The 57,671-nt window shown below is 45.1% G+C and carries 52 protein-coding genes and 1 pseudogene (1 of these 53 running past the window's edge); 18 read left to right on the top strand and 35 right to left on the bottom strand.

Features of this window, described 5'->3' with window-relative positions:
- The 3 genes from L5L97_RS16375 to L5L97_RS16365 all read right to left on the bottom strand — a co-directional run.
- A protein-coding gene (locus tag L5L97_RS16375) for a M48 family metallopeptidase (protein WP_263182861.1) crosses the window boundary here: on the bottom strand, positions 1-117 show its start. The gene continues 693 nt to the left of window position 1, outside the view; the window shows 117 of its 810 coding nt (coding positions 1-117); it begins with the start codon at positions 115-117; its stop codon lies off the left edge, out of view.
- A gap of 149 nt (positions 118-266) precedes the next feature.
- Positions 267-851 carry a GNAT family N-acetyltransferase gene (locus tag L5L97_RS16370; protein ID WP_263182859.1) on the bottom strand — a complete coding sequence of 195 codons (585 nt, stop codon included), beginning with the start codon at positions 849-851 and terminating at the stop codon, positions 267-269.
- Positions 852-988: 137 nt separating this feature from the next.
- A complete protein-coding gene (locus L5L97_RS16365; RefSeq protein WP_263182858.1) occupies positions 989-2,320 on the bottom strand; it encodes a DEAD/DEAH box helicase in 1,332 nt (443 codons plus the stop codon).
- Positions 2,321-2,863: 543 nt separating this feature from the next.
- Here L5L97_RS16365 and L5L97_RS16360 point away from each other — a divergent pair.
- Together L5L97_RS16360 and L5L97_RS16355 are read left to right on the top strand one after the other, a co-directional pair.
- Positions 2,864-3,142 (top strand): DNA polymerase III subunit epsilon, encoded by a 279-nt coding sequence (locus L5L97_RS16360; RefSeq protein WP_263182857.1) that lies wholly within the window; start codon positions 2,864-2,866, stop codon positions 3,140-3,142.
- A gap of 341 nt (positions 3,143-3,483) precedes the next feature.
- A pseudogene (locus L5L97_RS16355) lies at positions 3,484-4,493 on the top strand (sugar-binding protein).
- A gap of 736 nt (positions 4,494-5,229) precedes the next feature.
- On the opposite strand, the gene L5L97_RS16350 reads toward L5L97_RS16355, so the two are convergent.
- From L5L97_RS16350 to dnaK, 3 genes are all read right to left on the bottom strand, one after another.
- On the bottom strand, positions 5,230-5,823 hold the full coding sequence (locus L5L97_RS16350) for a hypothetical protein (protein WP_113941184.1): 594 nt from the start codon (positions 5,821-5,823) through the stop codon (positions 5,230-5,232).
- Positions 5,824-6,119: 296 nt separating this feature from the next.
- Entirely contained in the window at positions 6,120-7,256 is a 1,137-nt protein-coding gene (gene dnaJ, locus L5L97_RS16345) for a molecular chaperone DnaJ (RefSeq protein ID WP_113941183.1), read from the bottom strand.
- 110 nt (positions 7,257-7,366) lie between these two features.
- Positions 7,367-9,286, bottom strand: a complete 1,920-nt coding sequence (gene dnaK, locus L5L97_RS16340; protein ID WP_105251655.1) for a molecular chaperone DnaK — start codon at positions 9,284-9,286, stop codon at positions 7,367-7,369.
- A 288-nt stretch (positions 9,287-9,574) separates the two neighbouring features.
- On the opposite strand from dnaK, the gene L5L97_RS16335 reads away from it, so the two are divergent.
- From L5L97_RS16335 to L5L97_RS16325, 3 genes are all read left to right on the top strand, one after another.
- Positions 9,575-10,495, top strand: a complete 921-nt coding sequence (locus L5L97_RS16335) for a DMT family transporter (RefSeq protein WP_263182856.1) — start codon at positions 9,575-9,577, stop codon at positions 10,493-10,495.
- A gap of 119 nt (positions 10,496-10,614) precedes the next feature.
- Complete coding sequence (gene ybaK / locus L5L97_RS16330) at positions 10,615-11,091, top strand: Cys-tRNA(Pro) deacylase (RefSeq protein ID WP_263182854.1); 477 nt, start codon at positions 10,615-10,617, stop codon at positions 11,089-11,091.
- Between the two features lie 228 nt (positions 11,092-11,319).
- On the top strand, positions 11,320-11,628 hold the full coding sequence (locus L5L97_RS16325; protein WP_105251653.1) for a hypothetical protein: 309 nt from the start codon (positions 11,320-11,322) through the stop codon (positions 11,626-11,628).
- Positions 11,629-11,732: 104 nt separating this feature from the next.
- Here L5L97_RS16325 and L5L97_RS16320 read toward each other — a convergent pair whose 3' ends face one another.
- From L5L97_RS16320 to L5L97_RS16300, 5 genes are all read right to left on the bottom strand, one after another.
- On the bottom strand, positions 11,733-13,010 hold the full coding sequence (locus L5L97_RS16320; protein WP_263182852.1) for a glutamate-5-semialdehyde dehydrogenase: 1,278 nt from the start codon (positions 13,008-13,010) through the stop codon (positions 11,733-11,735).
- A gap of 12 nt (positions 13,011-13,022) precedes the next feature.
- A complete protein-coding gene (gene proB, locus L5L97_RS16315) occupies positions 13,023-14,141 on the bottom strand; it encodes a glutamate 5-kinase (RefSeq protein ID WP_219251160.1) in 1,119 nt (372 codons plus the stop codon).
- A 202-nt stretch (positions 14,142-14,343) separates the two neighbouring features.
- Entirely contained in the window at positions 14,344-15,633 is a 1,290-nt protein-coding gene (locus tag L5L97_RS16310) for an NCS2 family permease (RefSeq protein ID WP_131523194.1), read from the bottom strand.
- A 259-nt stretch (positions 15,634-15,892) separates the two neighbouring features.
- Positions 15,893-16,213, bottom strand: coding sequence for a carbon starvation protein CstA (locus tag L5L97_RS16305; RefSeq protein WP_168822716.1), 321 nt, complete (start codon positions 16,211-16,213; stop codon positions 15,893-15,895).
- 25 nt (positions 16,214-16,238) lie between these two features.
- A complete protein-coding gene (locus L5L97_RS16300) occupies positions 16,239-16,565 on the bottom strand; it encodes a winged helix-turn-helix domain-containing protein (protein ID WP_263182851.1) in 327 nt (108 codons plus the stop codon).
- 207 nt (positions 16,566-16,772) lie between these two features.
- On the opposite strand from L5L97_RS16300, the gene L5L97_RS16295 reads away from it, so the two are divergent.
- Both L5L97_RS16295 and L5L97_RS16290 read left to right on the top strand, forming a co-directional pair.
- Complete coding sequence (locus L5L97_RS16295; RefSeq protein WP_263182849.1) at positions 16,773-17,324, top strand: DUF924 family protein; 552 nt, start codon at positions 16,773-16,775, stop codon at positions 17,322-17,324.
- 151 nt (positions 17,325-17,475) lie between these two features.
- The gene (locus L5L97_RS16290) at positions 17,476-18,333 is read left to right on the top strand and encodes a substrate-binding periplasmic protein (protein WP_263182848.1); all 858 of its coding nucleotides are present in this window, start codon (positions 17,476-17,478) and stop codon (positions 18,331-18,333) included.
- Positions 18,334-18,348: 15 nt separating this feature from the next.
- On the opposite strand, the gene L5L97_RS16285 is transcribed toward L5L97_RS16290, so the two are convergent.
- The 3 genes from L5L97_RS16285 to L5L97_RS16275 form a co-directional block, all read right to left on the bottom strand.
- Positions 18,349-18,786: a universal stress protein gene (locus L5L97_RS16285; protein ID WP_219251157.1), complete on the bottom strand. Its 438-nt coding sequence runs from the start codon at positions 18,784-18,786 to the stop codon at positions 18,349-18,351.
- 171 nt (positions 18,787-18,957) lie between these two features.
- A complete protein-coding gene (locus tag L5L97_RS16280; protein WP_028761700.1) occupies positions 18,958-19,389 on the bottom strand; it encodes a universal stress protein in 432 nt (143 codons plus the stop codon).
- Between the two features lie 108 nt (positions 19,390-19,497).
- Entirely contained in the window at positions 19,498-19,881 is a 384-nt protein-coding gene (locus tag L5L97_RS16275; protein ID WP_028761699.1) for an STAS/SEC14 domain-containing protein, read from the bottom strand.
- 226 nt (positions 19,882-20,107) lie between these two features.
- Between L5L97_RS16275 and L5L97_RS16270 the strand changes: the two genes are divergently transcribed.
- Positions 20,108-21,532: a coniferyl aldehyde dehydrogenase gene (locus tag L5L97_RS16270; RefSeq protein ID WP_173243152.1), complete on the top strand. Its 1,425-nt coding sequence runs from the start codon at positions 20,108-20,110 to the stop codon at positions 21,530-21,532.
- A 17-nt stretch (positions 21,533-21,549) separates the two neighbouring features.
- Positions 21,550-22,155 (top strand): TetR/AcrR family transcriptional regulator, encoded by a 606-nt coding sequence (locus L5L97_RS16265; RefSeq protein ID WP_173243149.1) that lies wholly within the window; start codon positions 21,550-21,552, stop codon positions 22,153-22,155.
- Positions 22,156-22,302: 147 nt separating this feature from the next.
- Here the strand turns inward: L5L97_RS16265 and L5L97_RS16260 are convergent, their stop codons facing one another.
- From L5L97_RS16260 to L5L97_RS16215, 10 genes are all read right to left on the bottom strand, one after another.
- Positions 22,303-23,109, bottom strand: coding sequence for a CsgG/HfaB family protein (locus L5L97_RS16260; RefSeq protein WP_105251644.1), 807 nt, complete (start codon positions 23,107-23,109; stop codon positions 22,303-22,305).
- Entirely contained in the window at positions 23,109-23,504 is a 396-nt protein-coding gene (locus L5L97_RS16255; RefSeq protein ID WP_106649655.1) for a curli assembly protein CsgF, read from the bottom strand. The genes L5L97_RS16260 and L5L97_RS16255 overlap by 1 nt, the downstream gene beginning before the upstream one ends.
- A gap of 10 nt (positions 23,505-23,514) precedes the next feature.
- Positions 23,515-23,925: a curli production assembly/transport protein CsgE gene (locus L5L97_RS16250; RefSeq protein ID WP_131523186.1), complete on the bottom strand. Its 411-nt coding sequence runs from the start codon at positions 23,923-23,925 to the stop codon at positions 23,515-23,517.
- A 299-nt stretch (positions 23,926-24,224) separates the two neighbouring features.
- A complete protein-coding gene (locus L5L97_RS16245; RefSeq protein ID WP_263182847.1) occupies positions 24,225-25,913 on the bottom strand; it encodes a sensor histidine kinase in 1,689 nt (562 codons plus the stop codon).
- A gap of 46 nt (positions 25,914-25,959) precedes the next feature.
- Entirely contained in the window at positions 25,960-27,438 is a 1,479-nt protein-coding gene (locus tag L5L97_RS16240) for a sigma-54-dependent transcriptional regulator (RefSeq protein ID WP_263182846.1), read from the bottom strand.
- Positions 27,439-27,561: 123 nt separating this feature from the next.
- Positions 27,562-28,761, bottom strand: coding sequence for an FtsX-like permease family protein (locus L5L97_RS16235; protein WP_263139972.1), 1,200 nt, complete (start codon positions 28,759-28,761; stop codon positions 27,562-27,564).
- Between the two features lie 10 nt (positions 28,762-28,771).
- A complete protein-coding gene (locus L5L97_RS16230) occupies positions 28,772-30,082 on the bottom strand; it encodes an ABC transporter permease (protein ID WP_263139970.1) in 1,311 nt (436 codons plus the stop codon).
- Positions 30,083-30,093: 11 nt separating this feature from the next.
- Positions 30,094-30,843, bottom strand: coding sequence for an ABC transporter ATP-binding protein (locus L5L97_RS16225; RefSeq protein ID WP_263139968.1), 750 nt, complete (start codon positions 30,841-30,843; stop codon positions 30,094-30,096).
- Between the two features lie 75 nt (positions 30,844-30,918).
- The gene (locus L5L97_RS16220; RefSeq protein WP_263182843.1) at positions 30,919-31,203 is read right to left on the bottom strand and encodes a hypothetical protein; all 285 of its coding nucleotides are present in this window, start codon (positions 31,201-31,203) and stop codon (positions 30,919-30,921) included.
- A gap of 87 nt (positions 31,204-31,290) precedes the next feature.
- Complete coding sequence (locus L5L97_RS16215; protein ID WP_263139963.1) at positions 31,291-32,553, bottom strand: efflux RND transporter periplasmic adaptor subunit; 1,263 nt, start codon at positions 32,551-32,553, stop codon at positions 31,291-31,293.
- A gap of 354 nt (positions 32,554-32,907) precedes the next feature.
- On the opposite strand from L5L97_RS16215, the gene pyrC reads away from it, so the two are divergent.
- The 3 genes from pyrC (at position 32,908) to L5L97_RS16200 (ending at position 35,830) form a co-directional block, all read left to right on the top strand.
- Positions 32,908-33,939 carry a dihydroorotase gene (pyrC, locus tag L5L97_RS16210; protein ID WP_219251151.1) on the top strand — a complete coding sequence of 344 codons (1,032 nt, stop codon included), beginning with the start codon at positions 32,908-32,910 and terminating at the stop codon, positions 33,937-33,939.
- Between the two features lie 131 nt (positions 33,940-34,070).
- Positions 34,071-35,117: a hypothetical protein gene (locus tag L5L97_RS16205; protein ID WP_263139960.1), complete on the top strand. Its 1,047-nt coding sequence runs from the start codon at positions 34,071-34,073 to the stop codon at positions 35,115-35,117.
- 419 nt (positions 35,118-35,536) lie between these two features.
- Positions 35,537-35,830, top strand: coding sequence for a DUF3144 domain-containing protein (locus L5L97_RS16200; protein WP_014611180.1), 294 nt, complete (start codon positions 35,537-35,539; stop codon positions 35,828-35,830).
- 623 nt (positions 35,831-36,453) lie between these two features.
- Here L5L97_RS16200 and L5L97_RS16195 read toward each other — a convergent pair.
- Positions 36,454-40,398 carry an NACHT domain-containing protein gene (locus tag L5L97_RS16195; protein ID WP_263139957.1) on the bottom strand — a complete coding sequence of 1,315 codons (3,945 nt, stop codon included), beginning with the start codon at positions 40,396-40,398 and terminating at the stop codon, positions 36,454-36,456.
- A 627-nt stretch (positions 40,399-41,025) separates the two neighbouring features.
- Here L5L97_RS16195 and murI point away from each other — a divergent pair.
- Both murI and L5L97_RS16185 read left to right on the top strand, forming a co-directional pair.
- On the top strand, positions 41,026-41,838 hold the full coding sequence (gene murI / locus L5L97_RS16190) for a glutamate racemase (protein WP_263182840.1): 813 nt from the start codon (positions 41,026-41,028) through the stop codon (positions 41,836-41,838).
- A 241-nt stretch (positions 41,839-42,079) separates the two neighbouring features.
- Entirely contained in the window at positions 42,080-44,134 is a 2,055-nt protein-coding gene (locus L5L97_RS16185) for a toxin-antitoxin system YwqK family antitoxin (RefSeq protein WP_263182837.1), read from the top strand.
- 203 nt (positions 44,135-44,337) lie between these two features.
- Here L5L97_RS16185 and L5L97_RS16180 read toward each other — a convergent pair whose 3' ends face one another.
- A complete protein-coding gene (locus tag L5L97_RS16180; RefSeq protein ID WP_263139952.1) occupies positions 44,338-45,480 on the bottom strand; it encodes a glucosaminidase domain-containing protein in 1,143 nt (380 codons plus the stop codon).
- Positions 45,481-45,743: 263 nt separating this feature from the next.
- Complete coding sequence (locus L5L97_RS16175) at positions 45,744-46,658, bottom strand: LysR family transcriptional regulator (protein ID WP_263139951.1); 915 nt, start codon at positions 46,656-46,658, stop codon at positions 45,744-45,746.
- Positions 46,659-46,754: 96 nt separating this feature from the next.
- Here L5L97_RS16175 and L5L97_RS16170 point away from each other — a divergent pair, with 96 nt between their 5' ends.
- Entirely contained in the window at positions 46,755-47,822 is a 1,068-nt protein-coding gene (locus tag L5L97_RS16170; protein ID WP_219251145.1) for a tartrate dehydrogenase, read from the top strand.
- Positions 47,823-47,950: 128 nt separating this feature from the next.
- Here the strand turns inward: L5L97_RS16170 and L5L97_RS16165 are convergent, their stop codons facing one another.
- Complete coding sequence (locus L5L97_RS16165; protein ID WP_219251144.1) at positions 47,951-48,409, bottom strand: GNAT family N-acetyltransferase; 459 nt, start codon at positions 48,407-48,409, stop codon at positions 47,951-47,953.
- 117 nt (positions 48,410-48,526) lie between these two features.
- Here L5L97_RS16165 and L5L97_RS16160 point away from each other — a divergent pair, with 117 nt between their 5' ends.
- Positions 48,527-49,990: a PLP-dependent aminotransferase family protein gene (locus tag L5L97_RS16160; protein WP_263182836.1), complete on the top strand. Its 1,464-nt coding sequence runs from the start codon at positions 48,527-48,529 to the stop codon at positions 49,988-49,990.
- Positions 49,991-49,999: 9 nt separating this feature from the next.
- Here the strand turns inward: L5L97_RS16160 and L5L97_RS16155 are convergent, their stop codons facing one another.
- The 3 genes from L5L97_RS16155 to L5L97_RS16145 form a co-directional block, all read right to left on the bottom strand.
- On the bottom strand, positions 50,000-50,383 hold the full coding sequence (locus L5L97_RS16155) for an MAPEG family protein (RefSeq protein WP_105251622.1): 384 nt from the start codon (positions 50,381-50,383) through the stop codon (positions 50,000-50,002).
- A 92-nt stretch (positions 50,384-50,475) separates the two neighbouring features.
- Complete coding sequence (locus L5L97_RS16150; protein WP_173243103.1) at positions 50,476-50,871, bottom strand: GNAT family N-acetyltransferase; 396 nt, start codon at positions 50,869-50,871, stop codon at positions 50,476-50,478.
- 30 nt (positions 50,872-50,901) lie between these two features.
- Positions 50,902-51,417 carry an AAA family ATPase gene (locus tag L5L97_RS16145; RefSeq protein ID WP_263148787.1) on the bottom strand — a complete coding sequence of 172 codons (516 nt, stop codon included), beginning with the start codon at positions 51,415-51,417 and terminating at the stop codon, positions 50,902-50,904.
- 471 nt (positions 51,418-51,888) lie between these two features.
- Between L5L97_RS16145 and L5L97_RS16140 the strand changes: the two genes are divergently transcribed.
- Positions 51,889-53,007 carry a glycerol dehydrogenase gene (locus L5L97_RS16140; RefSeq protein WP_263182832.1) on the top strand — a complete coding sequence of 373 codons (1,119 nt, stop codon included), beginning with the start codon at positions 51,889-51,891 and terminating at the stop codon, positions 53,005-53,007.
- Between the two features lie 217 nt (positions 53,008-53,224).
- Complete coding sequence (locus L5L97_RS16135) at positions 53,225-54,616, top strand: NAD-dependent succinate-semialdehyde dehydrogenase (RefSeq protein WP_263182831.1); 1,392 nt, start codon at positions 53,225-53,227, stop codon at positions 54,614-54,616.
- 62 nt (positions 54,617-54,678) lie between these two features.
- Here the strand turns inward: L5L97_RS16135 and L5L97_RS16130 are convergent, their stop codons facing one another.
- The 4 genes from L5L97_RS16130 to L5L97_RS16115 all read right to left on the bottom strand — a co-directional run.
- Positions 54,679-55,506, bottom strand: a complete 828-nt coding sequence (locus L5L97_RS16130) for a cobalamin-binding protein (protein ID WP_263182829.1) — start codon at positions 55,504-55,506, stop codon at positions 54,679-54,681.
- Positions 55,507-55,582: 76 nt separating this feature from the next.
- Positions 55,583-56,617 carry a DUF2235 domain-containing protein gene (locus L5L97_RS16125; RefSeq protein WP_263182827.1) on the bottom strand — a complete coding sequence of 345 codons (1,035 nt, stop codon included), beginning with the start codon at positions 56,615-56,617 and terminating at the stop codon, positions 55,583-55,585.
- A 469-nt stretch (positions 56,618-57,086) separates the two neighbouring features.
- Complete coding sequence (locus L5L97_RS16120) at positions 57,087-57,236, bottom strand: hypothetical protein (RefSeq protein WP_158497601.1); 150 nt, start codon at positions 57,234-57,236, stop codon at positions 57,087-57,089.
- A 160-nt stretch (positions 57,237-57,396) separates the two neighbouring features.
- Positions 57,397-57,671: hypothetical protein (locus tag L5L97_RS16115; RefSeq protein ID WP_263182823.1), on the bottom strand; the 275-nt coding region annotated here is incomplete at its 5' end.

Raw genomic sequence — 57,671 nt, 5'->3', positions numbered from 1 at the left:
TTGCGCCGCTGAATACAACAAGGTCTGCCCTCGCCCCGTTGGCGATTGCGTGGTCGCACAGGCCGATAATCCGAGCGCGACCGCCATCCCCACTAAGCCTAAATGCATTGATTTCATGTGGCACTCCTTAAATCCCATGACGGGCGTGAAGATCTTTGAGCCAACAGGGGCTCAACTAATGGAAAGATTTTACTGAGATAGACAAGATAAGCCAAATAGAGAAACACTGGCGGCGCGCGTTAGCGATACTTTGCACCTAAATGGAATTAATACTCCTCCTTTAACAAGGCATAAAGGAACTCATCGCCCCACGCGCCTTTAAAGAAGATGTTTTTCACATAATGGGCTTCGCACCTAAAGCGGAGTTTTTCGAGTAAGCGACAGCAGGCAAGATTTTGTGCATCGGTGATGGCAATAACTCTATGCTTATGCAATTCAATAAAGAGGTAATCCAGCAATGCGCTGACGGCCTCAAAAGCAATATGTTTACCTTGATGCTCAGGCGCAATCGTAAAGCCAATTTCCGCCTGCTGCTCATCAATAAAGTGCAGCGCCAGATCGCCAACTAATTGGGTTGGTGTAGTTCCCGACGCGCCAGTAACAATCGCAAGCTGAAACCAAGTATCAACCGCACCAAATTGTGCATAATCCATCTTCTCGAACAACGCGAGTGCATCGCTATAGCTGTAATCCGTCCAGCTTTGATATTTGGCGACCTTAGGGTCGGCTCGATAGGCGGTAAAAGCCTCAAGATCCGCTCGCTGGAATGGCCTAAGTACAAAGTGCTCGGTCGTTAAACCGTTATTCACCACTTTATGAAGTGCTTTGCTTAACGCCAATGTCGATCCCATGACTTAGCTCCTTAATGTAAATAAGTCACTAAGTTACACCCAGAGCGAAAGTGATAACAGCGGCTAATGCGCTTTATTCTGTTATCAGTTTAGTGATTGAGGCACGCCAAGCTTGAACGCTATGAATAGCTTTAAACTCAGCGCTTACCTTTAAACTCTTTAGCGCTGTGCTTATTGATGCTACGGCGATTCGCCTGTTTATCCCGTGGTGGTCGCTTACGCTCAGCTTTTCCCTCAGTGGCGCCATCAGTGATTTTTTCACTCGGCTTATCCGTTACCGGAAAGTCAGCCAATAATGCCAGCGGTAACTCCCGCGCAGTTAAACTGCGGATCGCCGTTAAAGTTGCCATTTCACCGTGGCACACGAGGGAAATCGCCAGCCCTTTTTCGCCAGCGCGCGCGGTGCGGCCAATGCGGTGCACGTACACAGGCGCACTCATGGGCAAATCCAAATTGATGACCACAGGCAAGGCATCAACATGAATGCCACGCGCCATCAAATCTGTCGCCACTAATACTTGGATCCGATTGGCTTTAAAGTCGGCCAAGGTTTGGCTGCGAACGGTCTGCTCTTTTTCACCGTGCAGCGCGGCAACTTTCATCCCCGCTTTGGCGAGCCTTTTAGCGACGGCATCGGCATCATCGCGGGCGCTGATAAACACCAACACCTGCGGCCATTGATACTGTTTTAACAGCGCAATCAATGCCTGTGCTTTGCTGCCCTTGTTGACTAAATAGAGTTGCTCTTCGATTTCACCAGCCACTGAATTCACCTTGTGGGCTTCGACCCGTAGCGGCTTATTCACCAGTAACTTGCCCGCTAATGTATCCAAAGCCTCGGGCAACGTGGCGGAAAATAACAAGGTTTGCTTAAGCTTAGGCATAAACGCCATCAGCTTTTGCACATCGGGCCAAAACCCCATTTCCAACAGACGGTCAGCCTCATCCAGCACAAGATGTTTTATCGAATCGAGGCTGACGTGGGACTGTTTACATAAATCCAGTAAACGCCCAGGGGTTGCCACTAATACCTGCGGCTTGGCTGCAAGTTCGGCTAATTGGTCTTCCAGCGCGACTCCACCACACAGAAGCTGAATGTTCAACGAAGTCGATAACTGACTCGCCACTGTTTGCAGCGCCTCAGTCACTTGCAGCGCTAATTCCCGTGTTGGCACCAGCACTAACGCCAGTGCATTTGGAGGCTGTACAGACTTAGCGCCCTGCAACTGTGTTTGCTGTTGCAACAAAATTTGTTGTAGGAGTGGCAAACCAAAGGCTAAGGTTTTCCCGCTACCGGTTTGTGCTAAGGCTAACAAATCCCGTCCTGCAAGAATGGCCGGAATCGCCAATTGCTGCACCTTTGTCGGATGTTTAAGACTTGCAGGCAAGGCCTTAAGTAACGCCGAATTTATGCCAAGCTCAGCAAAAGTTAACGACTCAGGGGAAGAAGAAAGCTCGGGAAAGGTCATCACAGCACCGGATCAAAACATGGGAGCGAAAGTTTACTGAGAGTTGCCTTTGAATACCAATGTTGTTTCGGCTTTTACGCAAGCCTTGGCACAGTTTGCAACGGTACTCTTTACAACGGTACGGTTTGCAACAATACAGTTACGGCATTTGCGTTACGCCACTAAGAAAGTCTAGTTTGAAACTTTGTTTGAATTTCTAAACCAAAGGTCAAATCAATAGCCGACCTAAAGAGAATCAACTGCAATCCCCTCTTGGATCTCCCCTGCCGACAAGGTTCATGTCTAACGGCCAGTTCGCAGGAATAGGTGAATTCCTGTCGCTTCGGCGTTCGTGGTTTATCTAAAAAGAGACTCCAGCTGCATCTTTCTTATGTGCGCAAAGTTAACGCAGGTGATGGGATGGTAGATTTTAATCCCACAGCTTTCGTGAGCGCTTATGGTAGAATCCCACCCAATCAGCTTTATGAATGTGCAACACAACTCATTTGTTTAACTGAACGTAGTGGAACACTACCGTGATTAACTAAATGAGGAGAAAAGATTATGAGTAAGTTAAATGCCGAAGAACGTAAAGCCCGCGATAACGCCCGTTTTTCACAACGCGTCGATGAACGCCGCACAAAAGGCGAAGACGTGGTCGCCTACGTGCTGGGCAACAAGCTCGCGTTTAAGTTTCTGACTAAACCAGAGAGACACGAATTTAAACAAAGAGAAGCCGCACTTGAAGAAGAAGCCAAACTTAAAAAGCAACAAGCGTTTCAGCTGAAAACCGAGCAAGAGTTAGAGAAAGCCAAAGCCGCATTTACTGATACAGAAGAGTAACCTCTCAAAAGAGCCATTGATCATCATTGATGGCTCACGCATACCCCATTTCCAAACTTCGTTTGGATTTTTAAATCCAAATCAAAATCAACGTCGTAGGACTTCTCCCCTGATTTTTTATTAAGAAATCGACCAAGGAGGACTGCTCATTATATCTTTCTTGGATCTCACTTGCCAAACAACGTTCATGTCTAACTGCCTGTTCGCCATTGTATTGTGAATTATTGATTCAGAACAATAATGTCCAATAACACAGGTGTATCTCATATCTTTAAATCTATTCCTTTGCTACATTCGATTGTAAAGCGTTAAGTTGCTGTCTGATTATTTTTGGAGGAAGTGTGGTGAGATTATTTTTGTTACTCATTGTATTAAGTCAATTACCAATATCCTCTGCCTATGGAAAAGAGCTGAAATTTGCTGTTGTGCCTAAATTTTATAGTGTTTTTTTGATCAAAGCAAAAATGGCTGTATAGATGCAGCGGCTCAAATAGAAGGCGTAGAATGTATATATCGAGGACCTGAAATTAGCAGTGTTAGATTGCAAGATCAGGTAATAAATCAACTGATTGATGAAGGTATCGATGGTATCGCTGTAGCTGTTACGCAATCTAAATACCTCGTTGAAAATAGCCTAAAAAGAGCCAAAGAAGCCGGAATTCCGGTTGTTACCTATGACTCTGATTTTGATGCTTCTATCAAAGAAGAACCTAAGAATTTACGCCTAGCTTATATAGGCACAGACAATTTTGAACTGGGTAAGTCATTGGGTGAACAGTTAAAAAAACTACGGCCAAATGGCGGAACGTTAATAATGCATTCTGGGCGGCCAGATTCTCCCAATCTGAATTTAAGACTTATGGGTGTACGCTCCGCCTTATCAGGAAAAAAATACGATGCTCCTCCTGGCGAATTACTCGATGGCGATTTAGGCTGGACAGAAGTTAGAGAACCTTTGTTTAACTTTGATCAGCTTAGTCAAGCTGTTAAACAAATGGAGTCCGTAATGAAAGGTAAGCCTGTGAAAGCAGACTCTTTTATCGCAGTTGGTGGTTGGGCGCAAAATAATGATGCGCTCTATCGTGAAATGATTGCTCCATACCAAGAAAAAATTAATAACAAAGAAATCGTCATTATTATTACCGATACATCTCCAGAGCAGTTAACGATGCTGAAAGATGGTCTTGCTCATGTCAATGTGGGTCAAAATCCATATGAAATGGGAAGACAAGCAATTTTGACGCTTTATAAAATTGTCACAAAACAAAAGTATGAAGAAACAATCTACACACCTGTTACGTTTTGTACTCCTCAAAACGTTGACACCTGTGACAAGCGTACCGGAATGTGACGCAAAAATGATGGATTAGGCCAGTACACATCTCAAAGGAGCCATTGATCATAATTGATGGCTCACGCATACCCAATTTCCAAACTTCGTTTGGATTTTTAAATCAAAATCTACATCAAAGTCGTGGGGCTTCACCCCACACCCGACCAAAAGGGGAAAAGCGCTTGTTCTCCTTTTGGAAATCCCCCGGCGAACAACGTCCATGTCTAACTGCCAGTTCGCCATCCCAGGCTCTCGTTCGAAACGCTGCTACGCAGCACTCACCCTAGCGAAGTTACATGCATTAATTACCTGTCTCATACTCCAATAAAAATCGCCTAACGGCTCAGATGGCACATCCATGTGCCCCCGAGCCTGCACCATCATCCATGATGTCGCCACGGCATTTTTACTCCGTATTTAGACAACTTCGCAGGGAATATGAACTCCTGAAGTTTCAGTGTTACTTATTCGTATTAAAAAAAGAACTAACACTCCATCTTTCTAAAATTTAATAATGAGTGTCTCAATAACATTTCCTGCCTGTCCAATCATTTCAATGGCACGGCATACAAACCTCCTTGTTCAATGCTTAAGCAAAGCTGGAGATTAACTACCACGCAATTACTGTGGATGCCCGTCTGATCTTCTGGGCGTTATCATGAAGAGAGTAGTGGTTACATTTAAATTTGGTACAAGTTTTATTATTTAGTGAACAATTAAATTAATAGGTTTGCAAGTCCGTGGTCTGCTTTTGTTAGCTGCATTGATTGTCTGCATATACATTACCAGTTTTAGGGCAGATTCTAAAAACACATAAAACATTTTCTGCATCACCATCATCGCCCCAAAGAGAAACTTCATAACCAGCTTGAGGAGGAATGACTATTATTATTTCTTCACTATTGTTAGTGAATTGGCCTTGTGGAAGTAGATTTTTGAAATCATTAAAATCCATTTTTAGGATTTGTTCGTGTGCAAATTTCACTTTTAAAAAGGAGGTTGGGTAATTTTCATAGGGCCAATCATTTTCAGCTTCTCGGGGATGGACTGATTGTATCTTGATACTTCCGTCATATCTTATTTGATATTTGATTGAACCACCATCATGCATAAACGGATAAATTAATGCTATGCTAGAAAACTGGATGTTGTCGAATAAATCTAATATATCTCTGTTTAATGTGAACAAAAGATGTAACTTTGCTGTCTCGGGAAAGTTAGATATTAATGGTAAGTTACCGCCAAAATATGACTCAGACTCTTCAGATATATTCAATGCTACGAGATTTCCCTTATAGTAAATTAAGGGTTTTCTGATTTGTCCATATTCTCCAGTTATTGAATCCATAATTACTCTCTCATTAGCAGTTACGGTGCATATTAAGTGTTACTTTTCATTATAGTAACGCTATTTACGATCATAGTCATTTTGTTTTATAGCAACTGCTTGATTCCGAATTCAACTCCGAAGTACGACACAGGACAATTAAGCTGCTAATTGGTGAAACACCACCGCAGGCTGCTTCAACTTTAAACACTTTAATATTTGGGCATAAATCCGAATATAAAAAAGCCCTGCAAGGTTAACCATTGCAGGGCTTTTTTCTTCTAGTGCGCAGCTAACCTCTGCGCCACTAGACCAAGTTAGCTATTCAGATCTTGAAAGAACTTTTTCACGCCATCGAAAAAGCCCTCAGCCTTTGGGCTGTGTTTTTTCGACTCACCTGTTAAGGTGGCTTCAAATTCGCGTAACAGTTCTTTTTGACGATCGTTTAAGTTAACTGGGGTTTCCATAACCACTTTGCAGAGCAAGTCGCCTACCGCATGGCTGCGAACCGACTTGACGCCTTTGCCACGTAAACGGAACATACGGCCCGTTTGCGTTTCGGCTGGGATCTTCAGGCTGACTTTACCATCCAGTGTTGGCACTTCAATCTCACCGCCTAGGGCTGCTTTACTGAAGGATATCGGCACTTCGCAGTAAAGGTTGTTGCCATCACGGACGAAAATCGCATGCTCACGCACGCTGACCTGAACGTATAAATCCCCTGGAGGCGCGCCAAATTCACCCGCTTCGCCTTCACCCGCTAAACGAATACGGTCGCCCGTATCAACGCCGGCTGGGATCTTAACCGATAAGGTTTTGCTCTTTTCAACACGGCCATCGCCATGACACTTAGTGCAAGGATCTTTGATGATCTTGCCGCGGCCATGACAGGTTGGACAAGGCTGTTGCACCGCAAAGAAACCTTGGCGCATTTGGACTTGGCCTTGACCATGACAGGTGCCACAAGTGGTTGCAGAGGTGCCTTTTTTAGCGCCGCTGCCTTCACATAGATCGCAAGTCGCCAGTGTTGGGATACGCAGTTCTTTGGTTAAGCCTTTAACGGCTTCTTCCAGTGATAATTCTAGGTTGTAACGTAAATCTGAGCCGCGGGCCGCTTGGCGTTGACCGCCACCACGACGTCCACCGCCGAAAATATCGCCAAAGACATCACCGAAAATATCACCGAAATCGCCTTGACCACCACCGTAACCACCGCCACCGCGATTAGGATCCACACCCGCATGACCAAATTGGTCATAGGCCGCTTTTTTGTCGGCGTCGGTTAGGATCTCGTAGGCTTCTTTAATTTCTTTAAAGTTAGCTTCTGCGGTTTTGTCGCCTGGGTTGCGATCTGGGTGAAATTTCATGGCCAGACGTTTGTAGGCCTTTTTAATTTCACGTTCGCTGGTGTCACGACTGACACCTAATACTTCGTAATAATCTCGCTTTGACATAATCTCATGCTTCTCAGCTGGTGTTGAACAAACGGGCGTTAGGGTTGCCCCGTAACGCCCGCCTAGAAATTAACGCTTTGAAATCAATCTATTTGATTGAAAACAAGTCATTATTTCTTGTCGTCTTTCACTTCTTCGAATTCAGCATCGACAACGTCATCGGCAGCAGCGTTAGCCTGTTTGCCCGCGTCGGCATTGTCGCCGCCTTGAGCTTGAGACTTAGCTTGAGCGATTTCCATCAGCTTAGCAGATGCTTCGATCAAGTTTTGAGTTGCCTTTTCAATGGCTTCTTTGTCATTGCCTTTGCTGGCAGTGTCAACAGCGGCCATAGCAGCTTGGATTTTCTCTTTATCTTCGCTTGGCAATGCATCACCCGCTTCTTCCACTTGTTTCTTAGTCGCGTGGACTAAGCCGTCAGCTTGGTTGCGTGCTTGCACTAACTCTTCAAACTTCTTGTCTTCATCTGCGTGAGCTTCGGCATCACGTACCATTTGCGCCACTTCTTCTTCGCTTAAGCCAGAAGAAGCTTTGATGGTAATGTTTTGTTTCTTGCCGGTTTTCTTGTCTGTCGCAGACACATGCAGAATACCGTCGGCATCGATGTCGAACATCACTTCAATTTGTGGCTGGCCACGTGGAGCTGGCTCAATACCGTCTAAGTTGAACTGGCCTAATGACTTGTTCGCGCTCGCTTGCTTACGCTCACCTTGCAGTACGTGAATCGTCACTGCGTTTTGGTTGTCATCGGCTGTTGAGAACACTTGCTGCGCCTTAGTAGGAATAGTGGTGTTCTTTTCAATCAACTTAGTCATCACGCTGCCCATGGTTTCGATACCCAGAGACAGTGGTGTTACGTCTAACAGTAATACGTCTTTCACGTCGCCTGACAGAACGCCCGCTTGAATTGCAGCACCTACGGCTACCGCTTCGTCTGGGTTCACGTCTTTACGAGGTTCTTTGCCGAAGAAGTTTGTCACTGCTTCTTGAACCTTAGGCATACGTGTTTGACCACCCACTAGAATCACTTCGTTGATGTCTGTTACAGATAAATCTGCATCAGCCAGGGCAACTTTTAGTGGCTCTAATGTACGGATAATCAAGTCTTCAACCAGTGATTCCAATTTAGCACGAGTGATTTTAATCACTAAATGCTTAGGACCTGTTGCGTCTGCCGTGATGTATGGCAGGTTCACTTCAGTGTGGTTGGTGCTTGAAAGTTCAATTTTCGCTTTTTCTGCTGCCTCTTTCAGACGTTGCATTGCTAATGGATCTTTACGCAGATCTAAGCCTTGCTCTTTCTTGAATTCGTCAGCTAAGTAGTTGATCAAACGGTTGTCAAAGTCTTCACCACCTAAGTGGGTGTCACCGTTGGTTGCCAACACTTCAAATGTTTGGTCGCCATCGTTGCTGTCGATTTCGATGATAGAGATATCGAATGTACCACCACCTAAATCGTATACTGCAACAATGTTGTCGCCTTGTTTCTTATCGATACCGTAGGCTAATGCTGCAGCCGTTGGTTCGTTGATAATACGTTTAACATCAAGACCTGCGATACGACCCGCATCTTTAGTCGCTTGACGTTGTGAATCGTTAAAGTAAGCAGGAACAGTAATAACCGCTTCTGTTACTTCTTCACCTAAAAAGTCTTCTGCGGTTTTTTTCATCTTTTTCAAGATTTCTGCAGAAACTTGTGGTGGAGCCATCTTGTTGCCACGCGATTCAACCCATGCATCACCGTTGTCGGCTGCAATGATTTTGAATGGCATGATGTTCACGTCACGTTGGACTTCGTCATCTTTAAAGCGACGACCAATCAAACGCTTAATCGCGAAGAATGTGTTAGTCGGGTTAGTCACAGCTTGACGTTTTGCTGGCGAACCGACAATGGTTTCATCATCTGTATAAGCGATGATTGACGGGGTTGTGCGATCGCCTTCAGCGTTTTCTAACACACGTGCTTTGCCACCATCGAGGACAGCTACACAAGAGTTTGTTGTGCCTAAGTCGATACCAATAATTTTACCCATGAGGTCCTCCGAAAAATTTCATTCAATCTAAATTTGTTTAGTTGGTTTTGATATGGGGCTAGACGGTTTAAATATCAAGTCCATCGTTGGCCACCTTCTCTGCCTTGATACCTATATTGGGACAGGGAATTTAATTACAAGGGCGAACAAAAAAATTTTCTGATTTATCTTTCTCGCATCTACAGCGGGATAAAATATCCAATCACATAAAATAGTCTTGCTTATCAACCAAAGCTGTTATTCAATCTGCCCACATTTGGCGGATGTTTATCCTAGTAAGGTAGCAGAGTGAAGTCTTCGAATTTAGCGTACGTGTATGGCATGGCGGCGGTCTTTCTCTGGTCTACAGTGGCCACGGCCTTTAAGATTGCCTTGAGTTACTACACACCGCTGCAACTGGTGTTTGTTGCCGTACTCACTTCGATTATTGCCCTTGCCGGAATCCTTGCTTGGCAAAAAAAGCTTTCCTTACTCAAGCAACAGTTTTTACGCCGCCCCATGTTTTATCTGGTGACTGGACTCATCAATCCCTTCCTTTACTATGTCGTGTTATTTAAAGCGTATTCCTTACTGCCAGCGCAGCAAGCTTTGTCACTTAATTACACTTGGGCGGTATTACTGCCGTTACTGGCCGCGCCTTTGTTAAAGCAACATTTGCGTAAAAGCGACATTGCAGCGGCGCTGATTGCCTACACTGGTGTGTTTATTATTGCCACCGGCGGCGATATCAGCGGCTTTAGTTTTGATAGCCCGCTCGGTATCGGCCTTGCTCTCACCAGCACCTTACTCTGGTGCCTATATTGGATCGTCAACACTAAAGATCAAGGCGATCCTGTGGTGAGTTTATTATTGAGTTTTCTTATCGGCTTACCTTTTGTTGCCGTCACCTTAGTGCTGACAGATACCCTGCCCAGTTTTAGTCTTAAGGCGATATTTGCAGGTATGTATGTGGGCTTGTTTGAAATGGGCATTACCTTTGTGCTCTGGTTAATGGCGCTGAAAACCGCCACTCGCACTGCGAACATCAGCACTATGGTGTTTTTATCTCCTGTGATGTCGATTGGTTTTATCGCGTGGATTTTGCAAGAAACGATTGCGATGGCGACCTATCTCGGCCTAGCCTTTATTTTATCGGGGATGATGTTGCAGCAACTTCTGCCCCGTTATTTAGAGCGTAAAAACAAGATAAGCACAAAGCTAGCGGAATAATCGTTGAGTAACAGCCTTAAATAATGTTAGCTCATGGCAATGAGCCAATTAAAAGAGCTGGCTAACATTTTAAGCCAAGATTAAGCGCTAATATCCTCCATTTTGTGATGGAGTATAAAATGACCCCGGCCGTCAGATTGGCGAAAAAAGCCAAGATTGCGTTTGATATCTTAGAGTACAGCCACGATCCACACTGCGCCGCCTACGGCGAAGAAGCCGCTAACACCCTAGGGCTTGAACCCGCGCAAGTATTTAAAACCCTTTTAGTTGCCATCGACAAAGCCCATGCGCCGATTGCCGTTGCGCTCGTGCCCGTCGATCATCAGCTTAATCTAAAAGCCGTAGCTAAATGCTTAAGACAAAAGAAACTACAAATGGCCGATGCCGACCTAGCACAAAAATCCTCAGGCTATCTGGTTGGCGGTATTAGTCCCTTAGCGCAAAAGAAACAATTGCCAACCTTGATTGATGCCAGCGCTCAAGGCTTCGACAGGATTTATGTCAGCGCGGGCAAACGCGGTTTAGAGATAAGCTTAGCGGCCACAGACTTAGCCCTGCTTTGCAAAGGCGAATTTGCCGATATCAAGACACTTTAAGCTAGATGCTTTAAGCTATCTCGACCACATTTAAGCACAAGTCATTCGACGTTAAATAAGCAATTCACTCCACTTTAAGTTGTACGCGCTCATATTAGATAAATGATGAACAAGGCTCAAACGGCAACAAACTGCCAGCGTACTGAGTCTAAAGTGGAAAGCGTTTGATAAAGCCGAGATATCCGTCTATAAATTGTACTGAGGTACAAATCGACTAAGGATAGTCAGATGGAAAAATCAACCCAATGGAATCCAGAAAATAGCATCAGCCCTATCAGTTGGTGCGCCATGCTACTCTGCATCGCCTTATTTATTTATGAGCATTTCTGGGGAAACAGTTTTACCACTATGGTAGTCATGCTCTATTGCAGTTTTATGCTGCCTTCGGTTTTACTCACTCGCAGAGTACAAGAAAAGTACTTTATTTATACCTTGGAATACATCAAGGCCTTTCGTAAATTCACTGTTGTTATGTCGACGATATTTTTCTGTATCTGGTTACTTGCTACTTATACCCCGCTCACCATAAGCAGCTAAACTCGTTAGCCAAACACATTGATGTCGCTATTCAGTTGGATACCGTAAACAAAAAAGCCGTCAACGTAGTAGGTTAACGGCTTTGGGTTTATCGGTATTTACCGCTAAACACGACTGGTGTAATCACCCCAAGCTAACCACTTATATGTGGTTAATGCCTCAAGCCCCATTGGACCGCGGGCGTGCAGTTTTTGCGTGCTAACAGCCACTTCAGCGCCAAGACCAAACTGACCGCCATCGGTAAAACGAGTACTGGCATTCACATACACGGCGGCTGAGTTCACTTCATTCATAAAGTGCGCCGCTGCATGAATATCATCGGTCAAAATGGCTTCCGAATGGCCGCTAGAATACTGGCGAATATGACTAACGGCGGCATCGATATCGCTCACAACTTTAATGCCTAAGGTTAATGACAGCCATTCAATACCAAAATCCTCAGACTTAGCAAGCGCCACATCGAACCCTAAACCATCCAGCAGACTAAAACTTGTGTCACAAACTGAAAAACGCACGCCTAGACGATGCAGATATTCGGCAATTTGCGGTACAAAGCTGCTCGCCACGCGCTCATCCACCAGCAAGGTATCAAGGGCATTGCACACAGTTGGACGCTGCACTTTGGCATTAGCGATTACGCCTAAGGCACGCTCAAGGTCGGCATTTTTATCGACATACAAGTGGCAAATACCAATGCCGCCTAAAATCACTGGAATCGTCGCTTGCTCGGCACATAAGCGCTGCAATGCTTGACCGCCGCGCGGCACTATCATGTCGACATATTGATCGAGCTTAAGTAAACCTGTCACTAGGGCTCTGTCTGAAGAATCAATAAATTGCACCGCATCTATGGGCAAACCTTGGGCGACAATCGCGCCGCGGATCACTTCGCTGATAAGCTTATTCGATTCAAGGGTTTCTTTACCGCCACGGAGGATCACCGCATTACCCGTTTTAAGGGCAAGTACCGCGATATCGACAGTCACATTCGGGCGCGCCTCGTAGATAACCCCAATCACGCCCAGCGGTACGCGGCGACGAGTCAGCCTTAAACCGTTATCTAATAACTTGCTGCCAAACTCTTCGCCCACGGGATCAGCAAGGCGGATCACATCGCTGATATCACCGATAATGCCCGCTAAACGCGCATCATCGAGCAACAGTCTGTCGATCATCGCCTCCGTTAATCCATCGTTCTTAGCGGCGGCAACGTCTTTAGCATTAGCCGCTAAAATGGCGGCGGAGTTTGCCGTTAGCGCATCGGCAATAGCTTCGAGTAAGTCAGCCTTTTGGCTCGCCGTTAAGTTGGCTAAAGCATAACTGGCCTGTTTGGCATTTTGGCCAAGTTGCTGTAAATACTGATCTTGATTCATTTGACTCAAAATAGACCTCGCTTATAAGACAACCATGTCGTTGCGGTGCACTATTGCGTCACCATAATCGTAACCGAGTACAGACTCGATCTCGTCGGAATGCTTGCCCGCAATCAAACTCAGGGCTTGGCCACAGTATCGTGTCATCCCTTTAGCAATCACTTTACCCTGTTGATCAACTAATTGTAGCGTTGCACCACGTTCAAACTGACCTTTAACACCTACGATACCTTTAGACAATAGACTGCGGCCCTTGTCAGTCACGGCTTTGACCGCGCCCGCATCAAGCACTAAAGAACCTTGAGTCGCAGGTCCTGCTAGAATCCACTGTTTGCGGCTTTCGAGCGGGTTTTCGATGGCACTAAAGTGAGTACCGACGGACTCTTTGGCGACCACTTTTTTGATCACATCTGGGTGATGGCCAGAGGCGATAACCACTTCGATGCCAGCACGGCGAGCAATATCCGCCGCTTCCAATTTAGTCGACATACCACCCGTGCCTAAACCCGATACAGAACCGCCCGCCAGCATACGCAGACTATCGTCAATCTTGACGACTTGGGAGATCAACTTAGCATTCGGGTTCGTGCGCGGATCGGCATCAAATAAGCCTTTTTGATCCGTCAATAAAATCAATAAATCGGCATCACACAACAGCGCGGCACGGGCCGATAGATTGTCGTTATCACCGACTTTGATTTCATTAGTGGCAACGGCATCGTTTTCATTGATGATCGGCACAATATTATTCGCCAGCAAGGCATTGAGCGTGTCGCGGGCGTTGAGGTAACGCTCCCTATCCTGCAAATCGGCACGGGTCAGCAGCAATTGGCCGACATGCAGCCCATAAATACTAAAGAGTTGTGACCAAGCGAGGATCAACTGACTTTGCCCGACAGCGGCTAACAATTGCTTATTGGCCATAGTGTCGGGCAGTGTCGGGTATTGGAGATGTTCACGCCCAGCGGCAATTGCCCCTGAGGTGCATAATACGACTTCGACCCCTGACTTCATCAGTGCGGCCATTTGACGAGCAAGCTCAACCATGTGGGCTTTATCTAGCTGTTTACTGCCAGAGGTCAGCACACTCGTCCCTAACTTCACTACCACGCGGCGATACGCAATCTCACTTAAGTTCATTATTCATTTGTAACAAAATAACCGAACAATCCTTATACCTAATCCGCTGAGTAATTGGTAGCAAGGAGTTATTAACTCGAGATAAATTTTCGTTTTTGCTTAGAATCGCGCATTAAAAAGGGCCATCGATTAGATGGCCCTCAAAAAATGTAAACAATCTACGCTGCGAGTTTTTACTGTACAGGTGAATTAATCGACAGCATCAACCATAGACAAACTTAGCTACAAACAATGCGGCTAATACTAAAATGCCCACATTAAGATCGCTAAAGCGACCTGTGAGTAATTTGATTGCTGCATATGAGATGATCCCAAAGGCAATGCCCGTCGCGATAGAAAACGTTAGCGGCATTAATATACACACAACCACCACAGGCGCGGCTTCAGTCAAATCTTCCCATTCGACATGCACCAGTCCCGACATCATCAAAATCGCTACATAAAACAGTGTGCCCGCAGTTGCATAAGCCGGGATCATCCCCGCCAATGGCGATAAAAATAACGCAGCAATAAAGAGTAATCCCACCACAACGGCCGTTAAACCAGTACGACCACCCGCGCTCACACCCGCGGTGCTTTCGATATAACTTGTCGTGGTGGAAGTGCCAAAAGCCGCCCCCGCAATCGTTGCTAAACTGTCAGCGGTTAAGGCACGATTCAGACGTGGTAAACGGCCTTTATCATCGAGAAAACCACCGCGCTGTGCAACCGCCACTAAAGTGCCAGAGGTATCGAAGAGATCCACAAATAAGAAGGCAAAAACGACTGATAGCATAGTTACTTCAAATACTTGGGATAAATCCATCTTCATAAATGTAGGTGCGATTGAAGGTGGCATTGATACAATACCCTGATACTGCACATCACCAAACACTAATCCTAGGCCAGTGATAATCAGAATGCTGGCAATCACCGCCGACTTCATTCCCCGCTGCACCATAGCAATAATGAGGAAAAAGCCCAGCACAGCCATAACCGCCGGAAATGCCGTGATATCGCCCAGCGTCACTAGCGTAGCAGGACTTGCCACCACAATACCGGCGCTCTTAAGGCCAATCAGGGCAAGAAACAAACCAATACCTGCAGCAATACCGATACGTAACGACATGGGAATACTATTTACAATCCATTCTCGAATACGCACTAAGGACAAGATTAAAAAGCAAATTCCCGACAGGAATACCGCGCCTAACGCAGTCTCCCAGCTGTAACCCATTTCACCCACGACTGTGTAGGTAAAAAAGGCATTAAGTCCCATACCTGGAGCAAGCGCAATGGGATAATTCGCCATCAGCCCCATAACCAAACAGCCGACAGCCGCCGCCAAACAGGTCGCCACAAATACAGCTCCATGGTCCATGCCCGCATCGGCTAACATCATTGGGTTCACAAAAATGATGTAGGCCATCGTCATAAATGTTGTCAAACCTGCGACCGCTTCCTGCTTGAGGCTCGTTTGATTTTGTTTCAGTTTGAACAGTTTTTCTAACATGGAACAAGGTTCCTTTTTATTTTAAGTATGTAGGGTATTTAGATGTGAACACTATGTAACGTGATAACATTTGCAGCCGATTATAGGGAGTTTAGGCTGGTCAGGCCAGAAAATTGGCAAGGGGAATAGTGAAGGGAAATTCTCATCCATCAATGCAAACGAATGCAATATCCTCGGGTGAGACTCGCGTTGAAGGTCAAGTCTAAAAAATGAACACGTTATGAACAAGATGATTCACTCGTTAGCGACCAATGCTGATTTATAGCCATAAATAGCCTACATAAAGAGTAACAAGAATATATACAGCAGAAATAACTAAATTCAATTTCCACAGACTCAACCAAAAACTCCCTTTAAAATATGTACGTAGCCTTACTTCTGATTTGCATAATGTTAAAGAAGAAGGTACCAACATTAACGCAGAACAGCCAAAGGCTGGTAATACCATAAAAATCATGCCTAAACCCGCAGCCCCAGCAGAAGCTTCAGATGTTTGACCGTCAATAGATGCTAGCGTTATATATCCCAAAATGACGCCTGCGATGGCAAGAATAAAACCTAACAGTTGAAGAGTTCTCAAATTCGTCCTTGGTAACAAACAGCGTTTAAATTGACTTCTCGTAAAATCCTATCAGCTCAGCGATTTCGCTTAGATGAGTATCGACCCAAGCGCTGCTGATCGGCCCCCAGGTGACTATGCGGTAATAACCTGAATTGTTACGGCTGCCTTCCTGCACAAACTCGACTCGAATACCTATATCCTCAAAAGCTGCGATAGCGTCCTGTAAAGTTCGGCGAGGCATTCCGGTTAACTTATTGAGTGATAATAGATTATGGCGGTCATCATCCATTAAATGCGCCAAATATAACTTACGCAGAAACGCCTTATTTTGCTTTGAAACCTGTTCGGATGCTGGCATTGAAAGTGACATAGGATGACCTGTCTGGAAACAAAAGTAATTATCATCAAAACTACTTTATATTCAGTCAATAAGGCAATAGCCAATACTAAATACTTACGGTTCGCGACAAGATCATCAGATAACAAATCTGCACTTAAATCAAACAAAACGACTTGTCATCCTCCCCCAACAACTGTTATTTCTAATATCACTCAACACCTATGAAGAAAGGCTAAAATGAGCCAGACAATCACAGCAGACCAAATACTGACATTTTGGTTTGAAAACATTGACCCAAAGCTTTGGTGGATTAAAGATGTTGAATTTGATACCCAGATCAAACAGCGCTTCGAAGGTGTACTACTTCAAGCTAAACGGGGAGAGCTTTCACATTGGCGAATCACGCCTCAAGGTCGATTAGCTGAGATCATAGTGCTCGATCAATTCTCCCGTAATATTTACCGCAATACGCCTGCCGCATTCGAAGCCGATGCGATAGCCCTAGTGCTCGCCCAAGAGGCCGTTGCCCAACGGGTCGACACAGCACTAAAATCCAAACAAGTCCCTTTTCTATTTATGCCCTATATGCACAGCGAATCGGCAGCCATTCACCAAGTAGCAGTAAAACTGTTTAATCGCGAAGCTGCGATAACAAACCTCGCGTTTGAACTGCGCCATAAAGCGATTATCGACAGGTTTGGCCGCTATCCACATAGAAATATTATCTTAGGCAGGGAGTCTACGGCGGAAGAAATTGCTTTTCTGACTGAACCGGGCTCATCCTTTTGAGCCTGTAATAGGTTAAAGCGTTAATGTGTATTTGATAAATAAAGCCGTGCTGAGTTCACAGACACACTACACTTACTCAAGAAAGTCATGGAATGACTTGGCGAGTATCAAACACAGTTACAAGTGTATACCGCGGAGGTGTTGGTAACTTATGGCGCATAAACTAAATAAGCCAAATAGCTCAGTGGCTCGTCGTAACCGCTATAAATTGATGGGGTTACTCATCTTATGCGGCGCTCAGCTCAGCCAAGCGGCTGAAATTAAGATAGGCGTCAGCCTGTCTATCCCGCCCTATGTCATCCAAGCAACCAATAGCGGGATCGAACTCGAATTACTTAACCAAGCCCTCGCCGTTAAAGGCCATACAGCTTCTATCCACTACTTACCACTGGCGCGCACTTTCCATGAACTCAGGGAGGGTAAACTCGATGGCATCATCAACATCAAAGAAGGAATGATTAACAACGTTTTTTATTCCAACGTTGCGATAACCTACCAAAACTGCGCCATCAGTCTCGAGAGTAATCAATTTAATATCAATAACATAAACGATTTAAACAACAAACAAGTCGTCGCCTTTCAACGTGCATCATCGTTACTGGGGGAAGAGTTTGCCAACATGGTTAAGACCAATAGCGGCTACCAAGAACAAGCGAGGCAAGTGCAGCAGGTTTATATGCTGATGAAGCGCAGGGCCGATGTCGTTGTGATGGATAAAAATATTTTCAAATACTACTTAAAGCAGGCCTATCTTGAGGGCAAACTCACTGAGAAAGACTTAAAACAACAGGCGATTTGCCACCAAATATTCCCACCTACAGAATACAAGTTCGCGTTTCTTAGTGAACAAATTCGGGATGATTTTAATGCGGGACTCAAACAAATTACCCAAGATGGTAGCTTAGTGGCTCTGCAGGAAAAGTATCGACGCCTGATGTCATTTGACAATGAAGCCGAGGCGTCGACTAAGTTAACAGAACCTAAAATGATCAAAAATGATTCCTACTAAACTTATCCCATAGTGTTATTTCACCACCAACACAGGGCACTTAGCGTACTTAACAATATCCTGTGTAACGTGGGGTTTTAAAAAGTCAGCTAAACCGCTGCTCCCATGACTAGCGATAACCACCATGCCTACATCAACGGCTTCCGCTAAAATCTCATCAATAGCATCACCATGGCGCACGACTAACTTAATATTGAGCCCTTCGGTAAGGTTCTGCTGCATTTCCTGCTGCAAACTTTGCATTTTTGCATCAACGAAAGCTTTGAGTTCATTTTCCAATGTAGCGGGAATATCGACCGCAATACCATAACAATGGGCGCCACGGGCAGGGCTAGTCACATGCAACAACCGAATATCGACGTGATAAACATTTGCCATTTCAACCGCATATTTTAACGCATGGGCCGCAGTGGATGAAAAATCCGTAGGGCATAACACTTCTTGAGTACGCATAAGCTTATCCATCATTTGAGTTTTTAATTAAGCTAATTATTAAGGCCAAAATACCACTATTTTATAGCAGTTTGCTATGCTTCTTACGTACCCATTTCAATTAATTATTCTTTATCAATCAAAAAGAAAGGACGCTATAAGCGCCCTTTGGATTTATAGAGTCAAAGCCAGTTACTTAACCACAAGCACAGGACAAGCTGCACCATTCGCCACCGCTTCTGAGACATTGGTGTGTAAAAAATGCGAAATCCCAGTTCGGCCATGGCTAGCAATTACTACCATGCCAATGTCTTTACTGTTGGCCTCTTCTAAAATTTGATAGACAGGATCGCCACGGCGGATCAAGGTAGTGATAGGAAGCTCAGTATTCAATCCATCCAATAGTGCTCGCATTTTAGTTGCCGCCGCTTCCTCCATGCTTTTAGCAAGCTCTTCAGGGGTAATAGATAGAATCATAAAGTTTTCATCACCGATCGGCTGTTCAACCACATGTAAGATTTTTAGCCCTACATGGTATAGATTAGCCATTTCAATGGCATAACTCAGTGCATGGGCCGCAGTTTCCGAAAAATCTGTGGGCCAGAGTATTTGACCTGTACGCATAATTTGTACTCCTTCTATGGCGCGAATGGATTGCTGGGTGAATCTTTACTGTGCTGCTATAACGCCCGATTTAGCGCATTGGCAGACCACAAACTTCATCTCACAACCTTAGTCTCTTAGCCAAGCAACAGCATCGCCATTATCAACAAAAAACCTTACCTCAGCAGGCGTAAACCAGTTTGCCAATTTAGCCAACACTTCCTGCAAAGTCGTCTTACCGACGATAGCTATTTTCTCGAAATGACGAATATGCTTCACCCCAAGTTTGAGATCGTCCCAAGCGGCCTGTAGTTCCAAGCCTTCCAACTCGGTGACATCTACCAAGGCAAAGATATCAGGATCTTTCACCCCAGCTAATGCAGACTCCAACACAGGCACCATCATTTCGTAGTCTTGATGAGTTAAGGTACCGATAGCTTTAAAGGTAACGAAAAAATCATCATCACCGTAACGCTCAATACCAATCGAAATTCCGTGCTTTAACAATGCCATACATACTCCTTATGTAACAACCCTTGATTTAGTGTAAAAGCTAACGCCACAACAAGCCGTGATCTTGCTCAAAAATACACCAGATACCTTGCACCATCTCACTAAGCAAGCTAGGATAAACCGACTAATCAGTCGGTACTGATTTAATAAAAGACTCAATCTAGACGATTACTTAAATAAAGTACCGAATAAGACTCAGCCTACCATTTCCCTTGGAGCAACCACTATGAATATGGCCACCGAACACCTTAATACTTCGCCACTGACTCAGTTGCTCCAACGCCAACGCAGCAGTTATTTAGCGGCGCCGAATCCTAATTACGCTACGCGAGTGGAGCAATTAACTCGACTTAAGGCGGCCATACTGCAATTTCAAACACCCTTAGTCGAAGCCTTAAGCCAAGACTACGGCCATAGATCGATTGATGACAGCCTGATCTCAGACATTATGCCTGTCATCAACAACATCAATTACAGCTTGAAAAACCTCAAAAAATGGCTCAAGCCCAGCGCTCGCCATGCGGGCATCTTACTCGCACCCGCCAAAGTCACAGTGCATTATCAACCTTTGGGGGTGATCGGTATTATCGTGCCTTGGAATTTCCCCGTCATGCTGTCAATTGGCCCGCTAGTGACTGCTATTGCCGCGGGTAATCATGCCATGCTCAAAATGTCAGAATTTACCCCAGCGACCAACCAAGTGATCAAACGGTTATTGGCACAAGTCTTCGATGAATCCCACGTGGCGGTTGTTGAAGGTGAGGCGGACATTGCCGCCCAATTTTCTGCCCTGCCCTTCGATCATTTACTCTTTACAGGCTCGACCACAGTCGGCCGCCATGTGATGCGCGCCGCAGCGAATAATCTCACCCCAGTAACACTCGAATTGGGTGGTAAATCGCCTGTGATTATCGCCCCCGATATGCCGCTTGAGATAGCAGTAGAACGAATGATTTACGGTAAGTGTTTGAATGCCGGACAAATCTGCGTAGCCCCTGATTATGTGCTTTGCCCTAAAACCAAGGTGGATGACTTTATCGCCGCCTACCAAGCTAAGTTTAAGGCCATGTACGGCACCATTAACCACAATAAGGACTATGGCAGCATCATTAATACACGTCAGTTTGACCGCTTGATGACAGTGCTCGAAGACGCCAAAGCAAAAGGTGCCCGTGTTATTTCAGCAACTGACGAAGCCATAGATAGCCAACATCGTAAACTCGCAACTCAGTTGATAACTCACACCAGTGAAGACATGCTATTGATGCAAGAGGAAATTTTTGGCCCATTGTTACCGATTATTAGCTACGACACCTTAGATGAAGCGATTCAGTACATCAACCACAGAGCCAGACCCTTAGCGCTTTATGTGATGAGTTTCGATGAGCCAACTCAGCAAAAGATCCTCCAGCAGACCCATTCTGGCGGTGTTTGTATCAATGAAACCGTGTTTCATGTCGCCGCCGACGATGCGCCCTTTGGCGGAATAGGCCCGTCGGGCATGGGGCATTACCATGGCAAGGAAGGCTTTTTGACCTTCAGCCATGCTAAAACGGTACTCAGCCGTGGCCGATTCAACACAGGCAAATTTGTGCACCCGCCCTACGGCACTTTTATCCAGCGCATCTTAATGAAGCTATTTTTGCGCTAGTCATTGGGGGATAAATCTTGAATAAACCATCAACAACACAACCCATTAAAACCATGACTGATAAACGCCAAGCTATTCTCGATACTGCTTTAGCGCTCTTTGTCAGCCAAGGATTTCATGGCACGTCCACCGCCTCGATTGCGAAACAAGCAGGTGTAGCAACGGGCACCTTGTTCCATCACTTCCCTTCTAAGGAAGCCTTGATGGAATCTTTGTTTCTTACAATAAAACAAGAATTTGCCGATGCCTTACTGTTAAACACCCATAAGGGCAGCGATCTTAAACACAATGCCCTACAACTATGGCAAAGTGCGATAGATTGGTCGCTGGATAACCCTGTCAAACAACTGTTTTTTCAGCAATATTCAATGTCGCCCATGATTGCTGCTAAGGTGCGCGATCAAGCGATGAATAGCATCTTAGGCTTTATTAGCGAACTCATTAAGCAGGGACAAATGATGGGGCTAATCGCCCATTATCCAGTGGAATTGATGCTAGAAAACTGCCACGGCCAATATCTAGCAGCAACGCGTTTCTTTATCGATAATCCGCACTTGGGGACAGATAGAACATACCGCGATGCCAGTTTTGAACTGTTTTGGAAGGCCATGCAAACGGACTAAAATAGCCAAATATCAACTGACTGCTGCAATAACTGCAATAAAAAACCGAGTCAGCTTAACTGGCTCGGTTTTCTTTTTCGCTATCGCGACTAAGTGCTAAAGCAGAAGCCTGCTTTGCTCTAGCATCTAATACCGACTTTCAGGCACCTAGCCCTGACTCAACTCCTGGGCTTTTTCTGCTGGCTGCGCCACTTGAGTTGGGCTCCAGTAACCTTGTTTGATGCCCTTATCAATCAGCTCAGCGACCGCCAATTCAATGGCTTGTAATACGCAAAATTGCACTGGCTCATTGGTAGTAAAACCGACTTCAGCCTCAGCGAGTCGATTTAAACTCGTGTAACGGAACAAGCCCGCACGCATTTCTTGGGATAAAACACGTTTGCTGGTTGAGACCGACATCATGACTTTACCTGTGTGTACATCCACGGCGCGTAGATAAATGGTCACCAGATCTTCACGGTACATTTCAGAGGCGCCAATACCGTAGTATTCGACACCGCTACCACCAGTGCTAGTGTTGGTCTCATAACTAATCACCCCACCTTCGAGTAACAATCTGGCGGTGGATAATACGGGCACTTCATCGCCCTTAGTACCGCTCTGTTTGTTGCTGATCTTACGCTCGGTAAGCAAATTTTGTAGCCCTTCACGCTCAACGGGTGTAAACCATTTTGAGTCGAGCAAAGTCTGCATCAACATCGATGTTGCGCCCTGAGTAACCGCGGTCGAAAACGAACTCACGTTAGCCTGCGGCTTATATTGGCCAGTTTGATCGCGAAAGGAATACACGGCCACAGGGATAGGAAACTTAGGTCCTGGTTGAGTTTGCAGCCCACGCATCACCTCACTCAAGGGGTTAACCTCGGCAGCCGTGATATTTAAATCGGGTTTGGAGATCAGGCTACAGGCCGACACACTTAGCAGTAATAAACTCACTAACACTAGACGGGCCATTAGTTGACTCCTCCAAATGTCGGCATTTCAATCACAGTGACTTCACCGGTTTCAGTATTAGTAATAGTTAGCATCACGCCATTTCCCGTTGAAGCCACTTCAATCCGAAAATCACCGGTATCGTAAACACCATCGGTAATTTCACCATCAGCAACACCGCGGGTGATTGAGTTAATGATATTACGCTCTAGGGATTCTTTAAAACGGGTGACAAAGTCCTTCTCGGTCGAGGTAGATTTATTGTCATTCTGGGCTTGGGCTTTATTTAATAGAAAAGCCCCATTTTGTGGATTGCCGCCAAAACTGGGATTCACTGGCGTATAAATCAATTCAGTGGCTTGGCCACTGCTTGCCACACATAGCGTGACAAGAGCAAGTAACGTCCTGTATGTCATTATTATTATCCTAAAAGTCGTCCGATGTTCCTGAAAAATCACCTGTTATTGCATTGGCTCTGACTTGTGCTAAATAATCAATCGTAAGCAAAATCGCCTGCTCTGCGCTCTCTTTAATCGGATTTGCACGACGACCAAAATGGGTGGTGTAAATTCGAGTCCCGTTTACCTCTAAGGTTAAAACGGTTCCAGCCTGTGGAAACACTGTCTCATATAGAGTGACGTTAAAGCCTTGGGTAAAGGGCAATTCGCGCCAATAGCTTGAATAGTAAAAGCCAAAGTCCTTACCAAACCGAGTCAAGGTTCTATCTATTACTAAGCCACTAATTTCAATGTCGTTATCGGCAATAGTGATAGGGGAAGCCAGCAGCAGGAATGGACATAAAACGTAAGTAAGCAGACGCTGTTTTAACTGTTTCACTTATCCCTCCTTAACCTTTTTAATCGAACCTTAAAAACCGCGCTAACCTCTGTTAGAACAAGGTGAGTTTTAACGCAAATTTTCGATAAAACAGGTTAACAGGGTTAAAGATCTCCCGTCATTACGCTGGGGGGCAAATTAGCCCGAAGAGCTAAGGTAAAAAGGCAAAAATAGCCCATTTGGCTAATACACCAAGAGGCAGTTGAGGATAGGAGTTATGCTTTAAACAAGCGGATAAGATAAGCAATAAAAAATGCGACTTAAGAGTCGCATTACGGTGTTTATTCAAAACGCGAGCATTATTGTGGTAACCATAGTCGAACCAACAGGCCACCGTCACTGCGATTATGCATGCTAATACTGCCATCGTGGGCTTCGATAATTTCACGGCACAAAGGTAAACCTAAGCCTGTACCTGATTGTTTTGTTGAGTAAAACGGCAGTAGCGCCTGCTCTAATACTTCACCAGACATACCTGCGCCGCGATCCTCAATCACAATACTAAAACCGGCACCATCCACTAAGGTTTGATACCGAATCGACAGGGTGACCTCCTCGGGGTTTGAGCCAGATTCATGGGCGTTTTTAAGTAAATTAAGGAGCACTTGCTCCATCTGTCCTTGATCGAAAAAACCATCAATCTCAGGTAACTCATGAGTGAGTTTAAAGGGATAATGCTGAGTTAACTGGGCAGTAAATTGCGTCCAATTCACCTGACGCCGTTGCGGGAGCGGCAACTTAGCAAAACGAGCATAGTTGAAGATAAACTGGCTTAGATGACTGGTACGATTCTCGATAGTATCGAAAATCAAAGTTAACTTCGGATTATCAATATCTTTGGTGAGCAGTCGGCCGGAGTTCACCATAGAGGCGATGGGCGCGACTGAGTTATTGAGTTCATGGCTAATAATGCGGATCACTTTCTTCCACACTGCCACCTCTTGACGATTGAGCTCGCGGGTCATCTGCTTGAGCAAAATCAAGTTATGCTGTTGGTTATTCAATAAAAATTGGCCGCGACTTAAATACCAAGTTTCCACATCATCTTCACCCATGGCGAAGAGTCCGTTCTTTTCATGTTTAAGCGCCAAGGCCAATACTTCGGGCAAATCCACCAGCAATTCATCTAGGCTCAAGCCTTCCATTCTGCCCTTTTTATGGAATAGGTGACGCGCCGCATCATTGGCGTAAATGAGCCGCTGATGATCATCCAGTAACAACATCACATTGGGAGAACTTTGAATCACCTTATCCAGTAATAACTCCCGCTGGTAAATGTACTGCCTTTCTTGGCGTAATTTAGCAGCGCTATGGTTAAATAACTGCGCTAAGGTTTTGAGCTGACCTTCGCCATGTTCAGGAATACTCACACTAAAGTCATTATCACTAAAATTTAGCAAGCCGACTTCAAGGGAATCTAAACTGCGGCCGAGATGTCGAGTCAACCAAGCAATACCTAAACCACAGACAGCACAAGCGAGAAACAACACGATCAAACCTTCACCTAAGGTCAAACTCGAGACACGCTCTCCCTTAGCTATCTCAGCGGATATCGCAGGAGATACAGGTGCTTTGGGCGGTAAAATAGATAGCGGTTCTACACGTAAAGGCTCAACCACATGAGGAATAGAATTAAACAGCCCTTCTTTAAGTTGTTCTAACTTGAAGAGTTTTATTTGTAACTGCTCTTGTTTAAGTTGTTCAAGCTTTTGCAGCTCGGCCTTAATCTGCTCGGCCCTCTGGTGCGCTTGCATCGCCGCAGCCTCCTGCAATTGCTCACTATTGTTAAGGGCGAATTCGATGGAGGCGACCGTTTTCTCCAGCTCCGCAAAATCGAGTTGCACATTCACATCAGGGATTTCAATCGTGTTAGACGTGGCAACATACGAAGCATAGGGTGAGATATACTTCACCAAAGCAAAACTCAGCAAGACGCCAAAGGCGCAGCAAGCCATTGAAAAAATGATAAGTTTAGTTCGAATTAACACTCAGATTCCTTAATCGATAGCCTTTACCCTAGCATCTGCACTTAGCCTATGACTTATCTAAACCAAACTTGTCCATCCGCCGATACAGCGCTTGGCGACTGAGTCCAAGCGCTTTTGCCACCCGAGCAATTACGCCATGATGCTGTTTTAACGCCGCTTCGATATCTTCTCGACTCACGTCTATCGCCTCATTGGCATCCGACACTTGGGCACGAACAGACTCATGATAAAATGCGGTATTTACGGGGATGGAAGCGGGCGAATAAACAGGCAGAGGATCAGACTGTCTCAAGCCTGATAGCCGCAACTCAGATACAGATGAAACACTGGAAGCAGATTTTATAACACTCGCAACAGTCACCAAACCAAAGTCAGCTTCAGTCAACACATGGCTTTGCGCCAACAATACGGCCCGCTTACAGGCGTTTTCAAGCTCGCGCACATTTCCCGGCCAGCGGTGCTGTAATAACGCCTGCAACGCAGGTTTACTCAAGCTAAAATCGCTGCCAATAAAATGCTGTACTAAAGGTAAAATGTCATCGGTGCGTTGATTCAGCGGTGGCAATGCCAGTTCAATCACGTTTAAGCGGTAAAACAAATCCTCACGGAATCGCCCTTCGGCGATATCTTGGGCCAGATCCGCATTGGTCGCACTGATCACCCGCACTTTTACTTTCTGGGTTTTATGGCTTCCTAAGCGTTCAAATTCGCCGGTTTGTAGCACCCGCAATAATTTCACTTGCCCAGACAAAGGTAAATTGCCAATTTCATCTAAAAACAGCGTGCCGCCGTCTGCCGCTTCGAAACGGCCAATACGCGCTTTAGTCGCGCCAGTAAAAGCGCCCGCCTCGGCACCAAACAGCTCGGCCTCTAATAAATCCATCGGCAAGGCGCCGACATTGACCTTGATAAAAGGTTTGTTTTTTAAGGGTGAATTGGCGTGAAGAATATCGGCAAGCTTGTCTTTACCCGCGCCATTGGGGCCAGAGATCAAGACCGACACATCGGAGCGCGCCAGTTGCAAGGCTAAATCAATGCAACGCTGCATAGCACCGCTGCCAAAGACAATACCGCAGAGATCCGCATCGGCGATCGCCACTTGGCGTTGATGATTCACTCGCTCCAAGCGGTGGTTAGCACGGGAGAGTTTATAAAGCGCAATCAGATTAGTGATGCTATTGAGTAGCTTAGCGTCATCCCAAGGTTTGCCCATATAATCGGCAGCGCCCGCTTTGACTAATTCAACTGCCGTTTCGAGTTGCGTCCACGCCGTCATCAAAATAATCGGCAAATCCCCTTGGCGTTCGCGCAGGGCGTAAAACAGCTGCCGACCTTCCTCACCCGAGGTGGTATCTCGGGTAAAGTTCATATCTTGGATCACTAAATCCACATCTTGAGTCGCCAATAACCCAAGGGCGTCCTCTGGGCTATGGCAAATCAGCACCCGATAATCATTGAGTTCTAGCATCAAACCTAGGGCTTGGCAGATGGCATGATTGTCATCGACGATAAGGATAGTATCCATAAGTGTGAGTGTTGTCCTAAGTAAAACTGTTAACCGTAAAGTAACAAAAAGTGCAATAACATCCTATTGTTATCGCACTTTTGTCGAGCTTTTATCGTACCTTGAGTGACATCAAATATTCCGCTATACGCTGCGGGTTGCGGTTGCTGGCGAAATATTTGCCGCTTTACGCGCTGGTAAGTAAACCGCTAACGTGGTGACAATAAACAAACCTGCCACAGTAATTAGTGGGTAGCTTAAGTCCAACATAGGCAAGCTATAGATTTTCATCAACTGTTGGCCTAACTGTATCGCTAACAAGCCGCCCAGCACGCCTCCCGCTAAGCAAATCAAATAGTTCTCCACGAGGAAGTAACTGATAATATCGCGCTTTTTAGCCCCCAATGCACGGCGGGTACCTATCTGCTTAGTGCGGCGCTGGATATTAAACATCACCATGCCCGTTAAACCGAGCGAGGTGATAAGCAATAACAACACCACCATCATAGTTAACACAGTAATCATCAATTTATGATCGCGATATGAACTATCTTTTAAGGCCTCGATTGACTTAAATCCATCGAGTACTCGGTTTGCATTCTCTGCCAGCAGCGCTTTTTTTATCGCGTCTTTAAGCTCGGCGTGAAACTCAGGTTTGGCCCGCACCATATAAGAACTACTGCCATAATCCACATTTTGAATCACACTATTTTCAAGGCTAGAACTGTCAATCCACGCGCCTTGTAGTTTTTCGACTACGCCAATCACAGTGATCTGCGCATCCTTACCCTCGTACAACACTTTGCCAAGTGCCGATTCATCAGGCCAAATGGCTTTGGCTAACACACTGGAGATGATCGCTAATCGGCTAGGGCTATCGAGGTTATCCTTAAGTTCATGGGGGTAAAAGTTACGCCCCTCAATCAGCTTAATGCCTAAGGTCTCAATGGTGTGATCTGTCCCTAAATACATGGCAAATTGCGGTGTCGATTTAGCGCTATCTGGGTCGGGGCCCAGATTTAACGTGCTCGACCAGCCGCCACCGCTTAACGGCAACATATTGGTTGAGGTCGCATCAATCACATTGGGTAGCCCCCGCAAAATTTGCTGATCAATTTTGTTTTGCGCGGTTTTATCAATCAATGGATCAAAGTTAAACAAGCTAAAGGTCAATACTTCTGACTCTTTAATCCCCGAATCACGCTGCATCAGGACTAAACGCTCTTGAATAATAAAGCTCGCATTCGCCACAATCGCCACTGACAAAATAATTTGAATAAGCAGTAAGATTGGACCGCTTTTACTGCGCAATAAACTGCTGAGAATAGGTTTAATATGCAACATAATAAGTCCCCTACTGGCTTTTAAGATAAACGCTAGGCTTAGTGCGACACACCACCCACGCGGGATACAAACCAGCCAATAACGCTGTGCCCACCGCAATACTTGGGGTGATAATCCACATACTTGCCGATAACTGGGTTAACCCCTTCGCGACCTCAAACTGGGCCGATAACCCATAAAGCGAAGCATAGGCCCAAGCCAGTCCCAGCAAACCACCGAATAAACCAATCATGCCCACTTCAACCATATATTGAGCGAAGATTTGACCTCGGCTAGCGCCAATGGCGCGGCGTACACCCACTTCGGGCGCGCGCTTGAGAAACTTGGTCAGCATCAAACCTAATATATTGACTAAACAAACACTTAAAAACAGAACACTCAAACCGACCAAGATTTTATTGTCTTCTGGCACCACATGATTGTATTCAAGCCAAGTTGCCACATCGGATACTTTGACTGAATCAGCGGCAGATTTATTATCCGTAAAACGGCCTAGGGCTTTTTGCTCCGCCACATAATTGCTGAGCCAAGAACGGTAACTGGCTACTGCGTCTTTATTTGGTAACTCAACCCAATACAGCAGCCACACTTTTTCAGAGTTAAGGCGATCACTGTAACTATTCATCGTCTCAAACTTCCAACCTGACGTGTTACCCCATATATCAAACTCTTCGATAGGCGTCAGCGAAAACGGCACAAAAATTTGTTCCGTGTCGTTAAAGGCACCGTTAGTGGGATCATAATATTTAGGCTTAGGATCCCAAGCATCAATCACACCAACCACTTGATAAGGTTTACGATTAAGATAGATAACTTTGCCAACACTGTTTTGACCCGCAAATAACTTTTGATTGAGTTTATCGTTAATCACCACTTGATAAGCAGGCTCAGTGTCGACGGATTTATCCCACGCATTACCGTACAAAAATGGCACGTCAAACAGCTTGAAAAAGTCACTGTCCGTCACCCGAATGCTTTCTAAAATAGGCGCAAAATTGGCATCCTCCGTTTGCACTGCCATCCCAGTGCGAAACATCGCAGCTTGGCGTTTAGGTAAGGTATTGTTGCGCAGATTCATCGCGTCTTGGTAAGTCACTAACGAGTTTAACTCATCCCAAGAATCAGGACCTTGGCTCCAAAGCTGTACCGCATTTAACTCATCAGAGCGTTCACCCGCAGGATTAAATGACATCATTTTGTACACGTTTAACGTGGTGATTGTGATGCCAATACCAATCGAAATCGCCAACACCATCAACAGCGACAGCACTGGGGTTTTCTTAATGCTGCGCCAAGCTAAATCAACATAATAAAAGAACATAATGCATATCCTTAACGGTCGGCGTTGGCGACAAGTTTGTCGATATCAGTCGCAGCAGTGATATCACTGACATGTCGATGACCTTGATGATACATAGTAAAATCACACACTTGACCATCGACAATTTGAATGTTGCGTTGGGCGCGGCGAGCGAGTTCAGGATCGTGCGTCACCATGATAATGGTCGTGCCCGCTTGATTGATATTTTCGAGTAATTCCATCACTTGACGTGCCATTAGGCTGTCGAGGTTTCCTGTGGGTTCGTCGGCGAGCAGGAAGCGTGGCTTACCCGCCAATGCCCGAGCTATCGCCACCCTTTGTTGCTGTCCGCCCGACAACTGCGTAGGTAAATGCTTGAGGCGTGAAGCTAGGCCCACTTGCTCTAATGCCTCTTGTACGCGGCGTTGACGCTCCTTGGCATTAAAGCCACGGTAGCGCAGCGGCACTTCAATATTCTCAGCTAAGTTAAGATCGGGAATTAAATTAAAACCTTGGAAAATAAAGCCAATTTTCTCATTACGGACAGTAGCGCTCTTGTTATCGCTCAAGTTAGACACGTTAATCCCATCGAGAAAATAATCACCATGGGTAAAGCCTTCGAGTAAACCTGCGATATTTAAAAAGGTGGTTTTACCCGAGCCTGAAGGACCCGTTACCGCGACAAATTCGCCTTCGTTCACCTCGAGGTTAAAATCGCGCAGGGCGTGGGTTTCAACGAGATCCGTTTTAAAAACCTTGCTCACATTCTTCATTGATAACATATTAATTTCCTTTAATAATCAGTGTATTCTGCGCGTAAACAACTCGATAAAACGCAATGTATATTTATTTTTCAATTAAGCCATGGCATCACAGAGTAAGCCGAAAAAGGGCTGAACAACACAGTCTAAAAACCATACAAAGGCTTGGATCATCAAATCCGTAGATGCAACCGACACCTCACCCACCTGATGTACATCCTCCAAGGGATCAATCCATTCCAGCAGATTAAGCCCAAGAAAAAACCAACTATTGGCCTCACCGATACTTAGCTCAACGGCAATCACTAACAATGCTAATGCCAAAACTCCAAACACTTTAGATGACATCAACACGCTAATATTTAAGGGGTTATGTCGCATATCTGGCTCCTATTTAATGCATAACGCTGTACTTTTTATGGCTCACCTAAGGGCTCAACTGATTAGGGATGCCTTGTTTCGTGTGATTCAGTTCATTCTTACCTGCTCAGCACGATTAAAGGGATCGAGGCTTGAGATCACCCACTCATCTCCCGCTTTACCGCCATCCAGAACTTCCACTTGGCTCAGGCTCGTACTACCCAGTTTTATCGCACGGCGGGTCGCTAAATCGCCTTCGACTTGATAAGTTTTCTCCCCTCCACCGCTGGTCATAAAGGCGCCGCGTTTTACCATAAGAACATTGGGTCTGTGCTCTAATAACACTCGGGCCGAGATGCGTTGATTCTGGCGCAGTGTTAGGCTGTCGCTTTGGTCAAATTGCACCCTAGCGGTCACTTCACGGTTACGCACTTCAGGGGAAATCGACGATAACTTGCCCATTAACTTAATACTGCCAAAACTCAACTCGACTTCCATGCCTAAACCCAGATCATCCGCATAGGACTCAGGCACGGCTAACTCAGCCTCATAGGCGCTTAAATCCACGACGGTTAAAATCGGTTGGTTAGCGCTAAGACGGGTTTTCTGCTCGGTAATCCAGTTACCGATAATGCCGTTAACAGGTGCAACAATATTCAAGGCATCGACTTGGCGTTCTAATTCACGCACCGCGAGAGTTTGACGCTCAACTTCTAGGGCTTTATTTTTAATCTCAAAGGTTAACGTATCTTTCGTTAACGCAACTTCTTGCTCTGCATGCTTAAACTTCAGCTTGGCTTTGTGTAAATCATCTTTGCCCTTTTCATAATCAATCTGGCCAATAAGCTGACTTTGAATCAGTTCCTCTCCGCGTCGGCTTTCCCTATCCGCCGCTTCAAGATCGACCGTTGCGATATCTAAGGTTTGATAAGCTTGTAATTGATCGCGTCTTGCATCCAACTTAGCGCGCTCTAATGCACTCTCCATACCCGCTAATAGGGACTTGGCTTGCGCTAGCTGATTAGTGAGTCTTGGACTATCGAGTTTGGCGACCACATCGCCCTTATTAACAGTATCGCCAGGATTGCTGAGCAGAGTCACTGTGCCTTCCTCTGTGCTATACAAAATAGGCGCATTGGCCGCCACGATTTTACCTGTGGTCGCCACATCGCGGGTTAACGTTCCAATAAAGAGTTTTGCGGTAGTGATGTCGCTGCGGCTAAGGGATTTGCTAACACTATCAGAGCCTAAACTTGCCCACACTAAGGCGCTGACTAATAAGGCGCAACCGCCAATGATCAGCGGTAACTTAAGACGTTTAGAGGTCGATGGCACAAGTACTGTATCTTGGCCGCTAGTATCTTTAATCATGGCTTTACTCGCTTCCCTGTTGGAATCATCAGTGCCGGAACGTATCAACGGACACTATTGGAAATCTCTACCCCAGAGTTAGCAAAGCCTATGCCAAACAAGTAAAATTATTTACTTTCATAACCTTAACAAAAAATCACAGATAAAAGTGTCCGCGGACACTGGCGCTTTTATTTAAAAGTGTCCGCAGCAGTGAAATGAAAAGTGTCCGATTGAAAAAAAGCAGTTCCTAGATTCTAGGGTCTAGAATCTAGATTTATTAACCAAAACAGCCGAGTTTCCCTTTACAGTAAAATCCTTGCCACATAAGATCCCGCCACCCTCGCAGCAAAAACGATCAAAAGACCAAACCCTATGACTACAATAACAATCACTCGCCCAGACGACTGGCATATTCACTTAAGAGACGGCGCCCAGCTTAAAGATACAGTGCGCGATATCAGCCGCTATATGGGCCGCGCCATCGTGATGCCAAACTTAGTGCCCCCCGCTATCGATACCGAAACCGCACTGGCCTATTACGATCGCATTAAAGCGCAAGTGCCCGCGGGCTCACAATTCGAACCTTTGATGGTATTGTATTTAACCGACAAAACCAGCCCAGATGAAATCCGCAAGGCTAAAGCCTCGGGTAAAATTGTCGCCGCTAAACTCTACCCAGCGGGCGCGACGACTAACTCAGATTCCGGCGTAACCGATGTTAAAAACATCTATCCCGTACTCCAAGCCATGCAAGAAGTCGGCATGCTGTTTTTAGTCCACGGTGAAGTCACAGATTCAGCCATTGATATTTTCGACCGCGAGCGTGTCTTTATTGAAAATATCCTCAGTAAAATTGTCGCCGATTTCCCAGCGCTTAAAATCGTGCTTGAGCATATCACCACCAAAGATGCCGTCGATTTTGTCACTCAAGCCTCAGACAATGTGGCCGCGACTATCACAGCCCACCATTTACTGTATAACCGCAATCACATGCTGGCAGGCGGTATTCGTCCGCATTTTTACTGCCTGCCGATTTTAAAACGCAACACCCACCAGCAGGCGTTGTTAGGTGCAGCGGCAAGCGGCAGCAAGAAGTTTTTCCTCGGTACAGATTCAGCGCCACACGCCAAGGATAAGAAAGAAGCCGCCTGTGGCTGCGCGGGTTCGTACACGGCTCATGCTGCCATAGAGCTGTATGCCGAAGCCTTCGAGTCGGTCAATGCGCTGGATAAACTCGAAGCGTTCGCAAGCTTTAACGGCCCAGACTTTTACCATCTGCCACGTAATACCGATACCATCACGCTGGTCAAAAAGTCATGGGATGTCCCTGCCACTTACCCGCTTGGCGATACTAACGTAGTGCCTATTCGTGCTGGAGAAGCCATTGATTGGCAAGTTGAGTAAGCCTTAAGTCTTTAACATCAAGTCGCCTACGGGCGACTTTTTTATCAGATTTTGATTTTTAATCCACAATCGGTCAGTATCCTGCGCTTAGAATACGGCCCTTACTTATCACCTTTTAAGAGAAAATCAGTATGCCCACAAGGATGTTATTCTCCGTTTTATCTTCAAGCCTGTTGTTGACCGCCACGATCTCTTTGCCGACCTTTGCGGCCAATGAACTCACAGGGATCTGGCAGGGACAGTTAGGTAAAAGCAAAGTCAGAATTTGTTTTAATCAATATGGAACAGGCAGTTATTACTATCAACGCTACTTAACGCCGATAAGACTCGAGCAGCAAGATGAACTGTGGAAAGAAGAAGGCAATACCGGAAATTGGCAGTTTGATAGTGTCACGCCACAAAAACTGAGCGGCCATTGGTTTAAAGATACTGCGAGTAAATCATTACCAGTGCAACTTGAGCGAGAAATCAGCCCAGATAAGGTCGAGGATTGTGGTGCCGATGCTTACAATCTACCGCTAGAAACCAAGCCAAAACTCAGCCGAGGTAAATGGCAAAGCTACGAAAATATTGAGTATCGCCCGCTGACTTTTGGCACAGATGTAGGTATCGAATTTAAAGGCCCACAAACGGGTATATTGGCAATTAATCAATGGCTTGAACATAAGCTCACCGATGAAGCCCAACTAGCACAAACCTTTGACACTCGCCGCAGAATGCTGGCACAAATGGGCAGTTTTGTAACTGACGAAACCTTTGCCGAACCGATTTTTATTAATCAGCATTGGCTCAGTGTGCGCCTATATCGCTGGGCGGCAGGTTATGGCGCCAATGGTATCAGCCAAGAATTTGTGAGTTTCTCCCTTACCGACGGCAAACCTTTCCACCCATGGCAATGGTTTCTCGCCGATACTCAACCACAAAGCATGCTCGAGGGTATGAGTCATCCTTTACCCCCTGCATTAAGGGACAAATTGTTTGCTGGCAAAGCACCGGACGCAGAATGCCCCACATCAGACGGCTCGGGATATTACCAGCTCACCCTTGAGCCAAAGGGCATCAAATTCTGGGAAACGCCCCGCGGCGATGGCTGTGAAAATGAGTTTATCCTCAGCCCGCAAGAAGCCATGCCCTATGCCACCCAATGGGGACAAACACAACTTAAGCTGTTGGAATAGTGTACTTAACTGAGAAAATACTAGAGGGCAAGCAAGCTATCATGGCGATGATATTGAGTGCGATGAGAGTTGCGCAATGATAGTAGCGCGACGACAAGCGCTCTTTCCCTCCCTACACAGCAATGCATTTCGAGATAATTTATTTCAGTAAGGATGAACCGATTGAAGTGATAGTGGTGTTTAAGGTTAATAATGGGCTTATTCAAGCCATCTGGAGTTTTGCAACTAACTGAAAAGTGTTACGCCTATCCCAAATTGAGTTTAGGCACATTATGTTAGTGTGATATCAACGCATTCTGTGAGATCTGCGACTGTCCCTCTGTCGCAAAATATCTTAGGGTAAGTAGCAATAACCAAAAGGGTGAAAACACACCACACGCCCTTTCTTTAGCCACTTTGCCCAACAATAGGAATTGCTGATGTCTGATAACGAAAAAGCCTTTTACGACCGTGCCTCTGAGTTGATAAAACTCGCGAACCAGCAAAACCAGAGCACCGAAATCCAAACTGGTGAGGTCAGCGCTTCTTTTATGTGGGCCGTCGCCCGCTACAACGCTTGGTTTGGTTCCACCAGCTTTGAAAGCAAAGAGCAAATGCAGGCCAAAAAGCAGGAAATGATGGACTATTATATGGAGCGCTATAAAGAAATGCTCGACGCCAATCTGGAAGATTATATCGAGAACTTCGACCACTACCGCGCAACGCAGAAGTAATGACTTCCCCCACTCCGAGAATCAAGATTCTCGGAGTGTTTAGTTTACAAATCTAAGCCTTCATTATCCAAACTGTATTAGGTTAGCTTTGGTATTGGCTGCCTAGGTAATAGACTTATAACTATTAAGCCTAGCTGACCAACGTCGTGGAGCTTCACCCTGATTTGTTAATCAAGAATCGACCAAGAGGGAATTAACAGCAACTCCCTCTTTAAGAGAGTGATTAGTTCTTTATTTTTGTATGCATAGAATTAATCACTTTCATTCCAGTGACACGCCATAAACTCATCCTTGAGGGCTCGACGGCGGCATCCATGCCGCCAACGGTCACTTACATGCAAGTGCTTAATTTCGTCAACACTTGAGTAGTCTGTAGCTAAATGACTCATATCTCCGTAAACACCTTAGTAACCAGTCTCATACTCCAATAAAAATCACCTAACGGCTCAGAATGTGCCCCCGAGCCTACGCCATCATCCATGATGTCGCCACGGTATTTTACTTTATTATTTCAACAAGTTAGAGTGCAGATAGTGTATCACCTTAGCTTTGGTATTGGCTGTTAATCTGAAAAGACTTACGGCTGACCAACTTATTCTTTACTAGCTAAATAGAAAATGTCTTTACCCATTGATTTCTAAATCTAAAACAGCAATCTTTACTCTCCCTTGTTGTGCAGCAAGACAATTAGCCATGAGCATTTCTTGCAATTCTTCCGCTGTTTTAGGTATAGCTTTTCCCCTTCCTTGCGGCTTTAACTTCTTAGTCTCAAGCTGACCCTTACCAAACCAAAGCACTAAATAGATCCCGCGATGCTCTGCACGCCAGTCTTGCGTATATAGCCTATCTAATTGAGTATCTGCGGCATGCCATAAATCTCTATGCCATTGCCCTTTTACTTCAATTGGAAGCCTAAGCCCGCCAACAGAACAACAGATATCAACTTCTTTATCATTCGATACATGCTGCTCTGGCGTATATTCAACGCCTGCTGCGCCTTGACGAAGTAACCCAATTAACAAACTGCTACAGCGTTCTTCATTGTGTGGGATATTGTCATCGTTATAAAAAACGCGACCACTATCTATGTCATCGCTTTTTATCTTTGCCTGAACAATTTCTAACTCTTCAATTATTAAAGCTTGAAGATCAGCCATTGATTGTGGAGATATATTACAAGTAATAGCCTTAATTGATGCTAATGTCGGTGGCGCATAATTTGATTCAACCACAAGCCGTTGTTGCTCAGCTGCAACGACTTTTATCCACGAGGTATAACTATCCTCTGGAGCTTGCCGCAAACCCCTTAATGCCAAGACAGCATCTTCATTGGAGGATTTCCCTAATCGCTCTATAAACGAATTAATAAATTGACTAGCATCCCAAGCATTATTAGAACCACGGGTTTCTTCATAAAGATCTGTTGCCATTGGCCATAACAATCTAAATGTCTGTACTATCCATTCACATTGAGCAACACTAAGTTCTAAATATGCGTTGTGCCTGTAGTGACCTTGTACTAAGTCACGAATCTGCCAAATAAAATCAGGGGAAATTTTTTTACCGACTTTTTCAGTAATAGTTTCAAAATCCACAATAAAACAAATCGCATCCCAAATTAAACGATGATGTTTCTCGCTAACATTAAAGTACTCAACAAGTAAAGATCGTAACTCTTCGAATTTAGATGGGTAAATCAGACGTTTAATGCACTCACTTTCAATATTTTCAGGAAGTGATTTATATCGTTGTAACCATTCAAATGCTAATTGGCTACAAACCTCTTTTTTTGAATCATTATGCATTAGCTCATAAAAACCCAAAATAGTATTTTTACCAATAGCAAGTTGTGGTTCATAAAAACGTCTTATGGCAGTTTCCCACAATCCTCGCAGTTCAATCTCTTGTTCTACTGACTGAGTAAGTTGAAGATCACTTATGCCTGCATGCTGCTCAAGATTAGAATGATGACGCAACGATGAAAATACCGAGAATATCACTTCATCTGAAAGGTCTGCTATCCCTATGCCATTTCTGATACGTTCGGCAGTAGCTACAATAATAATGTACTCTGCCTCATAGAACTGCCCATCATTTCTAATTTGTTGCATTTGATCAATTGATGGGAATAAAGGTTTTTTAGTTAAGTATGCTTCAACTCCCTCAAAGGCAGCTTGACTTAATTCATCACCCAGCCATTCAGCAATGCGTTGGTATGCTGGAGTATCATGACTAATATCGTTGAATAATTTCAAATATGCCTTTACAGGGTTAATAATATCTTGATAATTTCCTGTTCGCATATCATTGATGTGAATTTGACATTCATCACGATGAACTTGATGTCTTACAGTTTTTTCCTCTATTTCTTTACGAAGCCTTTCTTCCTCCTTAACTTGCCACTCAGGAACGAACAATACGGCTAAACTCGATAGCCAATCGATGTCTACTTGCTTATGTCGTGCAAAACGTTGTGCTGCTTGTCTTAACTGACTTCCAACTTCCCCGTCATGTTGAATGAGCTGAACCAACTCTTTCCAGCGTTGATCATGTTCATCTAATGTATTTAAAATAATAATTAGATCTTTTTCGGAAACAGTTAGTGCGGATAAAGCACTAGCTAGATCATTACCTCTACGTATAATACTTTTATCAATAGGAGCCTCAAGCAACACCCACTTTTGTATGGCTAGTTTAAAATCACTATTTTCATTGATAAGTTTATTTAGCTCATTTCTATTACTTTGATTGTACCCTTGTGAGCTATGATGTGGACTTAACCAATTAAAAAACCTCTCAACATTTGGATTTTTATTTGATGACTTAATTTTTCTAAGAATAAGATAATAGGAAAAATCAGCAAATTCGTAATTACCAGTTCGCACATACCTCTCTCCTATTTCTGTAAGTGATTTAGACAATAGGTCTAAAACACTTCCGATCCTACCATCAGGTAAACTTCGCTCTATAGTATATAAAACACCTATAGTAAATTTATTTTTTTCTACATAAGAAATGACGGCATCGACAATAAGTTTATCATCAACACTTTCGAAATTAAGTAGTTCAAAACTCTCAATGACTAAACGTAATGAATCTACATCATTATATATGCAAAGAGAATTCAGTAACGTAACAACATCATCTTTGGCTTTACTATTAACAAGTACTTCTATAGCAGCACTTCTAATCGCAAACGTATCTTTTTTGTCTAGAATAATACGTTTTAAATCATCGACGAATCTACCGTTAATGTCACTACCATTAAATGCCTCAAGCAATATCAAACGAAACCCAAATATCGTATTTTTTGAAATAATTAATTGTCTTAAATCCTCGATGAGTGGTTCTTGAATTAATCCCCTTATCGAATATTTTTTCCAATCTCTAAATCGGGGATTCTCAATCGCTAAACCTTGCAAAGCCGTAAGCAAAATTCTCGCTTCATGTACTGTCAGCACATCTGCATCGCCATACTCAATAAAACCCATAGGATCATTCTTGATGACAGTAGACTTAAGCGCAGGGTCTTGCGCCAGCCAAGCATGAATCCCCCTCAAACTCGCGGGTACTAATCCATCAGAATAGAACAGTGAAAAAAACCGTCTCTTGTTCGTTCCAGAGTTTGAGTTTTGAGCCAACCACTTAGCGCCAAGGTATTCACCAATACTACGATGTAGATAACTAAAGCGATCTACTCCAATACTTTTAAATAACCTTGTAGCAATAACATCTTTAATATTTTTCGCTTTAGGTAATGTGGCAATTTCAATAAATGATATCTCGCCTTCTCCAATATTAGCTGCAGCTTTACGAGTTAAAGCCTCATTTCCGGTGAGTATTAATGCCGCAAAAGCGGCACCTGCAGTTTGGATGATAGCTTCTTTGTCAAGCTGATATTGGGCTTTACTGTCTTTATGCTCACACCACAAAGCATCAATCGCGCGCTCAAATAGTTCACTTCGGCTATTTGGCAACTCACCTTCTTGAGCTATTTCAGCAATAAGTTCAAGTGTTTGTGGATTGCCAAGTAACTGATTTAAACCACGAGAATTAAAATGTTGAATAACGACTTCCGCTCTCTCAACTCCCAAGGATAGAGATAAGTACCTCTGAATATCATCATCGCTGAAAGGCATTAAGTGCAGTTCTATTGGCTTCTTTGAATAATCCTCAGAAATCGATAACACTGCTGTAGCACTTTGCCAATCAGCAACTCGGCAGGACAAAATAAAAGCAGGACAATTGAGTTGTTGAAGCTTTTCTAAAACAGCATCAACCGCAGCGCCTTCTTTTTGAGAGCTAACTTCATCTAAAGCATCTATAACAAGAACTTGATTACCATCAAGAAGTTTTAATGGATCTTGGCAACGAGCAAGCTGTCTTGCCGTACAATATTTAAAGCCTGACAATTCGGCCAATCGAGCCAGTAAAACTGACTTACCCATTCCAGCATCGCCCAATATAATTAAAGGCTCGATAAAACTGCTTAGCTCAGTTTCCTTAAGTTCTTTACGACCGTCTTTGTGCTCATACCAAAGAGTCCGCTCAACAATGCCTTTATCCATGTTTGGAAAAACCTTACTCAATACTAATCTTTACCAACTATTTGAACAGCCTAACAAAACTAATTTGGAGATGACAGTACGAAATACAAACATTGAACTGTTAATATGAAAGCCAAAGATAGTCATAAATCCTCTATAAAATCAGCTATCAGACATATACAGGGATTAACCAAATTAAGCACTATCATGGAAGTGACCGTCCGTGGCATGTTCGCTTATTCACATCCATGTGATCGCGACATTAGTATGTCCTATACAGCAGATTCCATGCTCGAGCATACATGGACGACTATTTTAAAACCAAAGTCGGCGTGTCACTGGAATGATAGTGCTGAATGGATATGCGGAATTAAAGCTACACCTATATTTACAAACGCACGAAGGATTAAGTTGGCATCCAAACTAAACTGCGGACAAAACTGAGTATTCATGATCTCACCCTGCGGTAGATTGCATTAACTCACCAAAAGATTTTTTGTTTACGAAAAAGTCTTAACCAAACATATCCTCATTGATCAAAATAGGCTGAAAGAGCAAAATGCGCCTCTTGAAGCTGTATGCCAATTCGACTAACGCTCCTGTGTCTATGGCAAAATTAAATGTGTTGATTATGTGAAGGTAGGTGCAATGGATAGCTCAATATTAGTTTTTGATTCAGGTTCAGGTGGACTGACTGTCGCGGCCGAAATAAAAAAGAGAATCCCCAACATACGGCTGAGTTACGTCTCTGACGCTGGCTTTTTCCCTTACGGAAAAAAGCCACACGATATACTAAAAAAGCGAATTTTAGACGTTATATCCAAAGCAAGCTCACTGACTCAACCCGATATCATCGTTATCGCCTGCAATACAGCGAGTACCATTGCGCTAGACTTACTTCGTGCTGAACTCAATATACCTATTGTCGGCGTTGTCCCTGCGATAAAACCCGCCGCTTCGTTATCAAAATCAAAGGTAGTGATGGTACTTGGCACTCACACCACAGTGAACTCAGCTTATGTGAAGATGCTGATCACGAATTTCGCCACAGAATGTAAGGTTTTAGTAGAAGACTCTGAAGTGCTGGTTCTCGCCTCAGAGCAAAAACTTCTCGGCAATGGGTTTGATCCCGACATTGTAACTCAGGAAATTCAGCGTATTTTTAGCAAACCCGATGCGTTTAATACCGATGTATTAGTGCTGGCTTGTACTCACTTTCCACTTATCAATGCAGAAATCAAAAATGCCCTTCCCCACCACGTTACCGTCATTGATTCTGGATTAGCCATTGCTAATCGAACGCACTCATTGTTGAAAATCGAACACCAAGCGTGTAGCCCGATACTCGATCCAGAAATAACGTTTTACACCACTGGGAATGTAGATTCAGAACAAGCGAAACAAAGCAAAATTGAAGCACTGCTTCAGTGCTCTATTAAATTTAAGCAGCTGTTATTGTAATATTTTTAGCTCATTTTCTTTTAAAACCCGTTTTCAAAGAAATCTAAATGATTACCCTAAAAGACACCCGTGAAATAAATGCTATATCGCATCGCTGATTGTTAAACATTAGATCTTAACAGGCCGCTATTGCGGCCTTTTTTGTATCAGCTACTTCCTGAAGTGCTTGTCTTCGCATAAAATTCGGCCCGTTTACTGGTGCGCATGAGGCGCAAGTTATCGGTGTAAAAGGTGTAGTTAAATGGAACTTTCGATTCGCAGTTTATTCACTGCAGCGGGCATGATGTTGTTATCCTCTTTAACGGTTATTCCTGCGGCAAGCGCTGCGGGCAAAGCCGTCCATCCCACTGTCGATTTACCGAATGGCCAATGGCTTAATTTTCACCAAAAAGACAATCAAGTGTGGAGCGAAATGTCCGACGGCGATGCGCCCGGGGTACATCTTGATGATTATGGTGCGGCTGAAATTGTGGCCGTTTTTTACTATGACTTTGATAAGGGTGGCGACAAAGAAGTCGTGGTCATGCTTAAAGATACTGATGGTCAGCATTTACGGGGTTATGGTTTTGAGGATTCAAAGCTCACTAAGCTACCACGCCTTCAAGTTATGCTGGATGAAGTCGCCCCGACGTTATCGTCATTTACCGTCAGCGACACCCGCAAAGTGTTAAACCAAATTCCGCCACAGCAATATCGCATGACCTATGATGTTGAGGCGATTGAAGATCCCGCCATTAAAGCGATTATCGATGGTTCAACCAAGCTCAAACCAACCTTAATCGGCTATCGCAATGCTAAAGGTTTACCCGCCGATGTGAAAACCGCGGACGAATATAAATTACGTTATCCCCTCACCCGCAAAGATAAAGATGCCCAAGGCCGCGAGCATCAATACAGTTTAGTGACCCACTTTTATCGCAATGATTATCGCGAACAACAGGGCAGTTTTGTGTTGGTGAGCGTTGTCTTTGAAGCCGATGATGTGGACTGGCTAAACAGCGGTGAGGGTGAGATCCCAAAAACGGGCCCAGCTTATGATTATATGAATCTCGGTGGATCTTGGGCTGGACTTGCGCTTGAAAGTCATTATGCCCAAGGTGTGCTCGATGGCCCCTATATCGCCTACGATAACCGTAATGCCAATATCATGTTGAATGGTCAGTACAAACAAGGCAAAAAAGTCGGTAAATGGATGGAGGCTGACGGCCAAACAAGCTATTGGGAAGGTGAATATCTTGACAGTAAAAAGCAAGGTAAATGGATTGCACAGTCCATGTTCGATGAGGCAGATAACTACGGTTTTGCCCATTACAATCAAGGAGTGCTCGATGGCCCATATGAAATCTATGAGCCCGAATATGGCGCAGACACAGGTGATAAGCGATTGTCTGAAAAAGGCATTTATCGCAACGGCGTCAAAGACGGTGAATGGCTTGAGAGCAATGGCAATAAAGGTCACTATCAAAACGGCATTAAACAAGGCCCTTGGGTAGATAAAGTCTCGCTTGGCGAATACCGCAACTATGTGGGTAACGGGGCTTACCTTGATGGCAAGCGCACTGGCCCTTGGGTATTTAAAACTGACAAGAAATCACGGATCGAAGTGACTTATCTCAATGGATTACGCGAAGGTGAAGAAAAACTAATCAGCGATGAAAATGTGCTCTTTGCCAATAAGCATTATAAGCAGGGACTGCTCGATGGTCAGAGTATTTGGTACTCAGCACAGGATGTTGCCAACGGCATTAGACACTATCGCAAAGGTGAATACCATGGCATGCAGGCGATATTTGATCCTAACCATAATCACCGGCTTATGGAGTTAAGTCATTATGAATATGACGAAACCTTGCCCGTCAAGCCCTCTCAAGATGAGTGCATAATGCGAGAAAATCCCTATAGCAATGACTGTAAGGACATACTGAATCCCCCCTTTAGAAATACGCCATCAATTAAGCATGGGGAACAATATTATTATGATAGTAAAGGAAAATTATACAAATTTTCTGACTACCATCATGGCAACCTCATCAAAGAATATGAATTCGATGAAGAGGGGCATGTCCAAAAGCTGCAAAATAATGAACAGGGGCAAGACAGTCAAATCAACATCCGCTACAAGAAGGATGGCGGTTATTCACTGTCCAATTACAGCGACAATGAGCAACGTGGCTGGACATATGAAATCGATAACAAGGATCGATTACTGTCCCTGAAGTATTACCACGATGGTGAGAAAAAAGGGTTTATCATCCGCTATAACACAGATGGCAGTTATGCGATTACTGAAAGGTAAACATTAATATCGAACATCAGGCACTGCTTATCCTTTTATCCTAATGGTTAACTCAAGACCTTGAAGACAATTACCAGCAAAAAGGCAAAGTTTAAAATTGGGATATAGGGTAATGCGGATGCCCTTGATTAAATTGACCTATATAAGCCTAATTAAAGTGCGCTTTATTCAGGTTAAGTGAAAATGGTTATTTTACCAATCACTTAGTTTGTTCTTGTTAATAGATGTAATGGCGCGTCATCACTTAAATAAATATCATCCACCAGATATAGCTTATTGGTACGGATCATCTGACGAATCGCCTCAACATAGGCGTGCCCGCGCTCCGAATATCGGTCTAACGTCCCTGCGAGTGCAGAGCCTGTCACAGCTTGATTAGCTTGTCTTGATTGGGCACGAAAATCTCGCATCTTCTGATAAGCATTATGGGTATTCAAATTCAACAAATACCCTTCTACTGAAGCAAATGGTGTATCGAATCGTGCTAAACCATAATTGCCTAAACCTTGGCGCTTTTGCCTAGGTTCCATACCATTACCCTTGAAATCCCACTGCCCAAATAATGCATTACCTTCACGGGCAAATCGCGATGTGCCCCAACCGCTTTCTTTTGCCGCTTGAGCTAACACTAACGATGGTGGCAGGATATCCACCCTTTCAAGTAGCATTTGTCTTTGGGCTTCTAACAGCGGTTTATCTTCACTGCTTATTACTTTGTACTTTACCCCTAAGGCTAATAACGCAATATCATCAAGGGGGGCAGACATAATGACCTGTCTTTCTTGTAAAATTTTCTCATTCGCCAATAAGACTAAAGGGGCAATCATTCTAAGAAACACCATTTTCTTTTGCTTCACCGGGAGTTGGCTTGACACTGAACTCCAGCCCTCACCCACGGCATCAAAGGTCAATCTAGGGACCGATTTATTACCATCACGAAAGCTTTCTGGCGTGTAATTAAGCGAGTCAAACAAGCCCATGAGTTCATCGAGAGAACTGATATTCAGACTCAGTTGTTTAGACTCTGGATTGTCTAAGGATGACTGCTCAAGCATTTTTGGGGATGAGAAATGTTCAGCAACCGTTGGGTTTGCAACAGCACCTTGATTCGCTTGCACCAGGGAAGTCGTCATCAGTTTTGGCAAACTCTGCATATGATGTAGAGCACTCTGACTGGCAACTAAAGGATTGGAAGCCGTCAGTGACTGAAAACCAAGAGCATCAACTGGCAGCCTATTCGAAATCAGCTTAGTCGCTAGCGTTTCTTGCACATACACCGAAGAGCATAAAACAGACAAAGCAATGAGTGCGAGCATAGCAACGGGAAGCTTAAACTTTATAAACATGGTATCTCTTTAACTGAGGTAAAACGGTAGCAATGGGATTAGCCAATACATCGGGGGCGTAAGGTAACAGTAAAAACCTGACAGTTTGCTTAATAGATATACAAAATGACCTATTACGATCATTTTTTAAGGAGAATAGGACGAGCGCCTTCTTGGCCGCCTCTTGACCCAATGTCAGCAATTAAATCCAACACCTTGATTTATTTAAACTCAATATGAAAATAGCGAGCGTTCACTCGCCAATAGAGATTGGCGAAATAAAATCAACTTATTCCAGTGCCAGCAAAACGAGGTAATGCCTCTTCAAGATAGGCGACGCAGGTGCGAAGTTTGGCAGACGTTTCTAATCGTGATGCATAAATTACATGAATTTCAGCGGATTGATGATACTCGGGGAGTACTCTGACTAATCTGCCACTTAAGAAATCTTGCTGTAAATCCCAGATGGAGCGCAACATAATACCGTGGCCTTTAAGGCACCACTGCTTAGCGACTGTGCCATTATTGGTCATCAAGGAAGCCGCTAAATCAACCGAGGCTATGCCAGCCGCACTTTCCAATCGCCACACTCTATGGTTTTGATCGCGCTCGCGGATCCCTATGCACTTATGCTCGGCTAATGCCGCGAGATTGTTTGGCATGCCATGCGTGTCGATATAGGTCGGCGATGCAGCCAATACCCGATAATTACTCGCAAGACGCTTAGCAATCATTTGCGGTGGCAATTCGCCACCGACACGGACCTCTAGATCAAAACCTTCAGAGACCAGATCGACCGGGCGGTCGAGCAACTCTAAATCAACTTCTAATTCGGGATAGTGGAACACGAGGTCTGAAATAATCGGCGCAATACAGTGGCTGCCAAATCCTGTGCTAGTTGCGATACGTAATCGCCCCCGTGGCACTTGCTGCTCTAAGCTAATTTCAAGGCTCATTTGCTCCATGGTATCGAGCAAACGTTCGGACCATTCCAAGGCAATCTTGCCCTCTAAGGTGAGGCTGACACTTCTGGCAGAGCGCAGAAACAAGCGCACTCCGAGCGCTTTTTCTAATAGGCCAATGCGTTTACTCACATACGCTGGAGAAAAAGATAATTGCTCCGCAGCGGCTGTAAATCCCCCGCTTGTTGCGGCGATAACAAAGACCCGTAAATCTTCAAGTGGCGGCAGTTGACTCACGATTCGTAATCCTTAACAAAACATTTAGCCTATTCATACACGATACGAATATGGAATAACATACTAAAAACGCAGAATCCCCTATTGGAGTCAAAGATGTCTAAGGTAAAAATCGCCGTAATTGCCGGAGATGGCATAGGTACAGAAGTGATCCCCGAAGGGATACGCACACTCGAAGCCGCAGGAAAAATCTTAGGTGTGGCGTTTGAGTGGACCTACTTCGACTGGTCCTGTGAAACCTACCATAAAACCGGTCGCATGATGCCAGAGGATGGACTTAAGCAACTAAAATCCTTTGATGCCATCTACTTAGGCGCTGTTGGATTTCCAGGAGTTCCCGACCATATTTCACTCTGGGGATTGCTACTACCGATCCGCAGAGCCTTTGAGCAATACGTGAACCTTAGGCCTATTCGGTTATTTGAAGGCGTGCCCTGCCCACTCTCGGGTAAAAAGCCCGGCGATATCGATTTTTATGTAGTACGTGAAAACGTGGAAGGCGAATATTCCGCCGTCGGCGGCATTCAATATGAAGGCACTGAACATGAGATTGTCTCCCAGCAGAGCATTTTTACCCGTCGTGGCACAGATCGCATCTTAAAATATGCCTTCGATTTAGCCCAAAGCCGCGAGGCAAAGCACTTAACCTCGGCGACCAAATCCAATGGCATATTTCACTCTATGCCCTATTGGGATAGTCGCGTCGGGGAAATGGCAAAACAATATCCCAATGTTAAGGTCGACCAATATCATATCGATATTCTGACGGCAAATTTCGTGCTAAAACCCGAGCATTTTGACGTGGTTGTTGGCTCAAATTTGTTTGGCGATATCCTGTCTGATCTTGGCCCTGCGTGCACTGGCACTATCGCCATTGCCCCTTCGGCGAACATCAATCCAAGCAAGGAATTTCCGTCGATGTTTGAGCCGGTACATGGTTCGGCGCCGGATATTGCAGGCCAAGGTATTGCCAATCCTTTAGGCACAATTTGGGCGGGCGCTATGATGATGCAACATTTAGGTTATGGCGCAATGCACGACCTGATACTCAGCGCGATAGAAAACGTATTGAAAGATAAGCAGTCTTTAACCCGCGATATGGGCGGAACGGCGAATACTCGGGAGCTGACCGATGCGGTTATCGCTGCGATTAGTCGCAATTAAAACGTGCATTAAAACCTAATGCTAAAAGCCCTTTAGCATTAGGATTGAAAGAATTTGAAACTATCAAGAAACTGATAATAAACGCATTAATAAGCTAGCCAATTAATGCGTTAATTAAAGGCCCCTCCTTACAGCGGCATTCTGTACTCAATGACTCCCGGTTTTTCACCAATCCAGTTATAGAGTTTTTGCGCGGTTAAATTTGTTTCCTGTGTATGCCAGTACAGGCGCGCACACTTGTGTTCAATGGCCGCTTGCTTTACAAACTCAATCAATTGTTTTCCAACATGTTGGCCCCTTGCCGTTGGGGCAACAAACAAGTCTTCAAGATAACAATAATCCGTTTCGGCCCAAGTAGAACGATGAAAAACATAGTGCACAAAACCGAGTAAGTTTTGGCCCTCTCTTGCAACTGCGCAATAAATGGGTTCTTGGTCATCGAAGAATCGGCGCCACGTGGCTTGGGTGGTCGCTTCTGATAACGCCACTTTGTAAAAAGTCTGATAATCACGCCAGTGTGGTAACCAGAGTAAATAGTCCGTTTCTTTAACCATATCAATGGTCACTGTTAGTGATTGGCTGGACATTAGCGCACTCCTTGAAATTAAGTAAATGGTCTCAGTTTTACTGAAGCAAGATTCTAGATTCAATTGTGGTACCGCATAAGGTACACTTTTTGTATTTTTTACAGTACCAGTTAGCAAATGAAAAAACCTCAATCCAATTTCCCTCACTTGCAACTCAAAGATGGCATCCTCAAAGATCAGCTTTATCATGCGTTTAGAGAGGCCATTCTTGATGGACGTTTACATCCTAGAATGAAGCTCCCATCCAGCAGAGCCTTGTCGGAAACCATGCAGATTTCACGTAACTCAGTACTGCAAGGGTTTGAGCGCCTGATTGATGAAGGCTATCTGCTGACTAAACCGGGCTCGGGTACTTATGTTTCAGATACCATTCCCGATGAACTGATCGATATACCAAACCGTGCCAGAGAAAGCGCTCAAGTTTTTGATTCCAAATTAGAAATTAATCCACAGTTAATAGAAATGACGCGACTGAAAGCGAAGGCGAATACGGACCACAGCCATAGCATGTTTAATATTGGCGTCGGATGCGTCGATCTTTTCCCGCACCAACTTTGGGGGCGGCTGTTAGGCCGAGTTTGGCGGCAATCGCGTAAAACCTTAGGTAAATCAAACCATAGCGCGGGGTATTTGCCGCTGCGTGAGGCGATAAGTGATTATGCGCGTTCGACACGCGGCCTCAATTGCACACCTGAGCAGATCATCATAGTCAATGGAACTCAGCAGGCCATTAACCTCACAGCGCAGGTACTACTCCAACAGGGAGATGAAGTCTGGCTTGATGAACCTGGATATGACGGGGCTTTAGGCGCTTTTCTCTCGCAAAATATGCGGGTTCGTCCTGTGAGTGTTGATGATGAGGGCACAAATATTGCCGATGCGATCCAGCGGTGGCCCGCAGTGAAACTGGCTTTTACCGCGCCCTCACACCAATTTCCCCTCGGCGGTATGCTAAGTCTGCCACGACGATTGGCCTTACTCGATTGGGCCGCTGAGCAGAATAAGTGGATTTTAGAAGATGACTATAATAGCGAGTTTCGTTATAGCGCCCGCCCAATTCAGGCACTGCAGGGACTCGATAAACAACAGCGGGTGATCTACGCAGGCACCTTTTCCAAGATGCTGCTGCCTGAATTGCGACTCGGCTTTTTGGTGGTGCCCCCTAAACTGATACAGGCTTTCCAGTTGGCAAAATATTATGCCGATACGCACACGGCTCACCTAGAGCAAGCAACATTAGCGTTGTTTATCGCCGAAGGACATTATGCGCGGCATGTTCGCCGAGTGCGAAAAGCCTGCTTAGCACGCCAAACAGCGCTAATCGCGGCAATTGAGCAGTATCTGCCCGACAAATTGTCCGTTCAAACCTCAGACTCAGGTATTCACCTCGTGTGTTGGCTGAAGGGCGACTTGACCGAAGAGGAAGTGATCAACAAATGCCGCCAAATACGTTTGGGGGCACAGCCTTTGTCTCGATATTGCCAAGCCCCCTATCCAAGGCAAGCTATCTTACTGGGCTATGCCGCTCATACGCCTGATGATCTGCGGGAAAGTATCAAAAAACTGGCGCAGATCCTTTAATATCCAAGCTTAAAAAGCCTGAAAGAAAATCCCGAAAGCACTGAAGATGGCAACAAACCATGTGAGGGATCTTAAGGTGCCTTTGTTGGCAAGATAGAGGATGTGATACACAAAGCGGGCGCCTACATGGACGATTGCGAGCCACTCAGTGGTGGGATTCACTTTGCCCGTGGCAATCACCACTAATACGGCTAGGCCAAACACCAGCAATGATTCAAAGGCATTTTGATGTCCCGCTAAAGCGCGAGCGCCAAAACCGGTTAGCTGTGCTTGCTGAGCACGGGGATGATTATTATCGTAACCACCCGTCTTTGCCATAGCCCAAGCCACTGGACCTTTCGCAAGATATGGCAATAACATGGCGACAAATAAGCAAATAAGTAAGGTATTCATGGGGTAATCTTCCTTTGATTGTTGTTTTGAGCTCTACTGTTTGAGTTCTACTGCTATAAGTGCCTAAGTTACAAGTGTATTGGTTAGCGCCGTTATTTCACCATATACATGCCTTCACTTGCGGGACGACTAAATTTAAAGCCAAACTTTTCATAGAGTTCAGGCACATCCGCCATCAGGGTAATATACGCGCCCTCAAAAGCCTCACGATCTAGATAAGCCATGATGTGCTGCATAATAAGCCGCCCTAATCCCTTACCTTGATGCTCAGGATCCACTGCGATATCGACAATTTCGAAGTTGAGCGCGCCGTCACCAACCACACGCCCCATACCCACAGTCTGCTCAGCGAGCTTTATTTGCACGCCATATAAACTCCTTGGCAAAGCCTTAATGGCGCCCTCCAATGGTCTAGGGCTTAAGCCAGAAATCTGTCGTAGGCGAACAAAATCATTGGCTGAAACAACCTCCTCAAGCACTTGGTACATGATATTTCCTATTGTTTTTATTCACTATAATTATCTTTCTATCACCTCAAGATCAAAGCCTTCATCCAGAGTCGGCGGCTGAAAATAACCGCTCACATGCCAGAACATCGCCTCGGTATCGAACATAGCGCGCTCAGGGTGGCTTTGTCTGCGTTTATCGAGTTGACTCAAACAAAGCGCATCGCTGTGATTAAGATAAATAAGTTTATGGGCGGCGCAATCAGTAAAAATGCTTCGAAACCACAGGCGCTGATTGATAGTATTCGCGGGAAAGTCCATGACCACAGAAACACCCGAACAGAGCAGTTCCTTCACATGCTTTTTAAGCAAAGGCTTAAGGCGAGCGGAATAGCTCAAGTAAGTATCAAAATCTTTAATTTCATCGGGATATAGCGCCGCCAGCCATGCGTCTTCCGAGATTAAAATACAGTTTTCGGCCTCAGCAATTTGTCGCGATAAGGTTGATTTACCTGCGCCCATTTTGCCACAAAAGAATATTAACTTACCTTTACTGACAAATTGTCCTAACGCATTCTGCTGTGTCATCTTCACTCCTTGATTACTGGTCTTTTATCTCAGCCGACGATTTCACTCGCTATGACACCAATGAACGACAGTACAGAGCATCACATAAAGCATGAATACCGAGCAAGACTTGGGACGAGTTTAAGGTAATAAAATCCCATTACATTAATGACTATGCAGTGTTTAGACAGCAGACGTTTACCGCTATTCGCACAATCCACCGTTAGCTTTTTTTGAGATCTTACATCTCTTCGCCCGCTTAGATCGCCTCGCTCTCTGCGCCCTATCCTTGCCTTAAATCAGGGAGAAACCAAAGCATTTAACTCGAAAAATAAAACAATAAACCACATTATTAATCTAACAATTAAGCACTAAAGTAGTAATTTACGCTTAGCAATAAAAACATTGCCACCATTCATGCTATGACATTAATTTAGGCGTATGCTAGGGTAAGAATGAAAGGATAACCGTCATAAGTGCAAAGGAGGCTCTATGAGCACTGTCGTTCCACGTACCGTCACTTCCCCTAAAAAATTCATTATCGGCAAGGGCCTATTAGCTCAAATGCATGATTATGTTAAGGACTTTGGTGACAATGCTTTTATCATCTGCGATGAATTTATCCTCAGCCGCGTGAAGAATGAAGCGGTCGCTGGGCTAGATCAAAATGGGATCAGCAGCCACCTCGAAAAATTCAACTATGAGTGCAGCGAAGCCGAGATAAAGCGCTTAGGCGCGCTAGCAGAACAGCATCATACCAACGTTATTGTTGGAGTTGGCGGTGGAAAAACCTTAGATACCGCCAAAGCCGTCGCTTTCTATCAAAAACGGCCTGTCATCTTGTACCCCACAATTGCTTCAACCGATGCGCCTTGTACTGCACTTGCAGTGATCTACTCCGAAACAGGTGAGTTTGAACGCTATCTGTTTCTGCCACAGAACCCAGATGCTGTCGTTGCCGACACTGCTATTATCGCCGCGGCTCCGGCCCGATTTTTTGCGGCAGGCATAGGCGATGCACTGGCAACCTATTTTGAAGCTCGTGCCTGCTATCAATCAGATGGCGTCAACCTAGTCCTGAAAAAGCCTTCCCGCACAGGGCTGGGATTGGCCCAACTTTGTTATCAGTTACTAACTGAAAATGTTGAAGCTGCTATGGACGCCGTTAAAAACAAAATAGTCACACCTGCGCTAGAGCAAACCATTGAAGCCACCATCTATCTCAGTGGTGTTGGTGCAGAAGCGGGCGGGTTAGCCGCCGCCCATGCCGTAAACAATGGTATGTCAGCGGTGGCAGACTTACATAAAGCTCAGCACGGCGAGAAAGTCGTCTTTGGGCTGCTAACTCAGCTCGTGCTCGAAAATGCCCCAAAAACCGAAATCGATAACGTTATCCGCATCATCAAAACAGCGGGACTACCGCTCACTCTCGCAGATTTAGGGCTGAAAACCTTTATCGAGGCCGAGTGGCGCAAAGTGGCTGAGATAGCCTGTGCAGAGGGCGATACTATGGGCAATATGCCGATGAAATTAACCGCAGATGATGTCTATCAAGCCATGATAGCCGCCAATGCCATGGCTGAACGCTATAAAACAGCTGAAGCTTGTTAACCGTAACAATATGACGTGTACTCCGTAGGTATCAACTATCTGATTTTATTGATTAATACTACTGAAATAGTTCCTGCTACCACACGAGTTTACCGTTCATCCTAGGCTTCCTTGCCACATAATCAATGGCAAGGGAGTCCACAACAAACAAGACATTTCCACCCTCGATGCCAAAGCTGGCATTTACGCTCTATTTGTTAAACGCTTGGAGGCACATATGGCTTATGCAACAACCAATCCCTTTACGGGAAAGCTCATTAAAGAATTTCCAAATGCAACAGATACCGAAGTCACACAGGCGATAGAATCCGCCCATCAGGCATTTTTAAGCTGGCGAACCACTCCCTTTGCCGACAAGGCCGCAATACTGTCTAAGGCAGCGAAGATCCTCAGAGACAACAAGTCGAAATACGCCAATCTACTGACCTTAGAAATGGGCAAGGTCACAGCAGAAGCCGAAGCTGAAGTCGAACTATCGGCGCAAATTTTCGAATACTACGCCGAACATGCCGAGCGACTGCTGGCACCGCAAAAACTGCCGGTTGCCGATCCCGCCGAAGGTGAAGCAATACTGGTTAACGAACCGCTGGGCGTATTATTGGCTATCGAACCTTGGAACTTTCCCTACTACCAAATTGCGCGCATCTTAGCGCCGCAGCTTGCCGCCGGAAATACCTTACTACTCAAACATGCATCCAACGTGCCCCAGTGCGCTGCGGCATTTGAAGGCTTAATGCGCGATGCCGGACTGCCCTCTGGTGCATTCCAAAATCTGTATGCCACCCGAGAGCAGATAGAAAAGATCATCAATTCGCCCAAAGTGCATGGTGTTGCGCTCACGGGATCAGAAGATGCGGGATCGATCATTGCCGCTCTGGCGGGTAAGGCACTGAAAAAGTCCACCCTAGAACTGGGTGGCGCAGATGCCTTTATCGTACTTGAAGATGCCGATCTGCCTAAGACTATCGACTGGGCTGTGTTTGGCCGTCACTGGAATGCGGGGCAGGTCTGTACATCATCTAAGCGGATGATCTTAGTTGAAGCCATTTACGATGAATTTATGAAGGGTTATATCAAGGGGATCGAAGCGCTAAAAGCAGGCGATCCTATGGACTCGGCCACTACGCTGGCACCGCTGTCTTCCCAAGGCGCAGCCGATGAGTTGAAGCAGAAGATCCGTGATGCCGTAAAACACGGCGCAACCGCGACCGAAGTGGGTCCTAAAGTGCCGCAGCAAGGCGCCTTTGTGCAGCCAACAATACTGACAAACCTGACGCCAGATAACCCCGCCTACTATTGGGAATTCTTCGGCCCTGTGTCCAGTATCCACAGGGTGAAGGATGAGCAAGCAGCGATTGCCATCGCCAATGACTCACCCTTTGGACTGGGTGGCTCAGTGTTTACCGCCGACACCCAACGCGGGCTGGCGGTCGCTAAGCAGGTTTCCACAGGCATGATGTTTGTCAATCATCCAACTATGGTCAAGGCCGACTTGCCCTTTGGTGGCGTGCGCCGCTCAGGTTATGGCCGCGAGTTGATTGATTTAGGATTGAAAGAGTTTGTAAACCACAAGCTGATTAATGTGGTCGACATCAACGCGCCTTTCTAAACGCTTAGAAAATAGCAACATCTGACTAAACGCCTGACGGAATAATCTGTCAGGCGTTTTATTTAACGTGCTTTATCCAAGGCATCACATAAGGCTTGAACGCCAAGTAAAGCTCTGGGCGTCGCGCGGTGTAATAAATCGGCATTGAGTTGATAAATATGCTGTTTCTTCACGGCAGGAATTTCTGGCCATTGGCGCCAATCAACCCCTTTCACATTACCTTCTTCTTCACTCTGCAAAATCACCTCGGGCAAGGTCAGCAAGACGTTTTCTAAACTGACTTGCGGATAATCACTGGCAGCATCGTAAAACACATTTTGTCCATGGCACACACTGATGATCTGTTGGATCCAACTGTTTTTAGAGACTGTCATCAAGGGGGTCGACCAGAGTTGATAGAATACCTTAGGTTCTGATTTTTTAGCATTTTCAACCCGCAATCGGATAAGCTCAGCGCGATAAGCGGCCGCAGCCTTGCTTGCTTCTTCAACATGCCCCGTAAGTTGGCCTAACTCTTCAAGCTCCTTGGCGACGCCTTCTAAGGTTTTAGGATCGCTACCATAAAGGTTAAATCCTAACGTCCTAAGCTGGTTGATATCTTCGGCTTTATTACCCGAATCCCACACCACAATCAGATCGGGATTAAGCTCCATCACCCGCTCCATTTGAATGCCGTAGTAACCGCCAATACGCGGGATATTTTTTGCCGCCTCGGGATAATCCGCATAATCGGTTGCGGCCACAATCGTATCGCCCGCACCTATGGCGTAAAGCATTTCCACCGCATGGGGCGAGAGCGCAATAATGCGTTTAGCGGGCTGCGCCAATACGCTATGGGGAAAAAACAGACTGAGCCCAAAAACGAGTCCAGCTAAGTGTCGCTTAATCATGATATGCCTTAGTATTTATCCCCAAACCGCCTGAAGATGCAGGCGTAGTCTCTTCAGGTCACTTGGGGTTATAGAGTTAAACTAGCGGCTCTGGCCAGCCATAGTGTTCGATATAAGTTTGTAGATTCTTGGGGCGATACTGAGGATCTTGATCCCAGCGGGTCTTCACCGAATGATGCAAAAGTACTGGGATTTGCTCAGGGTCGAGTGGTCGCAAATATTCCTGTTTTATCCGATAAAAACTGCGTCTCGAGTCATGTAAGGTCGCGAGCGGATTTGGATGCACACTCGCGGCTAAGTGTGGCTCTAGGCTTAAATTAAATTTCTGCGCCTCGGATATCATCCACAACAGTGCAATATCCGACAACAATGAACCGTCTTTATCGGGTTTATAACTGCCGCCAATATTGCTATGGGCGCCCACAAACCACACTTGCTGCATATCCATATTGTCACGCAGTTGCCAAATGGTCGGCTCAAAATCACTGCGATGTTCATCTATGGCTAAGGCATGGCGGGCAACGCGCACATTGCGGCCAATTTTAGTGTCGTAAAACTCGTCTTTATCTTCGAACAAGCCTAAAAATGAAATAGGGATCCCCATAGCGCCCACAGTATCCCACACGCCAACAAACTTGATTTCCCGAGATTCATGACTGTATCTCGCTCTAAATTCGAGGGATTTTTCACCATCAGGCGCAAAGGGTGCACTGCTTTTTTTATAGTGGTCGAAAGCTTGTTGAATCAACGCCGCATCGGGACGTTTAAGTATGCCGCAGTTATTAATCAAACCACACAAGCAACGCACAGTGTAAGCACCGCGGCTAAAACCAAAGAGATAAATCTCATCGCCAAGGGAATAGTTTTGCACTATATAGCGATAACCATCCATGATGTTTTTATGTAAACCGCGCCCTGTCGCACCGCCAATGGCTTGATCGTAATAGGAACCCACGCCCCAATCATAAAATACTTGTTGGGGTTTGCCATCAGCCGCTATCGGGCTGATAGCACGCGCGAGGCGCAGCACATTGGTGGGGAAATCGACCTTAAGATCTTTCTCGGGCCGATTCCAAGTCCCATCGGCACAAATCACGATACGTTTATTCATAGGATCATCCTTGAGTCACTGATGCCCAATCTCGCAGGTAAAAAACTGTCGATAAAGACGCTAACGGGTTTTACCAAGGAATAACAGCCTCGCTATCCTTGTTTGCTGGCGATTCAAGGCGTTAAAAGCTCATCTTGCTTTACATGCTAACGTCACAGCAAAAAACCTATAGTGACATAAAAACCTAATCTGACAAATTAGAACAATAAGATGCCGCTACAGTTTGCATATGTAATGTTCGTTTAACAAGAGTTGGACAGAGGAGCGTTAAATATAGAAAGGCTAATATCACTAAATGACTTATTGCTTAGTTATTAAATGCAGGCCCCCTATTGAAGGTCGATCCATGGTATTTGCTCGACGACATTGTGAATAGAAACCTAGGGTTTCTAAGCTTATGAACGAGAGCCATGGATGGCGAACTGGCAATTAAACACGGATGTTGTCCAAGCCGCTCGACCGCCCCGACTTATAGGTTTGCCATGCCATTTGCTCGTCGACTCGCAGCCAGTCCATCCTTGGATGCTCGACCGCCCCGTCCATGGGGCGGACGGTCATCTCGCAAATCACCACGGCTCACCGTTTTGGCTTTAGCGTAACCTGTAGATTTAAAAGACATACGCAACACAGTTTTGAGACATTTCCGTGTTAAAGCCTTAACTCTAACGCGTCTGTTTCGGATAAAGATTTCTATAGGTAACGCCGCCAACACGGGCCGAGCGATAGCGAGGTCCAGCCCGCGTTTTTTTGCGGGCGATGTGCTTGGCCTTGTTAATGGTTTACTCACTATGAACCACGACCATTTCGCCATCACTGTTTCTTTGCATGATTGTTCTCCCGATGTAGCACTGTGCTATTGGAGATAGTAATTCGATAAAATCAGCGATTTTTAGCATATATAGTTCCTTCTTCTTGCTGCGATCCGAGTTGAACAGAATCCCTTCGATATTATCTTTTGACTTGAAAGCGAATAAAAACGTATAGCTATGTATTATTTGATTAATAACATATGAGAACGGTTTTGTTATTTCTTGTGGCTGCTCAACTTCGTATA

The organism is Shewanella sp. SM71 (assembly GCF_025653905.1).
Classification (GTDB): Bacteria; Pseudomonadota; Gammaproteobacteria; order Enterobacterales; family Shewanellaceae; genus Shewanella; species Shewanella oncorhynchi.
Note: the sequence above shows the minus strand (reverse complement) of the source record. Positions and strands in the feature narration are given on the sequence as shown.

What these genes read in the sequence shown, in the direction of transcription:
- L5L97_RS16280 (WP_028761700.1), bottom strand. Translation starts at nt 19,389, where the DNA reads ATGCGTACAGGTCAAATACTCTGGCCCACAGATTTTTCGGAAACTGCG.
- L5L97_RS16255 (WP_106649655.1), bottom strand. Translation starts at nt 23,504, where the DNA reads ATGACATACAGGACGTTACTTGCTCTTGTCACGCTATGTGTGGCAAGC.
- L5L97_RS16195 (WP_263139957.1), bottom strand. Translation starts at nt 40,398, where the DNA reads ATGGATAAAGGCATTGTTGAGCGGACTCTTTGGTATGAGCACAAAGAC.
- L5L97_RS16285 (WP_219251157.1), bottom strand. Translation starts at nt 18,786, where the DNA reads ATGCGTACTCAAGAAGTGTTATGCCCTACGGATTTTTCATCCACTGCG.
- L5L97_RS16290 (WP_263182848.1), top strand. Translation starts at nt 17,476, where the DNA reads ATGGCGCATAAACTAAATAAGCCAAATAGCTCAGTGGCTCGTCGTAAC.
- L5L97_RS16260 (WP_105251644.1), bottom strand. Translation starts at nt 23,109, where the DNA reads ATGGCCCGTCTAGTGTTAGTGAGTTTATTACTGCTAAGTGTGTCGGCC.
- L5L97_RS16135 (WP_263182831.1), top strand. Translation starts at nt 53,225, where the DNA reads ATGGCTTATGCAACAACCAATCCCTTTACGGGAAAGCTCATTAAAGAA.
- L5L97_RS16235 (WP_263139972.1), bottom strand. Translation starts at nt 28,761, where the DNA reads ATGTTGCATATTAAACCTATTCTCAGCAGTTTATTGCGCAGTAAAAGC.
- dnaK (WP_105251655.1), bottom strand. Translation starts at nt 9,286, where the DNA reads ATGGGTAAAATTATTGGTATCGACTTAGGCACAACAAACTCTTGTGTA.
- L5L97_RS16370 (WP_263182859.1), bottom strand. Translation starts at nt 851, where the DNA reads ATGGGATCGACATTGGCGTTAAGCAAAGCACTTCATAAAGTGGTGAAT.
- L5L97_RS16165 (WP_219251144.1), bottom strand. Translation starts at nt 48,409, where the DNA reads ATGTCCAGCCAATCACTAACAGTGACCATTGATATGGTTAAAGAAACG.
- L5L97_RS16215 (WP_263139963.1), bottom strand. Translation starts at nt 32,553, where the DNA reads ATGATTAAAGATACTAGCGGCCAAGATACAGTACTTGTGCCATCGACC.
- proB (WP_219251160.1), bottom strand. Translation starts at nt 14,141, where the DNA reads ATGAACTTAAGTGAGATTGCGTATCGCCGCGTGGTAGTGAAGTTAGGG.
- L5L97_RS16220 (WP_263182843.1), bottom strand. Translation starts at nt 31,203, where the DNA reads ATGCGACATAACCCCTTAAATATTAGCGTGTTGATGTCATCTAAAGTG.
- L5L97_RS16130 (WP_263182829.1), bottom strand. Translation starts at nt 55,506, where the DNA reads ATGATTAAGCGACACTTAGCTGGACTCGTTTTTGGGCTCAGTCTGTTT.
- L5L97_RS16230 (WP_263139970.1), bottom strand. Translation starts at nt 30,082, where the DNA reads ATGTTCTTTTATTATGTTGATTTAGCTTGGCGCAGCATTAAGAAAACC.
- L5L97_RS16180 (WP_263139952.1), bottom strand. Translation starts at nt 45,480, where the DNA reads ATGTTTATAAAGTTTAAGCTTCCCGTTGCTATGCTCGCACTCATTGCT.
- murI (WP_263182840.1), top strand. Translation starts at nt 41,026, where the DNA reads ATGGATAGCTCAATATTAGTTTTTGATTCAGGTTCAGGTGGACTGACT.
- L5L97_RS16140 (WP_263182832.1), top strand. Translation starts at nt 51,889, where the DNA reads ATGAGCACTGTCGTTCCACGTACCGTCACTTCCCCTAAAAAATTCATT.
- L5L97_RS16155 (WP_105251622.1), bottom strand. Translation starts at nt 50,383, where the DNA reads ATGAATACCTTACTTATTTGCTTATTTGTCGCCATGTTATTGCCATAT.
- ybaK (WP_263182854.1), top strand. Translation starts at nt 10,615, where the DNA reads ATGACCCCGGCCGTCAGATTGGCGAAAAAAGCCAAGATTGCGTTTGAT.
- L5L97_RS16170 (WP_219251145.1), top strand. Translation starts at nt 46,755, where the DNA reads ATGTCTAAGGTAAAAATCGCCGTAATTGCCGGAGATGGCATAGGTACA.
- L5L97_RS16240 (WP_263182846.1), bottom strand. Translation starts at nt 27,438, where the DNA reads ATGGATACTATCCTTATCGTCGATGACAATCATGCCATCTGCCAAGCC.
- L5L97_RS16300 (WP_263182851.1), bottom strand. Translation starts at nt 16,565, where the DNA reads ATGTCACTTTCAATGCCAGCATCCGAACAGGTTTCAAAGCAAAATAAG.
- L5L97_RS16125 (WP_263182827.1), bottom strand. Translation starts at nt 56,617, where the DNA reads ATGAATAAACGTATCGTGATTTGTGCCGATGGGACTTGGAATCGGCCC.
- L5L97_RS16270 (WP_173243152.1), top strand. Translation starts at nt 20,108, where the DNA reads ATGAATATGGCCACCGAACACCTTAATACTTCGCCACTGACTCAGTTG.
- L5L97_RS16325 (WP_105251653.1), top strand. Translation starts at nt 11,320, where the DNA reads ATGGAAAAATCAACCCAATGGAATCCAGAAAATAGCATCAGCCCTATC.
- L5L97_RS16360 (WP_263182857.1), top strand. Translation starts at nt 2,864, where the DNA reads ATGAGTAAGTTAAATGCCGAAGAACGTAAAGCCCGCGATAACGCCCGT.
- L5L97_RS16275 (WP_028761699.1), bottom strand. Translation starts at nt 19,881, where the DNA reads ATGGCATTGTTAAAGCACGGAATTTCGATTGGTATTGAGCGTTACGGT.
- L5L97_RS16295 (WP_263182849.1), top strand. Translation starts at nt 16,773, where the DNA reads ATGAGCCAGACAATCACAGCAGACCAAATACTGACATTTTGGTTTGAA.
- L5L97_RS16120 (WP_158497601.1), bottom strand. Translation starts at nt 57,236, where the DNA reads ATGTCTTTTAAATCTACAGGTTACGCTAAAGCCAAAACGGTGAGCCGT.
- L5L97_RS16200 (WP_014611180.1), top strand. Translation starts at nt 35,537, where the DNA reads ATGTCTGATAACGAAAAAGCCTTTTACGACCGTGCCTCTGAGTTGATA.
- L5L97_RS16350 (WP_113941184.1), bottom strand. Translation starts at nt 5,823, where the DNA reads ATGGATTCAATAACTGGAGAATATGGACAAATCAGAAAACCCTTAATT.
- L5L97_RS16160 (WP_263182836.1), top strand. Translation starts at nt 48,527, where the DNA reads ATGAAAAAACCTCAATCCAATTTCCCTCACTTGCAACTCAAAGATGGC.
- pyrC (WP_219251151.1), top strand. Translation starts at nt 32,908, where the DNA reads ATGACTACAATAACAATCACTCGCCCAGACGACTGGCATATTCACTTA.
- L5L97_RS16310 (WP_131523194.1), bottom strand. Translation starts at nt 15,633, where the DNA reads ATGTTAGAAAAACTGTTCAAACTGAAACAAAATCAAACGAGCCTCAAG.
- L5L97_RS16185 (WP_263182837.1), top strand. Translation starts at nt 42,080, where the DNA reads ATGGAACTTTCGATTCGCAGTTTATTCACTGCAGCGGGCATGATGTTG.
- L5L97_RS16365 (WP_263182858.1), bottom strand. Translation starts at nt 2,320, where the DNA reads ATGACCTTTCCCGAGCTTTCTTCTTCCCCTGAGTCGTTAACTTTTGCT.
- L5L97_RS16145 (WP_263148787.1), bottom strand. Translation starts at nt 51,417, where the DNA reads ATGACACAGCAGAATGCGTTAGGACAATTTGTCAGTAAAGGTAAGTTA.
- L5L97_RS16205 (WP_263139960.1), top strand. Translation starts at nt 34,071, where the DNA reads ATGCCCACAAGGATGTTATTCTCCGTTTTATCTTCAAGCCTGTTGTTG.
- dnaJ (WP_113941183.1), bottom strand. Translation starts at nt 7,256, where the DNA reads ATGTCAAAGCGAGATTATTACGAAGTATTAGGTGTCAGTCGTGACACC.
- L5L97_RS16225 (WP_263139968.1), bottom strand. Translation starts at nt 30,843, where the DNA reads ATGTTATCAATGAAGAATGTGAGCAAGGTTTTTAAAACGGATCTCGTT.
- L5L97_RS16150 (WP_173243103.1), bottom strand. Translation starts at nt 50,871, where the DNA reads ATGTACCAAGTGCTTGAGGAGGTTGTTTCAGCCAATGATTTTGTTCGC.